At 44.7% G+C, this 57,671-nt stretch carries 38 protein-coding genes and 3 tRNA genes; 16 read left to right on the top strand and 25 right to left on the bottom strand.

Annotation, left to right across the window (positions count from 1 at the left end; all coding sequences use genetic code 11):
• Positions 1-319 precede the first annotated feature (319 nt).
• On the top strand, positions 320-1,294 hold the full coding sequence (locus AC1DXC_RS13925) for a hypothetical protein (RefSeq protein WP_477459753.1): 975 nt from the start codon (positions 320-322) through the stop codon (positions 1,292-1,294).
• 304 nt (positions 1,295-1,598) lie between these two features.
• On the opposite strand, the gene AC1DXC_RS13920 is transcribed toward AC1DXC_RS13925, so the two are convergent.
• The 3 genes from AC1DXC_RS13920 to AC1DXC_RS13910 are packed head-to-tail and all read right to left on the bottom strand — an operon-like array spanning position 1,599 to position 5,848.
• Positions 1,599-2,231, bottom strand: a complete 633-nt coding sequence (locus AC1DXC_RS13920; RefSeq protein ID WP_477459752.1) for a trimeric intracellular cation channel family protein — start codon at positions 2,229-2,231, stop codon at positions 1,599-1,601.
• Between the two features lie 60 nt (positions 2,232-2,291).
• Entirely contained in the window at positions 2,292-4,640 is a 2,349-nt protein-coding gene (locus AC1DXC_RS13915; RefSeq protein WP_477459751.1) for a beta-L-arabinofuranosidase domain-containing protein, read from the bottom strand.
• Positions 4,641-4,681: 41 nt separating this feature from the next.
• Positions 4,682-5,848, bottom strand: coding sequence for an aldose epimerase family protein (locus AC1DXC_RS13910; RefSeq protein ID WP_477459750.1), 1,167 nt, complete (start codon positions 5,846-5,848; stop codon positions 4,682-4,684).
• Between the two features lie 411 nt (positions 5,849-6,259).
• Here AC1DXC_RS13910 and AC1DXC_RS13905 point away from each other — a divergent pair, with 411 nt between their 5' ends.
• Positions 6,260-6,712 (top strand): GNAT family N-acetyltransferase, encoded by a 453-nt coding sequence (locus AC1DXC_RS13905; RefSeq protein ID WP_477459749.1) that lies wholly within the window; start codon positions 6,260-6,262, stop codon positions 6,710-6,712.
• A 175-nt stretch (positions 6,713-6,887) separates the two neighbouring features.
• Here the strand turns inward: AC1DXC_RS13905 and AC1DXC_RS13900 are convergent, their stop codons facing one another.
• Complete coding sequence (locus AC1DXC_RS13900) at positions 6,888-8,441, bottom strand: rhamnogalacturonidase (RefSeq protein WP_477459748.1); 1,554 nt, start codon at positions 8,439-8,441, stop codon at positions 6,888-6,890.
• Between the two features lie 772 nt (positions 8,442-9,213).
• On the opposite strand from AC1DXC_RS13900, the gene AC1DXC_RS13895 reads away from it, so the two are divergent.
• Positions 9,214-10,623: an alpha-L-fucosidase gene (locus AC1DXC_RS13895; RefSeq protein ID WP_477459747.1), complete on the top strand. Its 1,410-nt coding sequence runs from the start codon at positions 9,214-9,216 to the stop codon at positions 10,621-10,623.
• Between the two features lie 46 nt (positions 10,624-10,669).
• On the opposite strand, the gene AC1DXC_RS13890 is transcribed toward AC1DXC_RS13895, so the two are convergent.
• The 5 genes from AC1DXC_RS13890 to AC1DXC_RS13870 form a co-directional block, all read right to left on the bottom strand.
• Complete coding sequence (locus tag AC1DXC_RS13890) at positions 10,670-11,428, bottom strand: nucleotidyl transferase AbiEii/AbiGii toxin family protein (protein WP_477459746.1); 759 nt, start codon at positions 11,426-11,428, stop codon at positions 10,670-10,672.
• A gap of 1 nt (position 11,429) precedes the next feature.
• Positions 11,430-12,437, bottom strand: a complete 1,008-nt coding sequence (locus AC1DXC_RS13885) for a type IV toxin-antitoxin system AbiEi family antitoxin (RefSeq protein WP_477459745.1) — start codon at positions 12,435-12,437, stop codon at positions 11,430-11,432.
• A 326-nt stretch (positions 12,438-12,763) separates the two neighbouring features.
• Positions 12,764-12,836: transfer RNA gene (locus tag AC1DXC_RS13880), tRNA-Lys, on the bottom strand.
• Positions 12,837-12,969: 133 nt separating this feature from the next.
• Positions 12,970-13,995 carry a WD40/YVTN/BNR-like repeat-containing protein gene (locus AC1DXC_RS13875; protein WP_477459744.1) on the bottom strand — a complete coding sequence of 342 codons (1,026 nt, stop codon included), beginning with the start codon at positions 13,993-13,995 and terminating at the stop codon, positions 12,970-12,972.
• On the bottom strand, positions 13,992-14,429 hold the full coding sequence (locus AC1DXC_RS13870; RefSeq protein WP_477459743.1) for a DUF2147 domain-containing protein: 438 nt from the start codon (positions 14,427-14,429) through the stop codon (positions 13,992-13,994). The genes AC1DXC_RS13875 and AC1DXC_RS13870 overlap by 4 nt, the downstream gene beginning before the upstream one ends.
• Positions 14,430-14,598: 169 nt before the next feature.
• On the opposite strand from AC1DXC_RS13870, the gene AC1DXC_RS13865 reads away from it, so the two are divergent.
• Together AC1DXC_RS13865 and AC1DXC_RS13860 are read left to right on the top strand one after the other, a co-directional pair.
• Positions 14,599-14,682, top strand: a tRNA-Leu gene (locus tag AC1DXC_RS13865).
• Positions 14,683-14,828: 146 nt separating this feature from the next.
• A tRNA-Leu gene (locus AC1DXC_RS13860) sits at positions 14,829-14,912 on the top strand.
• 138 nt (positions 14,913-15,050) lie between these two features.
• Here AC1DXC_RS13860 and AC1DXC_RS13855 read toward each other — a convergent pair.
• Positions 15,051-15,857 carry a recombinase zinc ribbon domain-containing protein gene (locus AC1DXC_RS13855; RefSeq protein WP_477459742.1) on the bottom strand — a complete coding sequence of 269 codons (807 nt, stop codon included), beginning with the start codon at positions 15,855-15,857 and terminating at the stop codon, positions 15,051-15,053.
• A 169-nt stretch (positions 15,858-16,026) separates the two neighbouring features.
• On the bottom strand, positions 16,027-17,037 hold the full coding sequence (locus AC1DXC_RS13850) for a LacI family DNA-binding transcriptional regulator (protein WP_477459741.1): 1,011 nt from the start codon (positions 17,035-17,037) through the stop codon (positions 16,027-16,029).
• Between the two features lie 327 nt (positions 17,038-17,364).
• On the opposite strand from AC1DXC_RS13850, the gene AC1DXC_RS13845 reads away from it, so the two are divergent.
• From AC1DXC_RS13845 to AC1DXC_RS13815, 7 genes are all read left to right on the top strand, one after another.
• On the top strand, positions 17,365-20,394 hold the full coding sequence (locus AC1DXC_RS13845; protein WP_477459740.1) for a SusC/RagA family TonB-linked outer membrane protein: 3,030 nt from the start codon (positions 17,365-17,367) through the stop codon (positions 20,392-20,394).
• Between the two features lie 18 nt (positions 20,395-20,412).
• The gene (locus tag AC1DXC_RS13840) at positions 20,413-22,089 is read left to right on the top strand and encodes a RagB/SusD family nutrient uptake outer membrane protein (protein WP_477459739.1); all 1,677 of its coding nucleotides are present in this window, start codon (positions 20,413-20,415) and stop codon (positions 22,087-22,089) included.
• Between the two features lie 116 nt (positions 22,090-22,205).
• A complete protein-coding gene (locus AC1DXC_RS13835; protein WP_477459738.1) occupies positions 22,206-24,431 on the top strand; it encodes an alpha-N-acetylglucosaminidase in 2,226 nt (741 codons plus the stop codon).
• A gap of 13 nt (positions 24,432-24,444) precedes the next feature.
• Positions 24,445-25,602 (top strand): acyltransferase family protein, encoded by a 1,158-nt coding sequence (locus AC1DXC_RS13830; RefSeq protein WP_477459737.1) that lies wholly within the window; start codon positions 24,445-24,447, stop codon positions 25,600-25,602.
• Between the two features lie 21 nt (positions 25,603-25,623).
• Entirely contained in the window at positions 25,624-27,168 is a 1,545-nt protein-coding gene (locus AC1DXC_RS13825) for a glycoside hydrolase family 28 protein (protein WP_477459736.1), read from the top strand.
• Positions 27,169-27,382: 214 nt separating this feature from the next.
• Positions 27,383-28,255 (top strand): inositol oxygenase family protein, encoded by an 873-nt coding sequence (locus tag AC1DXC_RS13820; RefSeq protein WP_477459735.1) that lies wholly within the window; start codon positions 27,383-27,385, stop codon positions 28,253-28,255.
• A gap of 87 nt (positions 28,256-28,342) precedes the next feature.
• Positions 28,343-30,589, top strand: a complete 2,247-nt coding sequence (locus AC1DXC_RS13815) for a GH92 family glycosyl hydrolase (protein WP_477459734.1) — start codon at positions 28,343-28,345, stop codon at positions 30,587-30,589.
• 233 nt (positions 30,590-30,822) lie between these two features.
• Here AC1DXC_RS13815 and AC1DXC_RS13810 read toward each other — a convergent pair whose 3' ends face one another.
• The 8 genes from AC1DXC_RS13810 to AC1DXC_RS13775 all read right to left on the bottom strand — a co-directional run bounded on the left by AC1DXC_RS13810 (position 30,823) and on the right by AC1DXC_RS13775 (position 45,006).
• Positions 30,823-31,815: a glycoside hydrolase family 76 protein gene (locus tag AC1DXC_RS13810; RefSeq protein ID WP_477459733.1), complete on the bottom strand. Its 993-nt coding sequence runs from the start codon at positions 31,813-31,815 to the stop codon at positions 30,823-30,825.
• Positions 31,816-32,032: 217 nt separating this feature from the next.
• The gene (locus tag AC1DXC_RS13805) at positions 32,033-34,396 is read right to left on the bottom strand and encodes a GH92 family glycosyl hydrolase (RefSeq protein WP_477459732.1); all 2,364 of its coding nucleotides are present in this window, start codon (positions 34,394-34,396) and stop codon (positions 32,033-32,035) included.
• Positions 34,397-34,443: 47 nt separating this feature from the next.
• Positions 34,444-35,652 carry a glycoside hydrolase family 76 protein gene (locus AC1DXC_RS13800; RefSeq protein ID WP_477459731.1) on the bottom strand — a complete coding sequence of 403 codons (1,209 nt, stop codon included), beginning with the start codon at positions 35,650-35,652 and terminating at the stop codon, positions 34,444-34,446.
• 77 nt (positions 35,653-35,729) lie between these two features.
• Positions 35,730-36,848, bottom strand: a complete 1,119-nt coding sequence (locus AC1DXC_RS13795) for a SusE domain-containing protein (RefSeq protein ID WP_477459730.1) — start codon at positions 36,846-36,848, stop codon at positions 35,730-35,732.
• Between the two features lie 33 nt (positions 36,849-36,881).
• Positions 36,882-38,498 carry a RagB/SusD family nutrient uptake outer membrane protein gene (locus AC1DXC_RS13790; RefSeq protein WP_477459729.1) on the bottom strand — a complete coding sequence of 539 codons (1,617 nt, stop codon included), beginning with the start codon at positions 38,496-38,498 and terminating at the stop codon, positions 36,882-36,884.
• A 23-nt stretch (positions 38,499-38,521) separates the two neighbouring features.
• Positions 38,522-41,665, bottom strand: a complete 3,144-nt coding sequence (locus AC1DXC_RS13785) for a SusC/RagA family TonB-linked outer membrane protein (protein ID WP_477459728.1) — start codon at positions 41,663-41,665, stop codon at positions 38,522-38,524.
• A 93-nt stretch (positions 41,666-41,758) separates the two neighbouring features.
• Positions 41,759-43,189 carry a sugar porter family MFS transporter gene (locus tag AC1DXC_RS13780; RefSeq protein ID WP_477459727.1) on the bottom strand — a complete coding sequence of 477 codons (1,431 nt, stop codon included), beginning with the start codon at positions 43,187-43,189 and terminating at the stop codon, positions 41,759-41,761.
• A 5-nt stretch (positions 43,190-43,194) separates the two neighbouring features.
• Positions 43,195-45,006 (bottom strand): class I mannose-6-phosphate isomerase, encoded by a 1,812-nt coding sequence (locus AC1DXC_RS13775; protein WP_477459726.1) that lies wholly within the window; start codon positions 45,004-45,006, stop codon positions 43,195-43,197.
• A 269-nt stretch (positions 45,007-45,275) separates the two neighbouring features.
• Between AC1DXC_RS13775 and AC1DXC_RS13770 the strand changes: the two genes are divergently transcribed.
• Entirely contained in the window at positions 45,276-46,004 is a 729-nt protein-coding gene (locus AC1DXC_RS13770) for a GntR family transcriptional regulator (RefSeq protein ID WP_477459725.1), read from the top strand.
• Positions 46,005-46,041: 37 nt separating this feature from the next.
• Here the strand turns inward: AC1DXC_RS13770 and AC1DXC_RS13765 are convergent, their stop codons facing one another.
• Entirely contained in the window at positions 46,042-46,182 is a 141-nt protein-coding gene (locus tag AC1DXC_RS13765; RefSeq protein ID WP_477460017.1) for a cysteine peptidase family C39 domain-containing protein, read from the bottom strand.
• A 52-nt stretch (positions 46,183-46,234) separates the two neighbouring features.
• Complete coding sequence (locus AC1DXC_RS13760) at positions 46,235-47,353, bottom strand: redoxin domain-containing protein (protein ID WP_477459724.1); 1,119 nt, start codon at positions 47,351-47,353, stop codon at positions 46,235-46,237.
• Between the two features lie 470 nt (positions 47,354-47,823).
• Here AC1DXC_RS13760 and AC1DXC_RS13755 point away from each other — a divergent pair, with 470 nt between their 5' ends.
• Together AC1DXC_RS13755 and AC1DXC_RS13750 are read left to right on the top strand one after the other, a co-directional pair.
• The gene (locus AC1DXC_RS13755; RefSeq protein WP_477459723.1) at positions 47,824-48,900 is read left to right on the top strand and encodes a sensor histidine kinase; all 1,077 of its coding nucleotides are present in this window, start codon (positions 47,824-47,826) and stop codon (positions 48,898-48,900) included.
• Positions 48,897-49,622, top strand: a complete 726-nt coding sequence (locus AC1DXC_RS13750; protein ID WP_477459722.1) for a LytR/AlgR family response regulator transcription factor — start codon at positions 48,897-48,899, stop codon at positions 49,620-49,622. Before AC1DXC_RS13755 ends, AC1DXC_RS13750 begins: the two co-directional genes overlap by 4 nt.
• A gap of 184 nt (positions 49,623-49,806) precedes the next feature.
• On the opposite strand, the gene AC1DXC_RS13745 is transcribed toward AC1DXC_RS13750, so the two are convergent.
• The 4 genes from AC1DXC_RS13745 to AC1DXC_RS13730 form a co-directional block, all read right to left on the bottom strand.
• Positions 49,807-53,058 carry a glycosyl hydrolase gene (locus AC1DXC_RS13745; RefSeq protein ID WP_477459721.1) on the bottom strand — a complete coding sequence of 1,084 codons (3,252 nt, stop codon included), beginning with the start codon at positions 53,056-53,058 and terminating at the stop codon, positions 49,807-49,809.
• Positions 53,059-53,183: 125 nt separating this feature from the next.
• Positions 53,184-53,786: a DUF1684 domain-containing protein gene (locus AC1DXC_RS13740; protein ID WP_477459720.1), complete on the bottom strand. Its 603-nt coding sequence runs from the start codon at positions 53,784-53,786 to the stop codon at positions 53,184-53,186.
• A 94-nt stretch (positions 53,787-53,880) separates the two neighbouring features.
• Positions 53,881-55,089, bottom strand: a complete 1,209-nt coding sequence (locus tag AC1DXC_RS13735) for a PQQ-dependent sugar dehydrogenase (protein WP_477459719.1) — start codon at positions 55,087-55,089, stop codon at positions 53,881-53,883.
• 192 nt (positions 55,090-55,281) lie between these two features.
• A complete protein-coding gene (locus tag AC1DXC_RS13730; protein WP_477459718.1) occupies positions 55,282-56,295 on the bottom strand; it encodes a DUF2167 domain-containing protein in 1,014 nt (337 codons plus the stop codon).
• 484 nt (positions 56,296-56,779) lie between these two features.
• Between AC1DXC_RS13730 and AC1DXC_RS13725 the strand changes: the two genes are divergently transcribed.
• Positions 56,780-57,373, top strand: a complete 594-nt coding sequence (locus AC1DXC_RS13725; RefSeq protein ID WP_477459717.1) for a GIN domain-containing protein — start codon at positions 56,780-56,782, stop codon at positions 57,371-57,373.
• Positions 57,374-57,671: the final 298 nt, after the last annotated feature.

Raw genomic sequence — 57,671 nt, 5'->3', positions numbered from 1 at the left:
AAGCCGATAGATCCCTTCGCTGCTCTAATCCAACTTTCTATACTGAATTCAAATGGGTGTATAGCGAGCAATAACAATATCTCGTAATCCTTCTGTAGTCTTCAAGCCATAGCTTTTGTCGGCAAATCTGAAACCATCAAATTCGGAATTACAATTATAACAATCCATATATAGTACAACCAAGATGGCACTAGCTATTTAAAAACAATCCTTACATGGCATCGCTGTAAGTATTACAAGCCTCTATTTTTGAACATTTTGATTACCAGCTTTGTACATAAGCCGATATTGTGTTATGTTTAGGAAACTTATCATAATTATGAACCGCGAGAAATTTATTAAATGGTTTAAATCAAGCATACCATGGATGCTTTTGATTGTCGGCTTATTGCTTTTTACATTTACCGAGTTTTACACCTTTTTTTCAAAGAAGGAGACAATGTCCATCACTTTTAATAAAAATTGGTTAACATGGCTCTCTGGTATTAGTAAAGCTATTCTGATTAGCGGTATTTCATCAGTTTTGCTAAACTCATTCGAATACATGGGAATATTTCGAGGAGTAATGGTGGATATTGTAATGGGAGAAGCTTATTTAGATAATAGAAAAGATCTTGACAAACATTGGGAGAAGATTACCCTGCTCTTGTTTAAGAATAGGTTTCCTGCTATAAATAATCAAATTACTAAAGATGTAAAAGAGACGTATTTACCAATCGACGTTCCAAAATATTATGATGGAGCTACCGAAGATATCTCTATTTCCATAGTCAACAAAGCCTTGCAAATTGTTGAAGTTGTGAACACAACAACTTTCACTATTAATACTTGGGATGCGAAACAGATGTTAGGTTACTCATTAATAAATGATATCGCATGTGAGGGACAAAACAGTAGCCACGAAAGTTTCGAAATAGTTAATTTCACGATTGATGGAGAGGATATTATTCCAACAGGAGATAGAAATGTCAGAAGGATGATTGATGGAAAATGGTGCCTTTTGAACAGCTTAAAAGTAAAAAATATTACCGGCAAATTATTATATAAAGTGAATTTTACCATTAAAAAAACGTATTCCCTTAAATACGATAATATTCTTTACAATTTATTGCAACACATACATCACGGTATTGACATTTATTTCCATTTGGATGGTGTTAGCTTAGATATAATAAAAATAGGCACATTGCAAAAATTTGAAACAATTAAACGAAATAACAAGTATATTCATCTAAAATATAACGGCTTAATTTATCCTCAACAAGGTTACATTGCCATTATAAAAAAGATATAAATATTTTTTTAAATTTGATTGATAAAATAACAACATGGTTAATATACTAAATATAAAAACGATACCAGGTGACGGCACCAGAGGAAATGTTTCTTTTAATATTATTGCAATGGATGGAACGAGATAAATTAAAAGGCGGCTTGAGTATATAAGTTCCAGTAAAGTTCGATCTTTAAGTAAAAGTTGAACTCATTCTCTTGCAATAGAAATATTACCCAGTGCTGGCGCGAGTACGCTAGCGGTGGGGTTAGCTACAACTACCAACAAAGCCGATAAAAAGCTGATAATACAGCCCCCCTGGCTTTTACAAGGGCGGCAGATACCATTTCCTAAGATAGGAGATAATCCGCAGCGTACTAATCGTCGCCACGGCAATCCCTTGGGCGGGTTCTTCGCCTAGCCATCCTCTCAGCGCAAAATACACTATGCCGCCGGCAATGCAGGTTGTTGCATAAAGCTCCTTTACATGAAAAAGTGCGGGAATATGATTCAGCATGATATCCCGCACCACGCCGCCGAAACAGCCCGTTATGGTGCCAAGGGCAATGCACACGCCCGGGCTAAAGCCCAACGTAAGGCCCTTATGAATGCCGATAACCGTAAACAGGCCCAGGCCCAAGGCATCCAGCACCATTAAGGTACGCTGGAAATTGCCCATCCATTTCCTGAACAGCAGCGCAACGGCCACCGTGGCCAAAATAATGAGCAGTGTGTGGGTGTCTTTGAGCCAGGCTACCGGCGTGGCGCCGATGAGAACATCTCTTACCGTACCGCCGCCAAGGGCCGTTACGAAGGCTATCACCAGCACGCCGAATATATCCAGCTTTTTTGCCAATGCAGCGTACACGCCCGACATGGCGAACGCCACCGTTCCCAGTACTTCAATGATGTAAGAAAAATTTGCCAGCGAAACCATAAGAGCCGCAAAGGTAAACATTTGCGCGATTTGGTTTCGCCCGCTAATGACCCGCTCCGAAACAGCTACGTAGGTTTGCCCCTACTCTTTCAACAACCTAACTTCGTAAACCGGGCCTGCAACCGCGCCGTTTTCGGCTACGACCTTTACCCTGAAGGATTGGTTATCGGTATATTTTATATCAGCGGGCAAGGCATATTCTTCTGTAAAGAACTCATCCGGCTTGCCGTTCTTCAGGTCGACCTTTGCCACTTCGCGGTCGTTGATAAAAATAGCGAACCGGTGGTTCCATTCGTTGCCGTAATAGGTGATGCTCAGTTTTTTGGCTTCGTGATTTTTATCGGTAAGCAAATAGCTGAACCATCCGCCCGCAGCACGCCAGTGGCGGTTAAAAGTTACACCGCTAAAAGTACGTTCACTCTCCATGAAATGATCAGATTCGGGCTGCTGCTCGCCGGGGCTAACCACGTCGATCGTTTTGGCCATCAGGTTTGCTACTTTAATATCCTCAGCGGCCATTTTTTGCTGCAAAGCGGCGAAACCATTTGCAGATTCTTTGCGCCAGTACACTACATAGCGGGCGTTGTGTATTTTATAAAAGGGCACCAGTTTTAAATTTTTGTACCTGGCGGGATAAATCAAATCCTGAGCGGCAAACGTTAAGGGCGCGCTATTATCGCTATGTATCATTGAAGCATCGTTGTTGGCATCGCTCACAAAAGCCGGCATATCCGTTATTTTGTATAGCTCGCCCCGCGCCGAATGCCCCATGCGGCTATCATCTGCATTAAGTCCCTGTTGATTTGTTGAATCGATAACGGCTGCCAACACAATGGGCCCGCGCAACACGGCCTCGTAATTAGAACCGTCCGGAAGCCTTTCCGTGGTTGTTTGCATAGGCAATGTTACCGCTACCACATCGCCCTTGCGCCATTTCCTGTTTAGCGCTACGTACGATGAAGCCGTTGGCTTAACCAATTGCTTAACGCCATTCACGGTGATGCTTAAACCACCCGGTTTTACCCAGGCCGGGTACCTGATATTCAGCGTGAAATTGCCTTTTACAAGGTTATCTATTTTTAGTCGGGTGGTGTTGTTTTCGGGGAAAGCGGTTGCCTGCGTTAAGGTCAGGCCTTTCTCTTTCCATTTCAACTGAGAAGGGATAAAGAGGTTCACGAACAGCGCATTGGCCGAGTGGCTGTATATCATCTTCTCATATTTGGCGTGGTTCTCCATACCCGAGCCTACGCAGCACCACATGCTGGTTTCGGGCTGAGAATAAACACGGTAATGCCCCGGTCGCATGGGCGTAAAATATACAAAGCCCCCCTGCCCCGGCCGTTGCGTGGTGAGGATATGGTTGTACAGGGCCCGTTCGTAGTAATCCATATAAAGGCCCTTAGGGTCTGATAAATACAACTGCTCGGTAAGTTTAAGCATGTTGTAGGTATTGCAGGTTTCGGGGCCCTCCACGCTGGATATCATGGTAGAGAAATCTGCCGAGGGGTTAAAATGCTCGCGCACGCTGTTGCCGCCTGTGGCAACCGAGCGGTGGTTCACCACCGTTTGCCAAAAGAATTTCGCGGCGTTGTTATAGCTGGTATCTTTGCCTAAGTCGGCAATGCGTTTAAAACCGATAATTTTTGGTATTTGCGTGTTGGCGTGCAGGTTATCCAGCTTATCCTTACCATCTTCAAGCGGTTGCAAAATTGCCTGCTGCGAAAAGGCGTACGCCGCATCAAGGTATTTCTTATCGCCGGTAATGCTATAAACATCGGCAAGCACTTCGTTAACGCCGCCATGTTCGTTCTGAAGCAATCGCTGCATTTGCTCCGGCGTTAAAACTGATGAGATGCCCGTAAACCAATCGGCAAATTTAATAAGCATTGCCTTGGCGGTTTGGTTGCCGTTGTACAAATAAGCATCGCGCAGGCCCGCAAACATCTTGTGGATATTGTAGAAAGGCACCCATTTTTTGTTAAAGGTGTCGAAATTCCCTTTGCGCACATCTATCCACAGCTGGTGGCTGCCGGGCACGCCGCCAAGGTAACCATCGCCGTTTTTATCCTGGCAAAGCTTCAATTCGGCAATGGTATAATTTAAACGCTCTAATATCCGCTTATCGTTGGTATTGGCGTATAGCATGGCCAATGCAGAGAGATAATGCCCGGCGATATGCCCATCCAACCCGGAGCTTTCCCAGTTGCCATAACTTTCCGACTTTTTGGGCAGGCCCGCCTCACGCCTGAAGGGCGCCAGGAGTTTGTCGGGGTTCAATTTCAGAACGTAGTTAAGGTCGGTCAGCTCCTGTTCTTTGAAAATGCCCGGCAAAAGTTTCACATCCTGCAAAGGGAACTCCTGCAGTGTAGTGCCGGTTTGCGCCTTCAGCAGGGCGGGGATAAGCAAGAAGAATAAGCAAAACCGTTTCATATCTCTCATCTATTGTAGCACGTCTATACGCCGCTATAAGCCTATTTTACCAGGAATTTGTAAGTAGTTTTTGTTTGATACGTTTGGCCCGGTTTTAACAGCGTGCTTGGGAAAGTGGGCTGATTAGGCGAATCGGGGAAATGCTGGGTTTCCAGGCAAAATGCTGAACGGTGAGGATATGCTGCACCGCCTTTGCCATCATGCGTTTCGCCGGTTAAGAAGTTACCGCTGTAAAACTGCAGGCCGGGTTCGGTTGTGTAAACCTCCATGGCAATGCCGGTTTTTGTGCTGGATACCGTTGCAACGGGCGTGGTTGCATTGCCTTTATTGAGCACGAAGTTGTGGTCGTAACCTTTGCCGTTGGCCAATTGCTCGTCGGTTACGTTAATATCCTTGCCGATAGTTTTTGCAGTAAGGAAATCGAAGGGCGTGCCTTTAACGGGTTTCAGCTCCCCTGTTGGGATAAGGGTTTTATTCACCGGCGTAAACGCATCGGCATTTATCTGCAGTACGTTATCCAGTATGGTGCTGTCGCCCGCGCCGTTTAAGTTAAAATAGGCGTGGTTGGTCAGGTTCAGTATCGTTTCTTTATCTGTTTTTGCGGTGTAAGCAATTTCGAGGGCGTTATCATCGGTAAGGGTGTACGCTACGGTTACAGATACTGTGCCCGGGTAACCGCCTTCACCATCGGCCGAGGTGTACTCCAGAGTAAGCGTTTGACCGTTTTGAGAAGCCGTGAATACCTGCCCGAAGAAGCCTTTACTACCGCCATGCAGCGTGTTCACGCCATCATTCAAATCGGCCTGGTAAGCTTTGCCAGCAACCGTGAACTTGCCATTAGCAATACGGTTGCCATACCTGCCGATGATGGCGCCAAAGTATGGCTCACCTTTTTTTTGATAGTCTTTTAAGTTCTGATAGCCTAATACCACATCGGTAAGTTTGCCGCTTTTATCGGGCACCAATAAACTAACAACGCGGCCACCGTAATTAGTGATGCTTACGCTTGCGCCATTTTTGTTGATCAATTTGTACAGTTTTACGCTTTTGCTGTTGATGGTGGTATCGAAACTTGCGGTGTCGATATTGAGCGTTGCCGTAGTTGTATCTTTGGCCGATTTATCGGCAGATTGCGGACCGGTACAGCTAACGGCTATGCATGTTGCAAGCCCGGCTAAAATGAGTGCGGAATTCCTTAAATTCATCATATAGGTTATTGTAGCATGCGCAGCGTTATTGGAGCGTACGCAATTGTTTATAATTGGCAAGGCGCATAGGGCGCCTTAACTTTGGTTAATTAGTCCCAAATATGAAAAATTTATTTTAATTGTAATATAAACACTTAATATAATTTTTGTTACCATTATGTTGCGTGGCTTAACCCTGTCAGAGAATTCAATTAAGGGCAATAAAACACCTCAGGCAAGCCGGTATGAATAAGTGTACAGATACCACTTATTCGCTCATCGAATTTCCGTCCATGGGACATGTTTTTCCAATTTAATTTTACAGAAAATTTGGGGAGAAGTCGTAAAATTGGAATGCGCTGATAAAATATCTCCATCTGCCGCCTTCAAAATCAATTTATCAAATTAATTTCGCCAAAATAAGCCACCCTCATGCACCTCACCCATAAACTCCTCCCCTTCCGGCAACTCACCGTAGATGAGCTATACCAACTACTTCGCCTTCGCAGCGAGGTATTTGTGGTAGAACAAAATTGCGTGTTTTTAGACCAGGACGATAAGGACCAGCAATGCCATCACCTGTTGTTGTATGCCGATGATAAATTGGCGGCGTATAGCCGGTTGGTGCCTGCCGGTTTATCGTATCCCGAACCGGCCATCGGGCGGGTAATAACTTCGCCGGCTTTTAGGGGCAGCGGGCTGGGCCGCAAGGTGATGGAGCTTGCCATACAAGGCTGTAAAGACCTTTTTGGCCCGCAGGATATCCGCATTGGCGCGCAAACCTACGCGCTGCCGTTTTACCGTTCGCTGGGTTTTGTTACCGATGGCGAAACCTACGATGAAGACGGGATAGAACACATTGAGATGGTAAGGAAGCCTGATTAAAATCTCTTCGTTGGTGACAACGCCACCAAAGGCACGGGAATTACTATATATATTCGATCAACTTTTATCGCCTATATACGTAACCGGGGGCAAAACATTTCCTTATAGATTACTTGTGCTTACCAACAAATAGGCCACGTAACGTTGGTAACATGGCCTATTCATAACTTTATTATTACTTTAACTCTGTAGTTGCAGATTTCGTAATTGTAGTGTTCTTTAATTCGGTAACCGTGTTCAAACTGATGTTCTCAACATTTTTAAACGTTATCCGGGGTTCTCCTGTCGGCTTTGCTATACCAAGATTGCTAGCTTGCACTCCAATTACATCATCAAAGAAAAATACAGGGCGGTGGTCGGCTGTTAAAGACACTACTTTAATGTTGTGCATGTTAATGTTTTTTACATGTCTCACATAAAAACCATAAGAAGGCGTTATGCCATGTCGTTCAGGTTCAGGATAGTCTTTGATAACTTCTGGCATATCTCTCTTAGACTGCGCCAGCGTTCCGCCGCCTGTAGTGTATATACGGATATCATGCAGACTAACATCATCAATGTAAGCTGATGGAATTCCACTAATAATTGAAGCTTGCCTTGGGTCGACGTTGTAGGCTACTATGTTTCCAATATTAACTCGTTTCAACTGACCAGGGAGGGTGCCTTCAGGAGCTCGCATTCTGCCTCCGATCCGCAAATAGATGGGAGAGTTAACAATATCCCTCATGGTAATATTATTTACTGTTATATCCTCAATTGAGGCCCCATCAGTTGTTTCTATTGCTAAACCGCGGCAGTAGTCAAATACGCAGTTTGAAATAGTAATATTCTTAAAACCGCCATTAGATTCTGTTCCAAACTTGATCCGGCCAAAAGGTCCACGATCAAAATTATCTGATTGCGGCGTCCTTTTATAAGTACCGTCTAACACGGAGCCCATGTTGTAGCCGCTTACAATGCAATTAGTGATAGTAACATTTTCCGTTGTGCGAAGTTGATTTAGCGCAAAGCCGCTTTTTAAACAAATGCCATCATCATTTGGTGAGTTAACCCTGCAGTTGGAAACCGTAACATAGTGGCAGCAATCTATGTCAATTCCATCGCGGTTGGTGTCGATTTTAAGGTTATCAAGGGTAAAGTTGTCAACGCCAGTTGCCAGTATGCCAAACCAACCGCCTTCATAAATTGTAAAATCGCGCAGTAAAACATTTTTGCAGCGTTTTAATGCGATAGACTTATTTCCCCTTTTATCGCCCTTTTCGTTGTATCGAACAAGGCCTTTGCCATGAATTCTGCCGGTACCGGTTATCGACACATTTTCCAGATCCTCACCCCATATTAAACTATTATGCCAATGGCTATGCCCAAAATCCTGATATTTATCGTTTTCAGGTAGTTCGGGTTCGTCGTAAATACCTCCTTCGGCAATAGTTGCTGCAATAATTGTAGCACCCTGGTCTATTAATAAATTAATATTGCTTTTAAGGCGAATTGAACCGCACAGATAATTGCCTGCCGGTACTAATACCGTCCCACCTCCGTTGGCAGCAGCTTCTTCAATGGCTTTATTAATGCCAGGTGCGTCCATCGATTTTCCATCGCCTTTGGCGCCGTAATTTTTAACATTGTAGACATTATCTGCTGCGTAAACGCAAAATGAACAGTTGATCAACGCAATGAGAATAAATATACGTTTTACAACTTTAGGAAATTTGGTCTTTATAATCATAGTGTAGTGTTAATTAATGGTGTCATCTAAGCAACCTTGATATTGATAATCTAACAGGGCCAGCTTTAAGGTTGATATCCGGGATTTTGCTTGAAAACATCCTTATTTGTGCGTTTAAAATTTCATTTACCGGAATTGGGCGCACGTTATGCATGGTAGCAATATACAAAGCGTCCGGATAATACTTTTTAACGCGTTCCACAATGTGGCAATAGCAAAAAAATGCGATTAGGAGCTTTAAACCAGTATAAAAACCCGAATGTATTGTTTTTTCCATAACCTTGCATCAAGGTTTTAAAATTGGTTTGCACAACCATTGTTATTGCCGCATAAGGACGAGTGTGTCTGCATTTTCCCGCTTTATATTAATTAGTTTAGCTGTACCATATTCCAGTTGCCGAGGTTATACTCAGGTTAAGATCTTCATATGATAGCTGAAATATCTTGTCCATTGTTATCCATTTTTCACCTTCTTTAGCCCAGGCAATGGCTCTTGAAATTTCCACACCAGGTTTTCCCATTCCTGTGCTTTAGGATCTGCCGCGTCTGCAGGCGCTTTTTTCTCAGCCGAGAAAGTGTTATATTTACAATTAAAAACAGATTCCTGTGAAACCCAATATTTTCTCCCCCTTCTTTTCTTCTATTTCCCGTAATCATCAGTGAGACATTTATAATTCTATTAGTATTCAATTTACCTGCGGAAGCTGTATAAGCGGAATAAAAGGAAAATATAAAACGATCAGGTTAAATATAATTCAGTATTAAATAAAAAATGAAAAGAAAACATTTAAGGTTTAAAGTTTTAATTGGCATTACAATTTGTTTAATTGCATTTTGCTCTATTGGCAATGCCCAAACACCTATTGCTACTACAGATGCCCAAATGCAACAATGGCGCGATGCAAAGTTTGGGCTTTTTTTGCACTGGGGTTTATACTCCCAGGCAGCAGGCGATTGGAAAGACAAGCCTTATAAAGGCAATGAGCATTTTATGATCTATGAAAAACTTTCGCTGAAAGAATATGGCAGTTTGGCTAAAGACTTTAACCCAACCTCATTTAATGCCGGTAAATGGGTAAAAGCAGCTAAGCAGGCCGGAATGAAATACATAATTATTACATCCAAACATCACGATGGCTTTGCCATGTTTAACTCCCATACAAACGATTATAATATTGTAAAACAAACCCCTTTTAAACGAGATCCTCTTAAAGAGCTTGCTGATTCTTGTAAAGCATACGGGATGAAGTTAGGTTTTTATTATTCTTTGGGAAGAGATTGGGAGGATCCGGATGTAGCTACCGATTGGCCAACAAAGGGAGGCAGAAGTAATGTGGTTGATTATCCAAATGAAGATGCAAAAGATTTTTCGAAATACTTTGAAAGAAAAGTAAAACCTCAGGTAAAGCAATTACTTTCTGAGTATGGCCCTGTTAGTGTTATTTGGTTTGATACACCCGAACGGATAAGCAAGCCTCAAAGTGAAGAGTTGTATGCAATGGTCAAATCGTTACAGCCAAATTGTATAGTAAACAACCGTGTGGGTAACGGGTGGGGTGATTTTAAAGTATCCGAGCAGCAGATCACAGATAAAACAGATAATCAACCATGGGAGTCTTGCATTACCATGAGTAAGGGTTGGGGTTATAATAAGCATGATACGGAATGGAAAAGCCCCGAGCTTATTGTGAGGCAACTGGTTGAGGTTGTTTGTAAGGGTGGGAACCTTTTATTGAATATTGGCCCCAAGGGTGATGGAACTTTTCCTCCACAGGCAATTGAAAGATTAAAGGCTGTTGGGAAGTGGATGAATATAAACAGTGAAGCAATTTACGGCACAAAGCCATGGATGGTTGCCGGAGAACAGGTATCTGAGGTTACACTTAGTTCAAGCGCAATAAAAATAGATGTTGATAATGATGCCACTTCTAAAGCAATACTGCCCGACATTTATTTTGCGGCAAAAGGGAAAGTGATCTACGTTTTTGCACGTAGCTGGAAGCAACCGGTTATAAATATCAAAAGTATTAGTGCTGATAAGTTTACTGTGGCCAAAGTAACCTTGCTTGGGGCAAAAACTGCGGTTAAATGGAACCAAAATAAAAACGGATTAAACTGTAGTGTGCCACCTGTGTTGCCCGATGAAGTACCTGTTTACGTATTTAAAGTGCAATTGAAGTAATTATACTAGCGGCAAAATTTCATATAAATTGAGCTTGAGTAGTAATTCAATTATCATTCAGTCCATCAAGGATGGCGTTCCATAAAGTAGTCGGGCGGCCTGTTAGTATTCGGGCTATCCGTTCATGTAATTCAGGTGATTCCTGCAGGATATGCCCGATCTTTCGGCCGATGACCCGGGCGCAGACTAATGGAATATATTCACGGTCCTTTGTGTCATAATAGTCCATGACCTCGAAATGGTCGCTATAAATATCCGCGTCTGAGATATCAAAGTAATTGGCGATAATGTGCTCGATATCCGTAATGTCCTTGGTGCGGCCTGGCCTGTCGTTATTGGCGATCAGTTTGAGAAGAATTATGCCTTCCAAAGTGCAGACCCGTATATTCAGTTCTTCGCTGAGCTGTACAGCTTCGGCATAGGGAAACACCTCGCTGAAGCCTGGCATATTCAGGATAAACATGGGGTCGGTCAATTTGATCTCACGCTGTTCGTTTTCGATATCGCCAAAGGGTAGTAGGTCAATTTCAATAGCATTCTGATAATATAGTTTAATAGCTTCGGTTTCTTGGGCAGTAAAGTCACCGGAAGCGATCAATGCTTTTTTTATGGCCGTGTACTGCGCTTGGTCGCTCACCATTACAGCAATGTCAACGTCTTCCGTCGCCCGTGCGCGTATATTTTCTTCTTTTAGTGAAAATTGGATATCACGGGCAACGGCACCTACCAGATAAAAGTCGATGTCCAATTCACCAAATACCTTTTCTATGCCAGCCAGCATGTTTAATAATGGTTGGGGCAGCATGTTAATCTAAGTATTGTTTTTTTAATCTTTCAGCGGTTTCGCGGTTCCTGCTGTCGAGGCTGGTGGCCAGGTCGGCATAAGCCAGCAAAGGCGGGACAGTAACTTGCGTTTCTTCCTGGATGTCTTTCCAGAACTGATGCAGAATTTCCACCGGCCCCTCCGGATCGGGTAACAATTTTAGTTCCTTCATAACTTCCTGTCGGAAGTTTATTGCGTATATGGTGAACTTTTCCGGCCTCAGGTAGCCGGTCAGCAGTGCTCCGGCATTTTCCCCGCCCCAGTGAAATGTTTTGGGTTGCAGTTCTTTCCAGTGATCGGTAAGGCTTTTATCCACAAATCGATAAGTGCCCGCGGTGATCTTCGGGCGGAGGATATTGCGATAAGCTTCGGCCCAACGGCCAAACAATTCTTCCCGGCGCTCAATGAATACGGTTTTATTTAGCCCTTCTTTTAAATAGCCTTCACGACCCATTTCGTCCATCAGCGCACCGACATTGCCCAGCGCAATATCTGCCCGGTCAGCGATTGTACGGTAAGGCTGTCTTAGAAGTTTGGGGTCGTTGAGCAGGGCAAACACGAATTTAATACCGGCTGTTTTCCAGAGTTTGCCCTGCGGTGCGGTGCGGGTTTCGGTGACTTGCTGGTCGTTGATATAAATATAGATGCCCTCGGTCTGGATATAACAATTTCCGGCCAATTCCAGGTAATTAATCTGACGGTGTCGCAGCTCATCTTTCATGGGTTTGGTGATATACCCGCAGATCAGCAGGGTATCCCGTCTTCTGTAAAAGTTTGGGGTCTGTACCACAGGTATGGTGTTGCCACGCACTTCGCTTTTGATCTCTACATAAAATTCCACGGTGATTCCGCCGAAGGTCAGGGCAATGGTGCTGTCACGCTCAGCATAATTATCTTTAGCCCTTACGCTCAGATCGCGCATTGTGGCGCCAGTTAGTTCTTGTAGCTTGTCCGTGGCTCGATAAAGTAAATTTCTTTCTTTTATGTTCATTTTTCAATGGCGTTCAATAAACATGAACAATCAAAAATAATGAACATTATGTTTAAATGCAAATATTTGTTCAGAAATAACCAATGTTCATGTTACATGAACATTGGTTATTTTAAATACAGCGATCTTAAAATAACCGTATAGAACCAGCACTCTTTCGGGTTAGATCAAAAAGCATTTTTATCATTTGAAATCAAAACACAGCACCATAAGTTGAAATGATCTGTTATCTTTTTTAGGTATGGCTAAAAAAACCATTTTAAACAGAAAAGGCGCATTTTCATGCGCCTTTTAGCTATAAACGTCGACCTGTTGGGTGGTCTTTGTGATCCCGCTGGGATTCGAACCCAGGACCCCAACATTAAAAGTGTTATGCTCTACCAGCTGAGCTACGGAATCATCCTTTTCAACTTGTTTCGCTGCTGCCAGCGCTTCCGTTTAAAGTGGTGCAAATATACGCCGATTTTATATTGCCTGCAAGTGTATTTTAAAATTATTTTCAAGTAAAAAATAAGGCTTTCATTATCAGTTATTAAGGGGTGTAAATTCCTATTTTACCTCTGTCGCCCGCAAATAACACCAGGGTTCCTTTCTTTGCCTTACGGCAAACGTTGTAACTTTTGTCGTCAATTTTAATCCATGTCTTGCCGCCATCGGTTGTTATGCAACTCCCCGGAGTACCGGTAGACAGGAAAATATCGCCTTTAATATACTCAACCGACGATTGGAAGCCCAGGGGGCCGGCCACCGGGAACGTGTAGTCAAAGTGTGCTTTGCCGTTGGGCATAATGTAGGCAACCGAATCTGCACGGGTATCCTTAGCGTAATTGCCACCCACAATTATCACCTGGCTTTTACCATTTGCCACAGAAAATGCGCCACGACTTTGGTCTCCGTTGGTTAGTGGCAACGGCCTGGACAACCAAAGTGGGAAGTCGTCCCTTATCGGTGTTTGCACTATGCGGCTTTTGGCACCGCCGGTAACAATGGTAAGCAAGCCATCATCCGCTCGCAAGCAGGTACCACTTGCTGCAAATGCCGCCTCGCCGGGTACAGCGGGCGGTGCATTATACATTGCGGCCCAGGTTTGGCCGCCGTTTTTAGTTTCCAGCATCAAAAATTGGCCCTTTATCGGGTCGCCCAATACGAAACCGTGTTTTTTATCGGCAAAGGCCATGGCATCTAAAAAATACAGGCTGTCGGCGTTGCGATATTTCTCCTGCCAGGTAGCGCCGCCGTCGGTAGTCTTGAGGATAAGCGCAGGCGTGCCCGAACTCATGATAATAGCCTCCTTGGCGTTAAATGCCTCGATATCCCTGAAATCGCTTTTCTCGTAACCTTTTAACTGCTGCCATGCCCATGTTTTGCCTCCATCGCCACTGATGCCTATATGGCCGCCGCTGCCGCTTACCCAGGCTACGCTATCACTTACCACAGATAATCCTCGAATGCTGGTGCGACGTTCTTGCTGCACTAATTTGATGTTTTGTGCTTTTACAGTTGTGCCGATGAACAGCAATGCCGGTAATGCGGCACAGATAATGGTTTTCAGTTTCATTTTACACGTGCCCAGTTTTCGCTTCTTCCAAATAAGGATATGCCAATATAGCCACGAATTTTGAGAATATCGCCATTCAGCGTCATTTTACAGCTGTAGGTTTTGCCCGATTTGGGGTCGTAGATGGTGCCGTCTTCATACACGTCGTCGCCATCGAAAGTAAAATCCTTCAACAGCTCAATACCCAGCTTAGGGCGAGCTTGGAGGGCCTTATCGGGGTTCAGCGCATCGAGTTTTGGGTTGCCGTTGGTATCGTTGGGTTCTTTCATCCAAGCCAGCTTGCCGTAGTACTTATCGCCTTTTTTATAAATAAGCACCTGCCCCTCGCCGCTGGGGTTTATCCATTTGCCTAAGATGGCATCGGCCTTTTGGGCGGATGCCGTAAACGCGCATGCAAGCATAAGCAGCAACGCTACACAAGTTTTCCTGTTCATCGAATTTTATAATTGGTTATGCCGAAGGTAGCTTTTACAGGCGTAAATGCAAAACGCAGCTTATTTTGCATTTATTTTTATTTGGATGCGCTAAAGCATTATATTTGCAGCCCGCAATAGCTGTATGGCCGCAAGCCAGCAAATATTAAAGGGAAAATCGTTCTATAATGCCCGGATGGCGAAATTGGTAAACGTTGCGGTCTCAGAAGCCGTTGAGAATTGTCTCTTGAGAGTTCGAGTCTCTCTTCGGGCACATCCATTTTTAGATATGAGTATTGAGATGTGAGATATGAGATTTTCCTCAGCTCTCACATCTTTTTAGGTTTAAGGAAAAGGTTGATTTTAGTATTATGCGTTGTCTCACATCTCATATCTAACATCTCAAATCTTTTTTACAATGCCCAGGTGGCGAAATTGGTAGACGCACCATCTTGAGGGGGTGGCATTCGTAAGGATGTACGAGTTCGAATCTCGTTCTGGGCACACTTAAAACCATCTTGAAGGGGGTGACATTCGTAAGGATGTACGAGCCTGCCTGGCGGCAGACAGGTTCGAATCTCGTTATGGGCACTTCAAAAATAGCTGTATCGGCTAAACACCAAGTTTATTTTCAGGATTTCCCTAAGTAGAAGTTAGCTTCTGCGCAGCATTAGTTGGGGTCCTGGGTTCGAATCCCAGCGGGTTCACCCCTTGGGACAAACGAGAAAACATATCGTTTATCCTTTTTTTTGCCTTCTTAACTCGCTGTTTACCGAGGTAGATAAACTGAAATACTGCGCCGATTTTCCCGGTTCGAACTTTCAAATCTTCAAATGTGAATTTTTCGGGGTATATCGAACCAATTAATTTCATTTTTGCATAACTATCTGATTTATTGTATATTGCGCTAATTGAAGCAAGCTTCAGCAATGCCGAATCGAGCGTTTTCTCAACCTTGCTTAAGCTCAAGCTATCAGTTCCCAAATCGCTGACCTTGCTTTCCAGCACCGCAATCTCCCGCTCAGCTTCCATTTTTACTGCTTTGAAATCAGCAGCATCAATGTCATCATTCAAAAGCAGTTCCTTCGCCTTTGTTACCTTGTTGTTTAACGCTATTATACGAGCTATAAACTCCTTTTTGCTGCTGAATGTAGTTTGATGCTCGCTTTTATAAATGTCCGGGACAACCGCTTTAAACAAGACGGCTGCATCTTCGTTCAGTGCATAATCGTTCAGGTGGTTTTCAAAGATGGTATTCGCCTCCTCTGCCCGCGTTCTGTATCCACAAGCCGAATTGCAATGGTAGTAATGGTAATGGGCATTCCCTCCTTTCGAGGCGCTACCTGTCGATACCTTTCCGCACCTTGGGCAGCATATGAAGCCCTTTAAAGCTAACATGTCCTGCGTTACCACCTTTGTTGTTAATTTCCTTTTGCGCCCTTCCAGCACATCCTGGACCTCGTAAAATACATTGGGTTTGATTAATGGCTCATGCAAACCGTCAACCAGAACACGTTCAGCGCCCGCCGGTCGTTCTCGATTTCCGGCGCGGTCAAATATATGGCCAGCATCATTTTGTGTCCATATTCCTACAAAATAAAAAATATTGGGCTCTCTTTTAAAAGATGGCCATTGTGGATTCCCTTTTTATCAGGTTAGATTTCAATACAATAGTTTCATTCGGCTCGTACCATCGTTTATTAAATATTTTAAATAAAATGCCTGCAGCTTCCACGCCTATTTCAAAGGCGGGCTGGGTTATTGTAGTGAGCGATGGATTAAGCAGTTCAGCGTGAGCAAGGTTTGAGAAACTGATGAGCTTTAAATCACTGGGTATATTCAATTTCAGTTCCCTGCAGGCATAGTAACAGGGCATGGCAAGATCCTCAATAGAGGATAATATACCATCCGGTTTTTGTTCAGCGATAAGATTTTTGATAAGCGCGTAGTTTTCATCACTGTTTGAACCACTTTCCATAATTAATTTCTTATCGTCCGGAAAATGATTGTATTTTAAGGCATCAAGGTATCCCTGTAGCCGCTTTTTACCGGTTGATAAAGTGTTAAGGGCTTGTAAATACCCTATTTTTTTGCACCCGTTTTCAACAAGGTGTTGTACGGAATTATAAGCACTTTCATAATCGTCGGTGGTGATTTTTACTCCCTCAATATCATCATATACCCTATCAAAAAAAACCACAGGTAGTTGATCGCTCACCTTTCTCAGGTGTTCTTTATCAACAGTTTCGCAGGCAAGAGATATTAAAATGCCATCAACGCGCCCGCTTAAAAGGCGCATTAGAAATGAAGTTTCAATTTCGCTGCTCTCGTGTGTTTGGTAAATCAATACATGATAGCCCCGCTCACGTGCCACGTCTTCAATACCGTTAATGGCAAGTGAAAAAAAGTTATTGGCAATTTCAGGTACTATAACTGCAATTGTTTTACTTTTTTGCCCGCGCAGGTTGCTGGCGAATGGATTAGGTTCATAGTTAAGTTTTTTGGCCATTTCAAGTACCCTGGCCTTGGTTTCACTGCTTATCTCGTGACTATCGCGGAGAGCTCTTGAAACAGTTGCCGCTGATAAATTTAGTTCGCAGGCAAGCTTTTTTATATTGATTTCTCCCATCTCTTAAAATACTTTATTAGTGTGTAATATACGATTATTGCGTAAACGTTTACGTAAATAAATACTTCGGGTTTGATAAAACCAAGTTTTAATTTTTCCACTTTTAGAGCACTGAATCATTTAAATTCCGTAAGAAAGCGAGTTTCAAATGATATTTTTTAACCAATAAAACCCATTTATAACCTTTTTGCCAGAAATTAATTAATCCTAAAACAGTTATTAATTGTTGATAAAACAGTTAATAATATTGCTTTATCAGAAATTAATTAACCTGCAAAGCCACCAATTAAACAAACCAATATGATGACAATTCGACTCAAACTATTTATGACAAGATATCTGTTCGGTATCTTGCTCATGTTATTCTTCTTCTTCTTCTGCTTTAGCAATGCCTCGGCACAAACCGGCGATGTTAAAGGAACCGTAAATGACAGCAAAGGAAGCCCGTTGCCGGGCGTAACAGTGCAAGTGAAGGGGACTAACAAAGCCACCTCCACTTCGGCTGAGGGAAAATTCTCCATTAGTGCTCAAAAGGGGAGCGTATTGGAGTTTCGCTTGATTGGCTATGAGTCGGTAGAAGTAACTGTAAACGATGAAAACACAGTTAATGTAACGCTTACTACAAATCAAAAAATCCTTAATGAAGTAGTTGTAGTAGGTTATGGGACAAGCAGTAAGAAAAATCTGTCAAGCGCGATAACTACAGTGAAGCCGGAAGACTTGAACAAAGGCGCCATTGCCGATATTGGGCAATTGCTACAAGGTAAAGTACCCGGATTAAACATAACTGCCAACGGAGACCCTAACAAACCGGCAGCTGTTATTTTAAGGGGGGCATCAACAGTAAACGGCCCGGGCGCTCCATTTTATGTTATAGATGGAATACCGGGAGCCGATATTACTTCAATAGCGCCAGCTGATATTGCGTCGATTGATGTATTGAAGGATGCTGCTGCTACCGCAATTTATGGTAACAGGGCCGCGAGCGGTGTTATTATGGTTACTACCAGGCGGGGTAAAAAAGGGCAGGACCAGGTAACCTATAGCGGTTACGTGGCCCAGGAAAAAGTGGCAAACACCCTTGATTTAATGAATGCTGATCAATTGCAGGCCTATGCAACTGCAAACAAAATAACATTTTTGCCGAACGATAATGTTAACCCCGGAAAAATTAATACCGATTGGATGAAGGCCATTGAGCGATCTTCTGCCTTTACGCAAAATCATAACCTGTCATTTAGCGGTGGATCAGAGCATACCACTTACAGCGCCAGCATTAACTACCTGAAAAAGACGGGTATATTAACGGCCAGCTCACTGGAGCGTATAAATGGCCGCGTCAATATTGACCATTACACCTGGAATGATAAGATCAAATTCAGCCTTAATGTATCAAATTCTGTAAGTACTTCAAATAACCAGCCGCTGCAAAATATTGTGTTACTGCAAGCGGCGAAACACTTGCCAATTTCGCCCGTATTGAATGCCGACGGCACTTATTTTGAAAACCTCACTACTACCGGATATTATAACCCGGTGGCAATGGTTAATAATGCGCAGGATCAAACCAAGTACAATGTGTTATTAGCCGGTTTTAATACGTCAGTAAAGTTACCTTTTAACTTAACTTACAATGTAAACCTTTCTTACCAAAAAACATCCACATTACATGGTGAGTTCTATAGTAGTTATTTCAATAAATATCCTTCATCTAGTTTTTATAATAACCCGGATCCCGGCCTGGGCGTTGGACACACTTTAATCGGCTCTCTTTTTGGCACCAATGGTTCGGCTTTACGAACCGATTATTCAACCTCCGCCAAAACACTGGAAACTTTTTTAAGCTGGGATAAACAGATCGGCGATCACACCTTCAATGCTGTATTAGGTTATTCCTACCAGGATAATATTTACGGAGATGGCTTCCAGGCATCAAGCACTAATTTCCCTACCGATAATATTGGTTTTCAGAACTTAACCCTGGGTAACCCGTATGCTATATCGGCCTATCGCATTAATCTTGGTAATGACCTTACTTTTGGCGAAAATTTGCTGATTTCGGACTTCTTAAGAGTGAATTACAACTATAAGGACAAATACTTATTCCAGGGCTCCATACGTCGTGATGGCAGCTCGGTATTTGGAGATAATCATCACTGGGGTAGTTTTCCTTCGGCGGGTGTTGCCTGGAGAATCAGCCAGGAGGATTTCATGAAGGATCAAACGCTTTTCTCCGACCTTAAATTACGCGCCAGTTATGGTGTTACCGGTAATTCGGCTGGTATTGGAGCATATACCGCTAAACTGGTTTATGGCATTTCCGGCACCTATTACAACAATGGCGTACAAGCCGCTGCTTACGGGCCGATACAAGGTTCAAACCCCAATTTACAGTGGGAAAAAACTGCGACTACCAATTTAGGGCTTGATTTTGGTGTACTGAAAGGTAGGATTACAGGTACAATTGAAGTGTACAATAAAAACACCACCGGTATGTTATTTAACTACTCGGTATCGCCATCGCTGGTGCCAGGCGGTAAAATATGGGCTAACGGCGGCAGCATCAATAACAAAGGTATTGAGTTTTCGCTAAATGCCAGACCCATAGTTAATGACAATTTCTCGTGGGCATCATCTCTTAATGTTGCGTATAATAAAAATAAGATAACCAGTTTATCGGGCCCTTATGGTAATAGCGATGAAACCCTTTACTCTGATCCGGAAGGGCCGGGCCAATCAGGTGCCACTTTGCAAATTTTAAAAGTTGGACAGCCACTTGGCCAATTCTACGCATTTAAATATGCTGGAAAAGACGCTAATGGCAAATCACTTTTCTATAAGGCAGATGGCACAACTACCGATGCACCAACAATAAAAACCGACTATTATTACCTGGGAAGCGCCCAACCATCGGTGTTAGCTGGTTGGAGCAATACATTCAAGTACAAAAACTTTGATTTAGGATTTTTCTTCAGGGGCACTTTTGGCAACAAGATATTTAATGCTACCCGAGCCGACTTGTCATACGTTGCCGGAGCTGCAAATAATAACATATTAAATAGTGCAGCAGATGATAAAGTAACTGACGCAAAAAACTCTTACTATTCAAGCCGGTATGTGGAGAATGGATCATACGTGCGATTAGACAATACTACACTGGGTTATACCCTGCCTAATCCTTTTAAAAATGTTCGTAGTATGAGATTATATTTTACCGCTAACAATGTATTTACCATTACAGGCTATAAGGGTATTGATCCTGAAATTAACCAGGGAGGCATATCACCGGGTATTGATTACAATAATTTTTACCCAAAAACGCGCACGCTGTTAGTAGGTTTTAATGTTTCATTTTAGGAATAATATACAAAATATATGAAAAAGATAATTTTAGGGATTTTAGGCTTGCTGTCGGCAGCTGCAATGATCTCGTCATGTCAAAAAATTAACGTACCCGTTACGTCAGAAATTACGCCCGCCGTTTATCCGCTTACGCCTGCCCAGTTTATTTCGGCAGAAGGGCCGGCATATATCGCTATTCGCAACGATTTTTCAGGGTCATATTGGTTTACCCAAACTTGTTCAACCGATGAGGCCGTTTTGGCGACATTTGGTTCAAACTGGCTTGATGGTAATAAATATATGGAACTGCATCGCCATACGTGGACGAAAGATAATGCCTGGGTGAATTCACTGTGGAGCTATTTAACCGGGATTATTGGTACGTCTAATCAAATCATATCGATTTTTAACAAATCAGCTCCTGTAGGCGATGCAAAAAACACCAGTATAGCCGAATTAAGAACAGTGCGCTCTCTGGCCTATTTTATGATGATGGATTCATATGGTAACGTACCGCTCGATACCTTATACGGCGCTACCACTTTGAAGACCAACTCACCAAGGGCAGAGGTTTTTAATTATGTGGAAAGCGAATTAAAAGCATCTATTCCTTACCTTAAATCGCAGACTACGGCAACTTATGGGTTGGTTACCAAAGATCTCGCGTACTCCATTTTAGCTAAAATGTATTTAAACGCAGAGGTTTACACCGGCACACCCCGTTACAATGATTGTATAGCAGCCTGCGACCAGATCATCAGTTCGGGTTACTATGCTTTGGAACCCATGAGCTCCTATTTGCAACAGTTTTATCCAATTAACGGACCATCAAAAAAGGAATTCGTTTTTGCTATCCCGTATGATGCAACTACCACAAGCGGTAACATGTACTATGCTCGTTATGACCTTAACCGCAACCTGGGAATACGCTATTTATATTCTGGTTCTAACCCCGGCGGATATACAGACCCGGTAATGAATTTAAATACCGGCAATGGGCTATTAAACAGCCAGCCAAGCGGACCACGTATGACAACTGCCGAATTCTATGCCCATTTTGACGACCCTAACGATGTGCGCAACAAACAGTGGTTAACCGGTGCGCAATACTGGCAGGATGGCACACCTATTATGGTAAAAACCACCAAACTTGGATACAACCAGTTTTATACCGGAGCAGACGGTTCTGCTACTTATACATATCCTTTGGTCCTCGCTCCACTTTCGGCCAGTTCGGTTCGGGCGGGTACTAATTCATCATTTGATCTGGGTAACGATGAAATTGGATGGAATACTGGAATACGTAATATTAAATTTTTACCAGATTATACCAACACCATCAGCAGGAACCAAAATAACGACGTTCCTTTGTTTCGCTATTCAGACATCGTCCTGATGAAGGCTGAAGCTATTTTGCGTGGTGGCTCACCAACGCTGGGTGCTACGGCTTTATCATTAATAAACCAGGTTAAAGCGGTTCGTACCACTTCTGCAGCTTTGTCCAGCGTTTCACTTACTGACATTTACAATGAGCGTTGTAAGGAGTTTGCATGGGAAACCTGGCATAGAAATGATATGATCCGGTTTGGACAGTACGAAAACGCTTACGGCCTGGGTAAAACAAATACAGATACATATCGCCGGATATTCCCTATACCAACTAGTGCAATGATGACTAATACAAAACTGGTTCAAAACCCGGGATATTAATAAAAAAGGAGTTTAATTTAAAGACAGAATGTGGGCTTAGGCCCATATTCTGTCTGTTTTTTTATGGCATTTACTAACTTAGTATCTGGCTATACTGATTGGCCTATCTACTGTTTATGAAGAAAAACAATTTGCGCTATTGCTTAAAATTCATCGTCTTTTTTTTACTTGCCGTTGCTGTAAGTAATAATACAGCATCTGCACAGGTTAATGTTCCCGCATCTTATGCTCTTATAAAAAGGGTAATTCCGCAACGCGCTTCCGTGTTTGTGGTTGAACAATTGCCCGTTACGGATAAAGACGCTTTTGAAATAGAAAGCCATAATGGTAAGATCATACTAAGAGGAACCAACGGTGTTTCAGTTGCATCGGCCTTATATGATTATCTTACCAACTATGCGCATTGCCAGCTAACCTGGAATGGGGTTAATTTGAAGTTGCCTGTAAAACTACCCGTTATTAAAACCCGTGTACATAAAAATACACCCTACCAATATCGCTATTACCTTAATTATTGCACCTTTAATTACAGCATGAGCTGGTGGGATTGGGAAAGATGGCAAAAGGAGATTGACTGGATGGCCTTGCATGGCATCAATATGCCGCTGGCATTAACCGGTCAGGAATATACCTGGTATGAAGTTTACAAAGGCATGGGCTTTTCTGATGCTGATCTGAATGAGTTCTTCTGCGGTCCCGCTTATTTCTCGTGGTTTTGGATGGGCAACCTTGATGGCTGGGGCGGCCCTTTGCCACTAAGCTGGATGCAAAGCCACCGCGATTTGCAGCAAAAAATAGTGCAGCGCGAACGCGACCTGGGCATGAAACCCATTTTACAATCCTTCACCGGGCATGTGCCGCCGTCATTCCAAAAGCATTTTCCGGCATCAAAACTTAAACAAACAAATTGGAAAAACGGCTTTGCCGATACCTACATACTGGATACTGAAGACCCGCTTTTTGCCGAAATAGGTCGTAAGTTTATTGAAACACAAACCAAGCTTTACGGAACGGATCATTTATATTCTGCGGATACCTTTAATGAGAACGAACCGCCAACCAATGATACTACTTATCTTTCAGCCTTAAGCTCGCGGGTGTACCAGGGCATGAGTAATGCCGACCCAAAAGCAACCTGGGTAATGCAGGGCTGGCTTTTTTACAGCGACAGGAAATTTTGGAATGCTCCCCAGATCAAAGCCCTGCTGGATGCAGTGCCCAATGAACACATGATCATTCTTGACCTTGCCGCCGAAATTCAACCGGTTTGGAAACGTACCGACGCTTTTTACGGCAAACCCTGGATATGGAATATGCTGCACAATTTTGGGGGCAACATCGTGCTTTTTGGCCGCATGAATGAGGTGGCCAATGGCCCGGCTGCAGCGCTGAACGACCCAAAATCAAAGCAATTGGAGGGGATAGGCCTTACTATGGAAGCCATTGAACAAAACCCGGTGCTTTACGAGCTCATGACCGCTAACACCTGGCAGGATAAACCCATCAACCTTGATGAATGGATAAATCAATACCAGTTAAATCGTTACGGTCATATTAATAAATATACCGAACAGGCCTGGAAGGTATTGCGCAATACCGTTTACAGCGGTGGGAAAGTTATAAGGGATGGATCGGAATCTATTATTACCGGCCGGCCAACGCTTGATTCAAATACGGTATGGACACATACTACCTTTAACTACAAACCCAAAGATTTTTTACCTGCATGGGATGCGATGATGAAGGCAATCCCAACCTGTAGTAATAGTGATGGTTTCCGTTATGACCTGGTAGATATTACCCGGCAGGCACTGGCCAACTACGCGTTGCCACTGCAAAAAAAATGGGTAGATGCTTATCGTCAAAAAGACATAGCCGGGTTTAAAAGGTACAGCGGGGAATATCTGCAGCTTATTAGTGATATGGATGCATTGTTAGCAACCCGTAAGGATTTTTTATTGGGGCCATGGTTGGCTGACGCCCGTAAGCAAGGTAATACAATAGCCGAAAAGGACCTATATGAACGCAATGCCCGCGACCTGATCACCCTTTGGGGCGATGCCAAAAGTCCGTTGCATGAGTACTCATGCAGGCAATGGAGTGGTTTGTTCAATGATTTCTATAAAGTCCGTTGGGAAAAGTTTTTCGCTTTGCTGAATGATGCGCTACAACAGGGCAAGGAGGCTGATATAACGGGCTTTGATAAATCAATCAGTCAATGGGAATGGCAGTGGGTAAACAGCCATAAAAATTACCCATTGCAGGCAAGCGGCAGCAGCGTAAGCCAGGCCAATGCTATTTACAATAAATATCGTAAACGGATAGCTGCGGCTTATAAATAATGAATAATTAAAAATGACATCCTTATCGACTATAAAACCAACCAAACGACTGGTCTCTCTTGATGCACTTCGTGGGTTTGATATGTTTTGGATCATGAGCGGCGAACATATCATTCATACTTTGGCGAAGGTTACCCGGTGGCCCTTGCTTTTGTGGTTTTCGGGCCAGCTGCACCATACGGAATGGAACGGTATCACTTTTTATGATATGATTTTTCCATTATTCCTGTTCATCGCTGGTGTATCAATGCCTTATTCTACAGGTAATAAAATTGCCAAGGCGGGTGTTCAATCGGCCAGTCAACTGCCGGCAAAAGCCAAGCGGGATATATATCTTTCCATGTTGCGGCGCACATTGATACTTATACTGCTGGGGATGGTGGTAAACGGTGCGCTTAAATTTAATGGGTATGAGAACACGCGTTTTGCCAGCGTATTGGGCCGTATAGCGTTGGCCTGGTTTTTTGCCGGCCTCATCTATCTCAATTTTAACTTACGCGGGCAAATGCTTTGGCTTGTAGGGATCTTGATAGGCTATTGGGCGGCAATGTTATTTATCCCTGTGCCGGGGTATGGCGCAGGTGTGCTAACCATGCAGGGCTCGCTGGAATCGTATGTTGACAGGCTGCTTTTGCCCGGTAGACTGCATGATAAAATCCATGACCCCGAGGGCGTACTTTCAACAATCCCCGCAATAGGCACAGCATTGCTTGGTGTGTTTACGGGGAGTTTTTTAAAGTTAGAATCGCACCGCTGGTCTATGCTCAAAAAAGGGCTGTTGCTTTTTGGGGCAGGTATGTTATTAATTGGATTGGGCTGGCTATGGAACCCGGAGTTTCCTATCAATAAACGCTTATGGTCAAGCTCGTTCGTGTTATATGTGGGTGGTTGGAGCATGATCTTTTTATCGGTATTTTACCTGGTTATTGATGTAGCAGGGCTTAAAAAATGGGCTATCCCTTTTGTATGGATAGGAACCAATTCTATATTGATTTACTTGTGTTCCGAGGGCCTGGTTGATTTCGGCCATACTGCAGCCTATTTGTTAGGAGGACTTGTTCACCTAACCCCGGTGGCATGGCAAGCCGTGTGGACGGCGGTAAGCATTACCCTGGTACAACTCCTGTTTTTATACCTCCTGTATCGCAATAAGTTATTTTTAAAAGTTTAGCCAATTATATCAACTATTTAAATGAAAAACATTTTCAAAATACTCTTCGTCCTTTTGTTACCTGGTTTTATCAGTACAGCCGCATCGGCACAAATAAAAACCTATAATATTAAACGTTATGGGGCTATAGCCGATGGTAAAACTAACAATACAGCAGCAATTCAAAAGGCTATTGACGAAGCATCGGCCAATGGCGGCGGCCTGGTTTTAGTTCCTGCCGGGAAGTTTGTTACCGGGGTTATCACCCTCAAATCAAACGTTGAATTGCATCTTGGCAAAAATGCAGTTTTGTTGGGAAGCGCAATCCGGGCTGATTATGGCGAAGGTAAGGCATCCCCACTTATCGTATCAAACAATCAGCGCCATATTGCTATAACCGGGCAGGGAACTATTGATGGGCAGGGAGAGGATTTACTAAAGGATATTTACCGCCGGTTAAATGCCCGTACCTTAATTGATACGGAATGGCGCACGCCCAATCCCTGGCACCAGATGCGGCCAACAGAAGATAATCGGCCTAAACTTATTGAGTTTAAAAACTGCGGCGATATAAAAATTAAAAACATAACCATTAAAAACGGCTTATGCTGGATCCAGAATTATAAAAACTGCTCAAACCTGGTGATTGACAGTATAAAGGTGGAAAGTGTTACCTACTGGAACAACGATGGGATAGATATTGTGGATTGTAAAAATGTAAAGCTCACTAATAGTTTTTTTAATGTTGCCGATGACGGGATATGCCTAAAATCCGAAGACCGGAATGGCGCCTGCGAAAATATTTACATTGCTAATTGCAGGGTGCGTTCAAGCGCAAGCGCAGTGAAATTCGGCACCGCTTCGCATGGCGCATTCAAAAAGATAACCATCAGAAATATCAGCGTTTATGACACTTACCGATCGGCAATAGCGATTGAAACTGTTGACGGCGGAACACTTGAAGATATTGACATCCGTAATATTAAGGCCACCAATACGGGTAATGCTCTTGTGATCAGGCTGGGGCATCGTAACCAAAAAGCACCTGCGGGAATCTTGCGTAGGGTATATATTGGCAATGTAAAAGTTGATGTGCCGGCTGGTAAGCCCGATGCCGGTTACCCCATGGAAGGGCCTGTAGTTATGGTGCCACATAACGTTTTTCCATCATCTGTTACTGGAATACCAGGTAGCAGGGTAGAGGGCGTAACGCTTGAAAACATTACCATCAATTATGCCGGAGGCGCAAAAAAGAAGATAGCCTATTTTGGGATAGATACTCTTGAAAAAGTACCCGAAAGAATACCTAACTACCCCGAGTTCTCCATGTTTGGCGAATTGCCGGCATGGGGCTTTTATATTAGGCATGCTGATGGCATTAAAATTAAGAATATGGTGTTAACCTGTAAAGGAGTCGATTATCGCCCTGCTTTTATTGCCGATGATGTAAATGGGCTCGACCTAAATGCGTTAAGTATCCCGCAGGTAAAAATGAAACCGGTGATATTGCTCAATAAGGTAAGCCGCCTGATCTTAAAACACATCAGCATCCCCGGCAGCGCAGGGCAAAATATAAAGGTGCAATAACGCCATAGGTTTCTTATTAGCACGTAAACGATTACGTAAATAAAAGGCGGTGGTAAATCATATATGGGCGTAAATTTTATCAACTTTAAATTATTCGACTAAACCTATTATAAATAAACCACCGTTCAGGCTGCACCACAGTTTCTTTATTTATCCTGGCGGCTGGTAAAACAGTAACACAAATAAAAAGAATACTTATTAAACCATAAAAGTTATGACAAAACCACCTAAAGATGAAATGTCGCCTTTACACAGCCTTGAAGATTGGGACGAGGATGTACTTAAAAGATACCCTGAGGCCGGAAAGCCAGCTAAGGAAAAGGATGAATTCAGGAACTATGACGGCCCGGAGATAGACGGCGTGCGTGAGTTTTACCGGCTTAATCATAAATATCAAACCTATGAAAATGTTTTAGCCAAAAAGGCTAACTTTTTGAAGTTTGACAAGAAGGAAATGCCGTGGTGGTCAGCAATGGAGTACCTTAATACACTAATAGATGACTCTGACCCTGATTTACAACTTGATCAGCTGCAGCACCTGCTGCAAACTGCCGAAGCCATACGCGCCGACGGGCACCCGGACTGGTTTGTGCTTACCGGTTTTATACATGACCTGGGTAAGGTACTTTGCCTGTTTGGCGAGCCGCAATGGAACGTTGTGGGCGATTCATACCCCGTGGGATGTAAGTTTTCGGACAAAATAGTTTATCCTGAATTTTTTTCGGACAATCCTGATATAAATGATGAGCGCTACAATACTAAATATGGTGTTTACTCGAAGCACTGCGGAATGGACAACGTGCATTTATCATGGGGGCACGATGAATACCTGTATCATTTAACAAAGGATTATTTGCCTGAACCAGGCTTGTACATGATTCGTTATCACTCATTTTATTCACAGCATCGTGAGCATGCTTATGATCATTTACTTAATGCACATGACCATGAAATGTTTAAATGGGTTGATAAATTTAATCCTTATGACCTGTATTCAAAAAGCCCGGTGCCGCCCGTGGTTTCTGAATTAAAACCTTATTATGAAGATCTGATCGCTAAATACCTACCGGCAACTGTTAAATTATAGATTTTATTCAATGCCGTTTAGTAAGTTAAACGGCATTGAATATTATTACCATATTAGAATTGAGATTAATCTTCACTACGATAAGTAATGATGTTAAATGCAAGAGTATTTTTTTTATTAATACTATTATCTACGACATGCGCGGGGGCATTTGCACAGGAGTTAAACCTTGTTAAATATGTTAATCCCTTATCCGGAACGGCAAGCAGTACTACGCCATCAGCCCTAAAATTAGGCTCGGTGCAGGAAAATTTTGCCAATACAATACCATCAGTATGTACCCCTTTTGCCATGACGCAATGGACGCCGCAGACACAGGCATCAGAATCAAAATGCACACCGCCGTATTATTATAAAGACAATTTTTTTAGCGGATTTAGAGGCTCGCACTGGATAAGTGGCTCGTGTATGCAGGATTATGGCAGCTTAACCATAATGCCTGTAACAGGCAGTTTGAAAACCGTAAATTATTCTGCCAAATTCGATCATAAGGATGAGCAATCGTCCCCCTATGTTTATCGGCTTAACCTTTTATCATACAAAATACGTGCTGCTGTTACCGCTACACCGCGATGCGGCATGATGGAATTTACCGCCGATGCAACGGATAGTCTCTACCTTTTGATTACGCCCAATAGCGATTATGGAGAAGGCTATATTAAAATTGATGCAAAAAAAGGGGAGATATATGGCTATAATCCTGTACACCGTATTTACCAGGGCTGGGGGAAATCAGCAGGGTTTAACGGTTATTTTGTAATTAAAATAAATAAAATACTGGTAACCAAGGGCACGTTTGCCGGCGATAAGGTTTTTATAAAAGACAGTATCGCTGCGCAAAAAAGCATAGGCGCGTTTTTAGGTTTTAAGATGCAAAAAGGCGAAAAGCTGTCTATAAAGGTTGGTACATCTTTCAGCAGTCTGCAAGGTGCGCGTAAAAACCTTGCTGTCGAGTTGCCGGGATGGGATTTTGTTAATACCGTGGCAAAGTGCAGACAAATATGGCAGCAGACTTTAAAGCAGATAACAGTAACTACTACAAACAAAACTGATAAACATATTTTTTACACCTCATTTTATCATGCCATGCAGCATCCCCGTTTGTATAGCGATGTTGATGGTGTTTACCCCCGTTTTGCAGGTAATTATCAGTTAGAAAAAATGGGTAATGGTAATTATTACGACGACTTTTCATTATGGGATATCTACCGGGCGCAAGTGCCGCTTTTAGAAATACTCCGCCCCCGGTTGGTAAATGATCTTGTTCAGTCGCTGATGCTAAAAGGAGAGCAGGGCGGCTGGCTGCCGATTTTCCCCTGCTGGAATAACTACACATCAGAAATGATCGGCGATCATACTACATCCGTTATTACATCGGCTTATTTAAAGGGCATTGCCACTGCTCATGTTTTCGAGGCATATCGGTTAATGAGGAGAAATGCATTTGATCTGCCTGAAAAAGAACAGGACTATAAAAATGGCCAAGGCCGGCGAGGGCTATTATCATATCTGAAATATGGGTATATACCATTGGAAGACAGCGTTAACGATGCTTTTCATAAGAAAGAGCAGGTAAGCCGTACCATGGAGTATGCTTATGATGATTATGCCTTGGCGCAGTTGTCGAAAAAATTAGGGTTTGATGCAGATTACAGATCATTGATGAAAAGGGCAGATAATTACAAAAATGTATTTGATCCGGCTGCGGGTTTTGTAAGGGGGCGAATGCAAAATGGTAATTGGACTAAAATTTTTGATCCGGATGTGAGGCAAACTTATATCACCGAAGGAACACCAAGGCAATATACTTTTTATGTTCCGCAAGATGTGCCCGGGCTTGCCCGGTTAATGGGCGGCCCGGTTAAGCTTGAAAGCGAGTTGGATACTCTTTTTGCTAAAAATGAATACTGGCATGGCAATGAACCCGGACATCAGATCCCATTCATGTATAACTATACCCCGTCACCATGGAAAACACAGGTTGTAGTACGCAAAATATTAGCCGAAGAATACAACGACGGGCCCGGAGGCTTGGGTGGAAACGATGATGCCGGCCAAATGTCCGCCTGGTATATGTTCGCGTCTATGGGTTTCTATCCTTTAAATCCTGTTTCGGGTGAATTTATACTTTGTTCTCCATTGTTTAATAAAGTTGCCATAAAATTAAAAAGTGGAAGAAAATTTCGGATATATTGTTACGGTTTGACACAACAAAACAAATATATCCAAACCGTAAAATTGAACGGGCGAACGATTACGGATAATTTAATCCGCTATACTGACATTATGAAGGGTGGCAAATTAGAAATCTACTTAAAAAACACACCATTATAATGGAATATCATCATATGGTCTTTAGATTATTTGTTAAAAAATGCAGCATATTATATTTATCAATATTGGCTTGTCTGCAGTTTTTGCTGGTTACAGCTTATAACCCGAAGGTCGTAGGTTAGAGTCCTGCTCCCGCTGAACTTAAAACCACCGGACCATATCACCATATGCTTTGAAACAATAAAGCCGCCGGGCTCTCACCTCCGGCAGCTAACCAATTTATCAACTAAACACTATTTCTTTTCTTTTTGCAAAATGCTTAGGCGGGCATATAGTTCTGCAATGCAGGCTTCATCCAACAACCATTTTGGCTTTTGCAGCTCATCATCTTTAGGTAGCCAACTATGGGTGGTGTAACCATGCTTATCGCGGGAATTTTGCCATGCGTAGTTCAGGTCGTGCTCAACAGCAGCTATGTATTTGTAATTACCGTCTACATGGTATAGTGCCTCGTACCCCCTGAATAGAACCGTCATGAACCATGGCAGATCGATATGTAAACTGAGGTTCTTATCATGCGGGACATTGCTGAAATGCCTGAAACTGTCCTTCGCCAGTTGCTTCGCCTGTTCAAGGTACTTTTTGTCGCCGGTTTCCTTGTACAGAATTACCGCAGCCTCCAGCAAGGACCCTGTATTATAGCTCCAAAAAGTACGGTTAAGCTTGCCATCCATTTTTATGTCGTTGCCTATCACTCCTGTAGAATCGCGCAGGGTGTTGTACATCCAGGTATAAAACTTTTTGCCCTGCTCCAGGTAATACGGTTCTTTACATCCCTGGTAAATTTTAAGGGCGGTTAAGGTCGCCATGCCATTGGTACAGGCAGGTTTTTGATCGTTGTGCCCTTCCAGCCAGGTGACACCACCACCCATATCGTTGTTCCAGCCGCTCAGGATAAATGTAAATACCCCTTTAGCGCGCTGCAGGTATAGCGGGTTCTTGGTATTGAAGTACGATTCCATATAATCGATACCCACCAGCCCGTTATCATCGTAGTACCTGTCGGCTTTCTCCAGTTTTACCGGGTAAGCCTGGTATCCGGCCGGCTGCCGCACACTATCGTGATATTGCTCCACTCCTGTTATCAGGCTATCCTGGTAAGCTTTATACTTGCTTTTTAGCGATGGAACCCGCATTAATACATTAGTGGCCGTAAAAACACCCGAAAACGGCCATAAAAAGCTTACCGGTTTTTCGGTTACACCCGCGCCTTGAAAATAGTTCAATGTATCTTTTTTGTTGGATGGAAAGTTCTCTGAAAACAACCCCTTATAAGCCGGAACCCGGTAATCCTTCCAGATCCTGGCGAACATGTTTTCTGCCCGCGACCTGTATACTGCAGATAATTTATCCTGAGCTGAAGCGTCGCTAATGTTTATCAGCGATAGAACACACAGTAAAGCTAATGGGCTTAAAATCCTCTTCATATCGTTTAAATAATTTCTATTGCTCCGATGGCGGCGGCACTTTTACACCCCAATTGGTATTTGGCTGGCTACCCATCACAAATACAAGTTTTCCACCCTGCATCAACTCGTCGCGGTATAACCAGCAGTTGTTTAATGGCTTACCATTAAACTCGGCCGACTGTATATACACGTTCTCTTTCGAATTATTTTTTGTTTCGATCGACAGCGTTTTGCCGTTGCCCAGGGTGATGTTGGCTTTATCGAACAGCGGGCTGCCCAGTTCAATTATAGGGCGGGCATCTGTTAAGCCTTTAACATCAAACAAGCCCAGGGCATTCATTACATACCAGGATCCCAGTTGCCCCTGGTCTTCGTCCTGCCCGTAACCGTAGCCATGGATGGGTTCGGTACCGTAAAACTCCTGCCCTATCAGCCTGGTCCACTTTTGAGTTAACCAGGGTTTGCCAGAGAAATTGAACAGCCAACTGATGTGGAGATTGGGCTGGTTACCATGATTATAAATAGAGTTGATTCCCGCAAACGCATCTATGGTTTTTCCACCACCAAAGGCTAACTTTTCTGATACAGTAAAGATGCTGTCTAACCGTTTGTTGAAGTTATCCTTACCAATGGCATCCACCAGGCCGGCGGGGTTTTGAGGCACGTAAAAAGTGTACTGTACCGCATTACCTTCCTGGAAACCCCTCCATGGCTGATATGGGTCAAACTTATCTACAAAAGTTCCGCCGAGTCTTTTGGGCTGCATGAATTTGTTTTTAGGGTTCAGCAGTTGGCGCCAGCCGTTGGAGTATTTGATGAGCTGCTGATAATCTGCAGTTTTACCCATCGATTTTGCCATTTGGGCGGTTGCGAACGCACTGAAACTATATTCGAGCGTGTGTGAGCCCGAGAAGTTGGAGCCCGTAGAATCGGTTACGAAATCGCGCCCGGTTTGCTCCAGGTGAGGCACGTATCCATGGGCCAAAAATGCTTTGGTATCCAGCTTACCGGCACCCAGGATGCGGTTTTTATAGTTAAGATCATTGGCCTTAACCGCATCATAAGCCAGGTTAACATCATAGTTGCGGATGCCCGAATTATATGCCCCTGCTATGGCAAGCCCCACAAAATTTGTCCCCACGCCAGATATGTACTCGCTGTTGGCAATACCATCGCCAAACCAGCCGCGGTCTTTATATAACTGTAATTGAGTATTTACAAAACTGCCGTACCATTTAGGGTAGCTTAGTGCCCACAGTTGCGTAATGTTCCAGTAACCGCCCCATATGGCGTCGGTATTAATAAACTCAGCTTTTAATTCACCGTTTTGTTCAGGTAACCGGCCTGTGGCACCGCCATGTTTTGGATAATCGCCGTTAACATCGCTGGCTATGCCTCTGCCCAACAAAGCATGAAATAAACCCGTGTAAAATTTAGTTTTATCGGATAGATTTGTTCCTTCAACAATAATTTTACTTAACTCCTGCTGCCAGGTTTGTTGAGCGTTTGCTTTTGCCTTATCGAAGGACAGCCCGGTTGCTTCGGCCACAAAATTAGCTTTGGCGTTTGCTATCGATGTGTACGAAAGGCCTGTTTTCATCTCAATGGTTTCGCCATCAGTAGTTTTATAATTCAGGGCCAAACCGGCACCTACGCCTTTTGCTTCAGCGGTGTTTGGGTTGATATTATCCTTATTGAAAGCGGTAACGTTTGATGGCTTTTTGCTGAGCTCGCCATAAAAGTACATCGCCACTTTACCTTCCGGGTCGTATATCTTCACATACTTTGGATAGGTGAATACAAAGCCCTCAAAATGGGTATCATCAATCATTTTGATGCCGGCATCAGTAACATCACTGCTCTCGCCCTGCTTGTTCCCAATATCCAATATAATGTGCGATTGCACGTTCTTTGGGAACGTGTAACGCTGAAAGCCCACCCGCTTGGTGGCGGTTAGCTCGGCAGTGATACCGTAATTATCCAGCAATACTTTGTAGTAACCGGGTTGGGCCACCTCGTTTTTCCTGTCGAATTTGGAGCGGTATCCCGTAGCAGGTCCATCCAGATCGCCGGGTTTCACTTTCAATTCACCGTTGGTTGGCATGTAGCTTACGCCACCCACCTGCCACTCGTGGAAGTGCACAAAACCCTCTATCGAGTTTTGCCGGGTATCATATCCCACAGCCTCCCAGCCGCTTGGGTTACCATAATGCCCGTTGGTTGAAGGGGCGAGCTTAGCCATCCCATAAGGTACAGCAGCAGGTGTGTAAAAAAACCAGCGACTGTGCGCTGTACCAATATTGGGGTCTACATATTTAAGCACACTTTCGCGCTGCACAGCACAGGATGCCAGCGAAACAGCCAACAACGCAAAACCCGATCTGATAGATAATTTCATAGTGAAAACTGTATGTAGTATGCTGCCAACCGGGCAGCGTTTGTTTCTTATTTATATTTGGAAAGCATTACCTGCAGGCGCTGCATCCAGGCCTGGTCTACACCTTCATAATTGCTGTACTTGCCTGCCCCATCTAAACCTGCAAACTGAAAGTAACCGTTGTTTGCGGGGTTACGAAGTACGGTATTTATCGCATCCAAATTACCTTTGGCATAATTTAACCAGGTAGCGTTGTTATCTGTTTGGTATAACTTGATCATGGCTTGTGTGGCCCAGCCGCACCAGCAAGGGGTTATCCTCCTGTCGGCAGTGTTAAAAATGTACACGTTGTGCGGGGCGTCCCATAAAACGCGGTTCATAGCATTGCCTACCGCCTGCGCGCGGGATACATAACCATTGTCGTTGGTTGCCTGTGCGAAAAGTAAGAACGCCTCGACCATGATGGCGTTATCGTAAGTAAAAATGGTATTGTTGCGGATGCCTGTTTCTTCAAACTGCCATACGTATAAGCCACTTGCGCTATCGTACATTTTGCTGTTTAGCCAGGCGTTTACCGATGTTGCCCAGTCTTTATAAGTTGCATCCCCGGTAATAATGTAAAGCTTGGAGAACAGCTGCAAAGCCACGCCGTTGGTTTGGGTGGGTTTAACCTTCCGTTCGGTATTCCACCAAAAACCGCCGCCGTAGGTATTATCAAACAGGCCGCTTTTGATGAGCCAGTTGGCGCATTGTTTTGCCTTCTCAAGATAAGCCGCTTTATCGGCACCGGTGGTTACTTCGTAAGCATCCAGGTAAACCATACCGGTAAGCCCATTATCATCTGCATACTTGGTGCCCGATGAGCCGCTGCCATCCAGGTGCGCAAACGCGAAATATCCACCGTTAGGGTCGGTTTTATCCCACATGTTCTCCATCCATTTAAAGGTGAGGTTCATATCGGCAAGGTAAGTGGCATCGCCCGCGGCAACCATAGCTGCGTCGGCATAGATCTGGCTGACGTTATACCATTCAAAAGCGCTGTTAGGGTCGGTAGTGGTGTTTACTTTATAACTCCTGTACGATGTCATGAGGTTGCTTACAATAAAGCTATGCGTTTCCTTAGCCTTGGTAAGGTAGGTTGATACCGTTGGATCGCCTCCACCCGGAGGATTAACCGGCGGATTTACCGGAGGGGTAACCGGACTAACCGGCGTTTTGCCGCAGGATGCTGCCAATAATAGCACAACCGCCATGCATCCATATAAGAAGTTTTTCATAGTATAGGCTTTTAAAGATCACCTGCAATACTTTAAACACTGCAGGTGATCAGTTAACAAGGAACGTTTCCTCTTTTTTATAAAGTAGTTACTGTATGGGTGTAGGCACCATCGGTTTTAAAGTTCACATCCACTTTTACGTTGTGGTGATCTGCCGATGGATCGAACTTATAGGTATTGGCCCATTGGTCGTTTGTAACCGGCAACAGGAAAAAGTAAGAAGCCGCCTGGCCCGCCGGGGGACCGTTATCGCCCCTGGAGCTGCCCATGTACTGGATGCCCGCAGAGGTATGCACCACAAACTTATAGCGCTCATCGCGCCCCCACGAAAACTGGTAAAACTCTATGGGCAAACTTGCAATTTCCCAGGTGCTGTTGCCAACGTAGTTTAGTTGGCCGATCTCCGTGCCATATGCCGACATCCACAAACCAACCGACTGAATTTCTACACTGGAAGTAGTGGCCACATTAAAATCAAATGTGAGTTTGTATTTTTTATCGGCGCTAACGGTTACCGGCGTACTGCCTTCTTTTATTAAACCGCCATCTATATAGTATTTTTTACCTGCATCGCTCGGCTTATCCGTTAAAAAATAGTTCCCGGCTTTTAGCGAGGTGTAAATTTCAAACACGCCTTCCTCGTTCTTTTTAAGCTTAACGGCTTTGGTGATATCAGTACCACCTTCTGTGGCCGAACCGGTGATGTACATATCTACCGGGATCTCGGCAAAACCGGCAGGCCTGCTCAATTGTATCGTTCTCGACTCCGAAGAGGCAACAACGTTTGTACCTTTTGATGCCAGCACGGTCCATTTTAACTTACCGGTTGATGAGGCGGCAATACCCGCCATGTTGGCAATCTTATTCAGGTCCTTATGGGTAAGGGTAATTTTTGTTTCTACACCGCCACCGTTCGATACGGTTTTATAAACCGGCTTGCTAAAATCGCCGCCTTCTTTATCAAAGGCTATTTGGTACAGTACATAGTCACCATCTGCAGCTTTAGCGGCACTCCATTGGAAATCAACCGATGCCGGCGTTGCGGGGGCAAGTGCTACCGCTATGTTGTTTGCCGGCAGGCTGAGGCTACCTACAGCGGTTAAATTCAGGTTTAGTGGTCTCACTTCCTTTTTACAGGACGTAATTACGAGCATGGCCAGTAACAGCACACCGCCCGATTGGATAAATTTTCTCATTGCTTATAGTTTTTTTAAATTGGTTTTAACGAATCAATAGCCCGGGTTTTGGGTAAGGTTTGGATCCAGCCCGATCTCTGATGCCGGGATAGGCCACAAATAATTCTTCGCCGGGTCGAACTGGCGTTTTTGCGCACGGATGTAACCGTTATCAACACCCGCATCGCCAAATTTGGCCCCATGTGCAAAGCCATTCAATACGGTTTCTGCAATTTTCCAGCGGCGGATATCATCGGTACGGAGGCCTTCCATCGCTAATTCTGTTCTACGCTCTCTGCGGATAATGTTGGTCATATCAGCAGTGCCCGGGAAATCCAAAGCACCTGCATCTGTAAAGCCTGCACGGCGGCGAAGCAAACCAATAGTATTGTTCCATACCGTTGCATCCATCTGGCCGAGGCTTTGTTTAGCTTCGGCATAATCCAGCAACACTTCGGCATACCTGATCAGGTGCAGGTTTGAGCCAGATGTAAAAGAGGTTTGCGCAATAGGGTCAAAATATTTACGCCAATAATAACCGGTTGGCGATGATGCCTGCGAAGCAGGATTGTACTCGTCCAAACGCCCGGCGTCAGGGTCGGTACCCGGTTTAATATAAATGGTCTTGCTTGTACCGTTACCGTTTACCCAATTGTATTTATCATAAACTACCGTAGCTGTAAGGCGCGGATCGCGGTTTACGTAAGGGTTGCTCTCCACATAGCCCGAGCCTGCATCGTTGATGCCTTTACCATTTAGTGTGATATAACTATCTACCAGTTCCTGTGTTGGCGACATACCGCTCACGCGACCCCCTACAGAGCGTGGCGCGAAATCGAAAAACTCGCCCCATGTACGGATGCTTGGCACATATTGCAGGGAAAGCAAGCTTTCGTTGTTGGTTTTGTTAACCGTTGGGTTGCTGAACAGATCGCTGTATTTGCTTACCAGGCTGTATGCGCCCGCCTGTCCGCTCATCAACTTCTCACAAACCGATACTACATCGGCCATGCGGTTACCTTCATATAACAGCACCCTTGCCTCTAAGGCTAATGCAGCGCCTTTGGTAATGCGGCCATTCTCGTTTGCCGGGATCTGGTCTTTGGTTGGCAAGGCAGCAGCTGCGGCCTCCAGTTCGTCAATCACGAATTTGATCACGGTAGCCTTTGGCGATCGGGCAATAACTTTTGCTTCGTCGGCAGTAATATCCTTGTCAATCAGCGGTACATCGCCATACCATTTAGCCAGGTTAAAGTGCTCAAAAGCGCGTATAAAGCGGGTTTCGGCTTTTAAACGGGCAATTACATCGGCAGAAAGCGTTTTATTCTGATCTATATTGGCCAGGAATATGTTGCACGACTTAATGGTGCTGTAATAATAAGCCCAATCGCCCAGGAACTTACCCTGCGATGCTGTATAATTACCACTGGCTATCAGCGAGTAATCGCCCGATGAGCTGTAGGCGTTATCTGATGTGGCCTCGTTGTAAAAGTAAATGCCACTGTTATAAATTAAGCTGTAGTTGTTGTTGAGCGCATTATATACGTTGGCATCAACGGTCCAGAAGGTAAGGTCCGAAAACCTGTCGGTTGGGGCCAGATCAAGTTTCTTGCACCCGGTTGCCGCGGTGGCCACCATAAATGCGATACAAAGTTTATTTAGAAATTTCATGTTCGTCTTTTTTAATATTGTCCTTAAAAAGTGATGTCTATCCCTGCACCATAAAATACCGGCAGCGGGTATGACCGTGCGCTGTTTGAACTGGAGCCAACACTCACGTTATTGCCAAACTCGGTTGTTTCAGGGTCAATAAATTTCAATTTGGTTAAGGTGTAAAGGTTTTGGCCGATAAGGGAGATCCTCAACCGCTCCATCCCTGCTTTTTTGCTGATGCTCTTGGGGAAGGTGTAACCAATGTTCACGTTTTTCAACCTTGCGTAAGCAGCATCGTACTTATATAGGTCAGACCCGGTGCGCCAGTTATAAGTATTGGATGCCGAGCCGATAGCGGCCAATCTTGGATACCTTGCATCGGTATTTTCCGGCGTCCAGTAATCGGTCATGTGGTCGTACAAGGTCTGGCCGTAGTTGTAGTGGAATGGCTCAACAAGTTCGCCGCGTAAGAATGCATCACGCTTGCCAACACCTTGTATAAAGAAGGAGAAATCGATGCCTTTGAAAGCCAGCCTATAAGTAAAGCCAAAGGTGAAACGAGGGAACGGATTACCTAAAACCGTCTTATCTTTTTCATTGATAACGCCATCGCTGTTAAGGTCCTTAAACTTCAGATCGCCGGGGCCAACCGCTGAGCCCGCAATTTTTGGCGATGCATCAATATCAGCCTGGTTTTGGAAAAAGCCGTTGGTTTCGTAACCGTAATATTGGGTAATAGGCTGCCCAACTTTCCTGATCAGCTGGAATACGTCCTGGTTAATGATCTGCTCTGTTGTGCCGCCGGTTAATGTTAGCAGCTTGTTTTTGCTGTCGGCAATATTAAAGCTGATACTGTGCGATACCGCACTGGTGTTAAAGTTATAGCTGATAGTTGCTTCCCAGCCTTTGTTACGCACCTTAGCCACATTATAATCGGGCAGGCCGGCACCAAATACTTTTGGCACATCGTAACGCGGTTGCAAAATATCACTGGTTGTCTTGTTAAAGTAATCGAACGATGCGGTAAGCGCGTTATTAAAGAAACCAAGATCCACACCTATGTTAAGCGTTGCTGCTTTCTCCCAGGTAAGGTCTTTATTGCTCAGGTTAAAACCTGCACCGCCTACAATGGAGTTGTTATAACCATAAGCGCTCGGATAGTTAAAATAAGTGGTTTGATACTGGTACGAACCCACATTTTGGTTCCCCAGCACACCGTAGGTGGCACGCAGTTTTAAATTGCTGATGGTGTTTTTCAGCGGCTGCATAAATGATTCTTCGGTTACCAGCCAGCCCAGGTTTACAGATGGGAAGAAGCTTGCGCGGTTGCCTTTTGCAAATTTTGATGATGCATCATCACGTACCGTAGCTTCAAAAAGATACTTGCCTTTGTAAGAATAATTAACCCTGCCAAAAAGCGAATTAAGGCTTGTTTGATCGTTAGCGATGCTGTTGAAGGAGTTGTTAGCATCTATCAGGGTGCCGGTAGTAGCGGTTCCTAAGTAAGGGTCGGTAAGTGTTTTTTGTAACTGGAAACCCCTGTTGCTAAAGTTCTCGTTTGATGCGCCGAACAGCACTTTAAACGTATGGTCTTTTATCCTTTTGTTGTACTCTAACAACAACTGGGTATTCAGCAACAGCGATTTGCCGTTATTATCCAATACCGAAAGATCATCGCCATAAACGCCTGCCGGTACATAGTTAACCCTAGTACGGCGGAAGAAATTGCCGTTGTTGGCAATAGTACCACCAAATACACCGGTCAGCTTCAGGTCTTTTGTAATGTTCACCTGGCCGTTAAAATTTCCGAAGATCTCGTCGTTATCTGCCTGGTTAAAACCGCCCTTTTCCAGCACGCCATACTCATTATATTGAGAAGCTACTGCATTGGTTAAGTAGTTACCATTAGCGTCTTTCCAGCTGTAGTTTAGCGGAACGCGGTTGGCATCGGCAAAAATGTTATTGTCGCCAACGCTGTTGGTTTTGTTGCGGGTTTTGGTGTAGTTCAGGATCATATTTACACGCAGGATGCCGATCAACGAAGTTTGATTTAAACGAACGTTATACTTGGTGTACCCAAAATCGGCACCCGAACCACCGTTGCCTATCAGGTTACTTTTCTGATCCTGGTAACCTGCAGAAAGATAATAAGAGTTGGTTTCGCCACCACCGCTGATGCTCACATTGTGCGATTGTTGCGGTGCGTTATGCAGTAGGTGTTCCACGTCCCAGGTACCGTCGCCGGCAACTTTTAAAGCCTGGATATCATCGGGTGTGTAAATCGGCGGTAAACCGGAGTTTATTAACGATTGGTTTTTGTAGTAAGCATTATCCCAGGCGTGTACCTTTTTTACCAGCACTTTAGGATCCTGCAAGCCGTAGCTGGCGTTGTAGGTAAAAGCCGGTTTTTGATTGAGCTTCCCGCTTTTTGTAGTAACCAATAATACACCGTTCGCTGCACGCGAACCGTATATGGCAGCCGAACCGGCATCCTTTAAAACAGATACGCTGGCAATGTCGTTAGGATTCAGCGTGTTGATATTACCACCGATGATACCATCAATCACTACCAATGGGTCGTTATTACCCAGCGTACCTACACCACGGATGTTGATGGTTACATTACTGCCCGGGTTAAGAGAACTCTGCTGAATAATTAAGTTAGGTGCCTCGCCCTGTAAGGCCTGCAGCGTGTTCAGTACAGGCTTATTTTCGATGCTTTTTGAGCTTACCTGGCTAACCGCGCCGGTAAGAGTAACCTTCGATTGTGTACCGTAACCAACCACAACTACCTCGCTTAAGCTTTTGTTGGCCGGTAACAAGCTTACGTTGATCTGCGTTTTACCCGCAATGGCAACTTCCTGAGAAGTATAGCCGATAAACGAGAACGTAAGGTTGCGACCCGCGTAAGCATCGGGCACGGTAAGTTTATAATTACCGTTCACATCGGTAACGGTGCCAACCGTGGTGCCGGCAATACTGATGTTAACACCCGGCAGCGGTTGTTTTTGCTCATCAAGCACACGCCCGGTAACAATAATATCGGCTACGCCGATGGTGTTGGCAGCTGCAACGGCGGATGCCTGTGCAAAGCTGCAATTGAGTGCTGTGATACAAAGTAGCATCAGCAGAAAGGGGGTGTTGTATAGCCTCCTTAATTTTTTTAGTTTTTGTAATAATTTCATTCTCATAGCAATTGGTTTATTTTGGATTATTTTTAGGGTTACTTTAATGCGGTTCTTCATGCCGCATGGTTAATAGTTTCGTCTGTCTTTTTCTTACTTAATAGGTTTAGGGGATTTATGGTAAGTGCTTTTCCAATAAGCCTCGATATCCTCTAACGAGCGCCCTTTTGTTTCGGGGATCAGTTTCCAGGTGAGCCAAAAGGCAGGCGAGCAGCAAAGGGCAAACAGCCAAAACGTCCACGCCGAGCCTAAGCCCTCCAGCATTACGGGCGTTAATTGCCCAACTAAAAAGTTGCCTACCCATAACGACAGGGTAGCCAGCGCCATGGCTTTGCCACGAATAGCATTGGGGAATATCTCGCCCACTACAACCCAGCAAACCGGGCCGAACGAAAAAGCGAAACAGGATATAAAGGCGAGGATGAAGATGAGGATCCAGGGACCGGAAGTAAGGTCAAGGGCAAACAAAACGCCGATAACCACCAGCGATAATACCGCACCGCCTATACCCACGAATAGCAGCGGGCGCCTGCCCCATTTATCTACCGTAAAAATGGCCACAAAGGTAAATACCACGTTTACCAGCCCAATGGTTACCTGCCCGCCAAGCGCATTATTAAGAGTGAACCCGGCCTGCTCTAAAATGCGCGGACCATAATAAATCACGGCATTAATACCGCATACCTGCGATAAAAACGGCAGCAGAAGGCCGATCCACAAAGCCTTGCGGTAAACCGGGGTGAATAGTTCTTTTATAGATGTGTTGCTGTCATCTCCTTGTGCTTTAAAAGCCTTCACCTCGTTAACTGCAGCATGCGCTCCGTCTATCTTAACTAAGATGTCTGTGGCTTTTTGCTCTTCGCCTTTTAACAGTAGCCACCTTGGCGACTCGGGCACTAAGAACAAACACAATAAAAATATACCGGCTGGCAAGGCACCCAAGCCCAGCATGCCGCGCCACACCTCTGCCGAGAATATTTTTTGCATCGCATCCCCGGCATGCGTTTCTGATGCATGATTGGCCAGGTAAGCATTGCTGAAATAAGCCAGTACAATACCGATGGTTAAAGCCAGTTGGTATAAGGATACCATCATCCCCCGCAGCCTTGATGGTGCGAACTCGGAGATATAAAGCGGCGACACCATCGAAGCCACGCCTATCCCCAACCCACCTATCAATCTAAAAACAATGAGGGTGGTGAATGATCCTGATAACATACAGCCCACTGCCGAAGCAAGGAATAATATGGCCGATAGGACGAGCACTATCTTCCGGCCGTACTTATCGCTCAGTTTTCCGGAAAAGCTTACGCCTATGATACAGCCCAGCAAGGCACAGCTTACAAACCAGCCCTCACTTACCGGACGCAGGTTAAAATCGGTTTTTACGAGGCTGATAGTGCCGGAAATCACCGCAGTATCAAAACCAAACAAAAAACCGCCCAATGCTGCAACTAAACATACTAAGTAAAGGTATACACTGCTCTTTTTGGCCGTATTAGAATTATTTATAGCGACACTCATGATGCTTATTTTAAAAATGCTTTAATAACTTTTGCGCGGCCGTTACCCAGGTTGGTTAATTTGTAAGAGCCCGCGGCGGCAGGTATAACTACTGTTTCGGCGTAGGCATATTCTTTAATGGCGCCATCAGCGGTTTCGATATTGATGGCAGTACCTTCTACCAGCATCAGCACATGGCAGCAATTGTTGGTGGCGATGGTGATGTGATTATCAAACTCTACACGGTGCACATCATAAAAATGATCGGCATGTGTTGGCACATGTACTATTTGCCAGTCTTCGGCCTGCTCAATCACTTTTTGCTTAGAGATCAATTCATCCTGCACCTGGCTGCCTTTACGCTCAAAATTGAGGTTGTTAAAAGCATGATCGATGTTGATAGGACGCGGATTACCTTCTAAGTCGAGCCGCACCCAGTCGTACATTTTAAAGGTGAAGATGTAAGGGGTAGCGCTAATCTCCAGCACCAGGTTGCCTGCACCGGCACTGTGAACGGTTCCGTTAGGGATCAGGAACAGGTCGTGTTTTTTGGCAGGATGCGATTGTACATACTGTTCAATATCTACCTCGTTACCGGTTGCCTGGCTTTTTTCCAGCACCGCCCTGAATTCGGCAGGGTTTATACTTTCCTGAAAACCGAGGTACACGTTTGCGTTGTTATCGCAGTCTAAAATATAATAGGTCTCATCCTGGGTGATATTCTCCCCAAAGTTTTCGCGGATGTATTGAAGCGTTGGGTGGCACTGGATAGAAAGGTTGCCGCCGTTAAAAGTGTCCAGGAAATCAAAACGGATAGGGAACTCGTCACCAAATATATCGGCATGTTTCCCTAATACCTGTTTGTTGTTGTGAAACATCAAGGTATCGAAGGAAACCTCGAGTAAGTTACCATCGCTTTCAAAAACGATCCCGTTTTCGGGCACGATCAATTCAAACGACCAGGCATAATTAACTACATCGGTGTTGATGTTCTTGATGTGGTCTTTTATCCATTGCCCGCCCCATGCACCAGGTTCGAACCAGGGCCGTACGCGAATGGTTGACCGGCTTATTTTATCTAAACCATCTTCCAGATCTTTTTTAAACATCCAGTTGATGGTGTTTGGCCATTGCCCGTCTGCAACTATGCTTATATTATCAAGAATGGCTTTTTTGTGGTTGTTGAGCAGTACCCAATCCACAAAGTAAAAGCGTTTATACATCTGGAAAGGCTCGACAATTTCTGAAGCACCAAGGTTAGTAACAGAGCCGGCCCGCATCCTGAACTGCAGTTCATTCTTCGGCAGGTCTATATAAATTATCGCTGCATCCCAGTTGGCCAAAGCGGCACCCGGGCCTATTATAATATTTATCGTAGCCGATTCATCCGGCAGTTGGGCGGTAAGTTCATCTTCCTTAAAAAGACCGGTAAGCTCTAAAGTGCATTTTGTACCCCAAACAGATTCGTATTCGCCCAAAAATGGCTCGACCAATTGTTGTACTTCCTGCGGGTCTTTTAAAAAGTCCTCTGTTTTTACCCAGTTGGTTAAAAGCCCCTCTTTCTCCAGCAATTGATCTAACTCATCTTTGATCTTATCAAAAAAAACACCAGTGTAACCATCAATAACAACTATTTTTTGCTCCACTATCCAGCTTACCAGCGAGGCGTATCCGCTGAATATCTTCCCATCGCCAATGCTGCAAAACGGATAAACATCGTATTCGCCTTTCCCTGTAAATGACCCACCCAGTTTCGCGGGCATCAAGTACTGCGAAGTTTTACGCAGGGCAGCATTTTCCAATTCTATGTGCTCGTCAATCTTAATTTCGCTATTCATTTATTTGTAGTAATGTATGTACATATTAATTTAGATATAAAATACCACCTCACTGGTACTTGCTTTGAAAATTGGCTTTAATTACTGGTTTATAAAGTAATAATGTACAAACATAAAAAAATATTTAATTATCCAAATTAATTTTTGAATTATATTTTTGTGCTCACAAAGTGTGTATATCACACCAATAAGCATTTTTTATAGTACAATATGTATGTACATATTGTACTATTTGATAAAATTCCTTATCATTGTATACTGTAACCGTTATGCGCTACTCAATAGATCATAAAAGCCCTATCCCCTTGCATGCCCAGGCAGAAACTCTTTTAAGGCAGCTCATTGCCGAGGAAGAATATCAAAACGGCAAAATAATGCCCAACGAGGTTGAGCTGGCAAAAATGCTGGCCATATCCCGCACCACGCTGAGGCAGGCTATTAATAAACTGGTTTTTGAAGGCCTGCTTGTACGTAAAAAACGCATGGGCACTAAAGTTGCGCAAGCCGGGGTAAGCTCCAAATCAAACAATTGGCTTAGCTTTTCGCAGGAGATGAAACTGAGAGGCATTACCATCCGTAACTTTGAATTACATGTTACCTGGGAAATGCCTAATGCCGAAGTAGTGCGGTTTTTTGAAATTAAACCCGATAAGCAGGTTTTAAAAATGGAACGTGTACGGGGTAAAACAGACGAACCCTTTGTATACTTCGCATCATACTTTCACCCCCGGGTGGGCCTAACCGGCGATGAAGACTTCAAAAGGCCGTTATATGAGCTTTTAGAACACGAGTATTCTGTAATTGCTACCCTGTCGAAAGAAGAAATAAGCGCTATGGCGGCTGATAAATTCATTGCCGAAAAGCTGCGTGTGCCTGTTGGCAGCCCAATATTATTCAGAAAACGTTTTGTTTTTGACCAGGGAGAGCGCCCAATAGAGTTTAACATTGGCTATTATAAGGCCGACAGCTTTGTCTATACGGTTGAAAGCACCCGATAAGCTGCCTTAGGAGAATAAGAAGCGAAGTCTCTTTTACTTAATTCCAATACAATTTAAGGCAACTCCATACAACCAATTCGTTACTCAGGGTCTGCAATCTCAGGTTCCCGTCGTAATATTTAGCCACCATGCGCAAACAGGTAGGCCCGCAATCTATTTCCTCTGGCTGTTGGTTGATAAAAGATCAATTTAGCCCTAACCGGAATTTTTTAAGTAAGAGCCATACTACGCTAACGGCCTTCATATAATTGCACAATCTTTTGTTCCAGTTCTCGTCCGGTAAGGTTCTTCGCCACTATCATCCCTTTTTCATCAACTATGTAGGATAAGGGTATGTCGTTGATGGCATATGCTTTAAGTGCGGGGTCCTGCCCTTTAATGGATATCAGTTGAGTCCAGGACATGCCGTCGTCCGCTACGGCTTTTTTCCAGGCCTCTTTTTTTTCGTCAACGGATACAGATATGATTTGAAGGCCCTTGGTTCGAAAAGCACGATATAACTTTTTTAATGTAGGCGTTTGATTCCTGCACGGAACACACCAGCTGGCCCAAAAGTCAACGATCAGATAATTTTTGTGCAAAGCTGTCGAGACCACTTTGCCATGTATGTCTGATAGTGCAAAGTTCTTGAAAGCGTTCCCCGGCACAAAGGTATTTCTCGCTACGATGGTGTTTTTAAGTTCGGCGTATTTATCCATCGCTTTGTAACGCAACGGCATTTTATCCAGGTTGCTAAGAACGGTCTCGTCACTGTAGATACGTTTGTCATATTGAGTATATGCTTCAAGTGCCGCATAAGAGTCTGGATACGTTTTAATCAGGCTGTCCACATTCCTAAAGATCTTTTTCTGTAAAGTGTCAAGTTTACCTTTCATCAATTTTACCGAATCTGCCTTACCGGCACTGTTCATTGCCATCAGCCTGGTAAATAGTTCCTCTTCCCGGTCTTTTAGGGGGCGTAATACACTTCGAAATTTGTTCCGGATGTCAAGTTCGCGGGACCCGGTGATCACTGCAGCGTTCAGTGCGGCGGCGTCCCCGGTCAAATTGATGGGGCTTCCATCAAGAAACACAACAATAAAACGGTCATTGCCTTTTAGAAAAACACTGTAGAGGCCTGCCGGGAGCGCTTTGGTATTAAAAAAAAAATCGCCTCCTTCTAATTTCACCGAATCAGCCATCGTCTTTTTAGTGTTCGGGATATAAGTATCCGATGAAAGCATGAGCATTTGCTGCCCGCCATGATTGATCTTGCCGCTTATGGCCGTCGGCCTATTGTTCTGCGCTGACGCCCGCAAAGAGAATAACTGTACAATGGCAAATAGTAATATCGTTGATTTGATTTTCATAGCTGTTTATTGTTTTACGAGACCTTATATAACTCTTCTCCCGGCAACTGAAATTTTTCACGTCCGTTAGCGGTTACCGTAAGCATGCGGTATAGGGGCCAAGTTAAAGGAGGTGTACTTCAATTGAAATTTTGTTACACCAACTGCCATTTTGTAGCGATGAAATGATACCGCATTTTCAAAACACGAAGAACAGGAGGCGCCCGCCGGCCGCCCCCTGTTGAGGTCACTTATTGCAAATAGTGATGTGTGTTACCGTCACTGTCGTGGTTGTGATCGGGTCTGTTTCCCCAAATTAAGGGGGGCGTGCCGGTCTTTTGAAAGAAGCGATACGCCTTACATTCAGTTTCAGCGCTGTTTTAACTTTCATAGGTGATAGTTTTCGTTCAAGTTATCGGCACTAATGGAAGCGTGGAATTAACCACACGAAACTCGCTATACTCACGGCAAAAACGCTATTTTAGCTTACCATGGTCTATCAGAAGATTTCGTTCAAATTAAGCAACCCACAACTGCATGTGGTATCTTGGGCGCTGCTTATAGGTTATGAGGTTCTCGTCGCATATAGTTTTGGAGGAAAACTTTCATCGTTCTTTGACTACGCAGGCCATTACATGCTTAACATCGGCCTGTTCTATGCCAATACTTACCTGGTCTTGCAGCGCGCGCGCAGTAGAAGCAAAAGTTCAGTGGTGCTGGTGATAGTATTGGTCTTGCTGGAGTTTATTGTCTACATGTTATTAAAAAAAGTACTTTACGCGTGTTTGCTATATTATGGTATCTATGTTGAAGCGAACATGCCCGGATACGAAACGTTTTTTATACAAAGCTTATGGCGTTTTATTTATTTCATTGGTATAAGCACCGGCTATTGGTTTGCCTTATCTGGCATCCAACAGGCGCGCGTGATAGCCGGGCTGGAGAAACAGCGCCTGGAAGACCTCATTCAAAAAGAGACTGTTGAAAGACAACTCCTGATCGCCGAGAACAGTTATTTGAAAGCCCAGATAGATCCGCACTTTCTGTTCAATGTTTTGGGTTTCATTCATAACCAGGTCTACAAAGTATCTGCGACAGCAGGCGAGACGGTTACTTTGCTGGCCGATATGATGCGCTATTCTTTTAGTAATTCACAATTAGACCAGGAAGTGACGGCCTTATCGGAGGTCGAGCATATTAGGAATTACGTGACGATCAACCAGTATAGGTTCGGCCATCGCCTGAAGCTGGAACTCCGGATCTCCGGAAATGCTGCCAATGCGAAGATACCCCCGCTACTATTGATGACCATCATTGAGAATGTCTTTAAATATGGCGAACTGGTCAATCCGGAAGAGGCCGCGGTTATTGACTTGTTTGTGGGGGAAAGGCAACTAAAGTTGTTCATCCGCAATCAAAAGAACGAGCGGCAGAATATCATCAGTTCGGGCACAGGGATGTCAAATGTGGTAAAGCGGCTCGAGCTTCACTATAAGGATAATTATGTTCTGGATATCAGAGATACCGAAAAACATTACCAACTTCAATTAACAATAATATTCAAATGATCAATTGTATCATCGTCGACGACGAATCTTATGCAACGGACACATTATCCGATTATATCAATAAATCGGGAATGCTAAATCTATTGCATACGTTCAACAGTGCTACAGCCGCCTTGCAAGTAATACTTAACGGCCCCGCTCCAGACCTGGTGTTCCTGGATATCGATATGCCTGAACTCACCGGCCTTGAACTTGCCCGGTTAATACCAGCGAATGTAGGTGTTGTTTATGTTACCGCACACTCCGGTTATGCGCTCGACGCCTTCGATACAAATGTTTATGATTTCCTGTTAAAACCTGTTTCATTTGCCAAATTCATGAGGACTGTTCAAAAGGTCAACTTGATGCTTGAACAAAAAAGCCCGGAACTAACCGTTTCCCAAGACCATTTTTTCATCAATCCCGGTGTAAAGAACAAGCTCATCAAAATAAATTACCCGGATATTATATATATAGAAGGATTGAAAAATTATGTTGTCATACACACCATCGCCTCAGGTAAACACGTTACCTACCTGACCATGAAAGAGATTGCTGAAGCTTTGCCAGACGACCGTTTTCTGCGGACTCATAAATCCTATGTGATCAATCTCGATCTGTTACAAAGTGTAGAGGGCAATATGGTGGTCATGCCTGATCGCCGTTCCCTTCCACTTGGAGCAGCATACAAGGATACCCTTATGCGATTCATACAAAAAAGAACTGTTGTGTCTCGCCGTTGAGTAAATCAAAGAGCGGGAGTGCTGCCGTCCGGCGGCACTTGAACAAAGTCCTGAAGACTCTTTGATTTTTAACTGCCGTTGTTGAAAATGATTACGCAAATAGCTGCTCTACATCCTACAGAATTACATGGTGAAGGCGTCCGGAATATCCAGTTTAATGGCTTTTTAAGGATTTATGCTTTTCTTAATACTTAATCAAATCAATCTTAACCGGCCCTAATAACCCTGATTGCTGCAAACCATCATGTGCGCCCGGGCCGAACAGTACTGATGTTGGTCGCGTACCCGCGGGCATCTGCGCATCGCCAATCAGCCTGTTTACCCAGTTGTTTACTACTTTTATTTCGAGTTTATTCGCGCCGGGTTTTATGGCGCGGGTTATATCTACCCGGTACGGCGGGGTCCAAGCGCCGCCTAATTCTATGCCGTTTACAAAAACTTTGGCGATGGATCTGGCCAGACCCAGGTCGATAATGTAGTTGGCTCCCGGCTGTATCATCCCGGCATCGAAGGTTGTGCGATAGTAGGCCGTACCCGAGTAATATTTGATGCTATCGTTGGCGTTCATAGCCCAATCTGTTAAAGTGTCGAACATTACGGGCTTTGCGGGGCCGCGCATGTTTTTGTCGAAGCTTACCATCCAGGGCTGGGTGATGCTTATCGTTTTCAGCGGTTTGGGGTAATTCTGCCTGGAGGTATCACCTTGCGCACCTGTTTTCCTGAAGATGATGAACGCACTCTCCAGCGGGGCCAATTGCAGCGGTACAAGCGTAGTTGCCCCGGTTTGATGATAGGCCGGCAGGCTGCGCATGGTGCCTGATGTGGCATCCCACAGTTCGGGCTTCTTTCCTGTGATGCGGAACTCCGCCCCTATTTTTACGGGTACATCTTTCTGATTAGATACGAAGTACAAATCGCCCTCTTTCAATTGCCGGTGGATAAATAGTACATCCTCGCTCCCGCTGGCTCTAAAATCGGGGATTACTTTAATCATATTTAAGGCCTGCTGCATATCCATGCCGCTTATTACCATGCCTTTGCCGTAATGGTTAATCCTGCTAGTAATGCCATCCACTTTACCCCAAAGCTCGCCTGCCATGGTTTGCACCAGCTTATCTGCTGCCGGGTAACCTTTTAAGCTGGGCGACCTCGAAGGCTTCGGCCCCAACACTACTGCGCCCTGCTGCACCAGTTCTTTTATTTTGGCCAAAAGCTCGGGGCGCATGGTTTCCAGCTTGGGCAACACCAAAATGCCGTAGCTGATGCCGTTAGGCAAAGTGAGCCTGCCATTTTTCACAGTAAGCTTTTGCTTTATCACTTCGCCGTTGATGTAATCGAAGGAGTAGCCCTTGGGCAATGCCGGATCGGTTACGCCCGTCATCTTGGGGGCATCCTCGCCAATAAAATACGCTACATCTGCTACGTACTGGCCTTGCTGCAGCATCATGTTGCAGCGTTTCAGGTACTGCAGCAGCACGTCCATATCAAAAAACCAGGTGTTCAGCCTGTTGAACTCCACCCCAAACCAGGCCGTTAAACCCGGCAAGGCATCTGCGGGCTGCGATATATATACGTGCAGCAAAGTGTTGTTTATTCCCTCGGTAAAAAAGCGGTCACCGCGTTTTTTGAATAAAGCCGGGTAACGCCCAAAGGGGGCACCCGCCGCGGTGAAAGATTCGGCAGATACTTTAATCTTGCCATAAATATGCGCCGATGAGGATGCTGCGCGGTTTTCTATATCGCCAAGGTCGCCTTCGCTCCAAAACTCACCCCCTATCTCGTCAGATTGCCCTCCGTACTGCAAAAACTCGCCGGGGTAACCCCAATGCCCATAATTCTCCAGCCAGGTGGTCAGGCCGTTCTTATGGCTTATTCGGCGCAGGCCGCCCACGTATTTGTAAGAGACATCATCGGCAATCAGCCGTCTCAGGTCCCAAAGAAAACGATCTGCCATATCTGTATTGCCAACCACTTTGCCCTGCAACACGGGGAGATAGGGCGTTGGGTCGTAATTGTAGGCTTGTTTAAACTCGGCAATTAGGTTATCCGTCCAGTTCTGGCTGCCGGTTTCGTAGCTATCCTCCACCACCGCTTTCCAGGTTTTTCGGTCCTCTGCCGGTATGCGTTTCAATATCTCGCCCATAAAGGCGTTGAAGTGGGCAGTAACGTGCTGCGTGCTCATCTTGTCTACCTCCAATCCCCGGCCTTCGGGCGGCGACGGCGAGTTGGTAACCGTGGTGGGCGCCATACCAGTGCGTTCTATTATCCAATTGCCCGCGGGTACCTGCCAGCTAAGCGTACCATCTGCGGCCATGGCGGCAGATATATCCTGTACCTTATTAGGGTCGATGGCGTATGCGTTTGGGTCGTTCGGCTGCAAGGGCCATTGGTAGGCCGTCCAGAACGGGTGCGGCGTGGGCCACATTTTGGCCAGTGTTTTCTCGAGGTAACTATCTACCACCGGCACTGCCGATAATTTCAATCCCGTTAGCCCCGAATTGCCCGACACCCTTGTAAACACTATCCTGAAATTGGTGGCTGTAGTTGCCGGTACCGAAATGGTTGCCGGGCCGTATGGCACAAAACCGGTGTTAAGTTCGGGGTTGGTACGGTCTATCTCAAAATGCTTTAGGGTTACATAGTTGCTGTTGGTTTTGACTTGCACATCGCCTATCAGATACACCGGCTGCCGGCTGGTATTTATGATTACACTGCGGAGGGTATAAGCCGTCTCCACATTCACATCTATCGAAAATTTGGCACCTTCTTTAAGCCTGATGCCCGTATGTTCGTTAGCATCAAATAAATTATTCAGGGAATCTATAGCGGGATTGGATGCCGTTTGTGGTTTTAAGGCCGTTATATCTGTCGCATAATCGGCGGCTACAGGGTAGGCAATTACCTTCACGTCCTGGAAATCATCCTTGGGTTTTACCAACTTTTGCTTCAGCAATACCGGTCCTTTTACCAACAACTGCGATGAAGTTAAATAGCGCATGGCCTGCTGCGGCTTAACCCATGGCCCGCCGGATTGGCTCCAGCCCGGGCTGTTGAATATGCCTATCTGGATATTAAGCCGGGTGGCTGTTTTGAGGGCCGTGTGCAGGATATCCCACCACTCGTTTGAAAACATCTTCACTTTGCCATCAGGTACATTGTCGAGCCAGATGTTGCCGATGAAAGCCCGGTTGATGCCAACTTTTTTCATGGCCTCCAAATCTTTTACCACACCTTCTTTGGAGATATTGCCCGATATCCAATACCAATATACGCTCATCTGCACCGAATCGGGGATGGTTGCAAAACCAGTCTGCAGCGCTTTGAAGCTATTTGAAAAGTATGGCGACGGCTTGCGGGCCTTGATTGTTTGGGCCTGGGTTACCGTGGCGGCAATAGCCAAAAACGCTATAAAAAAGCAGGTTTTTTTGAAGGACATGGGTAGCATAATGAATAGCCGGGAGGCATTCCCCTGCTATTTAAATGCTGAAATTACAAAAACCTGAGTGATTGCAAAACTTTTTGCTAAAACGATTAAGCTTTTCTTTAAAAATACACTTCAACTCAATGCCCAACCTCTTTGGCATACTTCTTTTCGCCTGCGGCAATGGCTACCTGCGACTGATTTTCATCGGGTGGTTTGGGGCATGAGTAGCCACCGGCAAAGGCGCAGTAAGGGTTGTAGGCCTTATTGAAATCGATGACAACGATGCCGTTTTTAAAGTCGCCCTCGCGCAGGTCGATATACCTGCCGCCGCCATAGGTTTCGTGGCCGTTGGTGCCATCGGTAAAGGGCAGAAAAAGGTAATCGGCGTAGGCAGGAATTTTAGCCAGAGCGGGGCTGCGGTAAACCGAAAGCGTAACCGGCTTGCCGTGCACCGTCATATTCAATACTGCGTATTTTACGTATTCGCTGCCTGCGCCGGCAAAAGCGGGTATCACAAACGTAGCCGGGTTGGCCACCAGTTGCGCCTTAGCCACTACTTTATAAGTGCTATCTGCATCATAAAAACGCAGGTATTGCAGGTCCTCCTTTTTCAAGGGCGAGCTTTTATCCTCTAAAAAATCGGCCATATACTTTTGGCGGTAAGCCGTAATCTCGGCTTTATGGTTTTGCCCGAAAGCAATGCTGGTAGAAAGCAGCAGTAATATTAATAAGTATCTCATATTTAAGTCTTAAGTAAAGAGTCTTGAGTCGGAAGTCTTCCTGTGGAGCTTAGGTCTTTTTCCATTTTAAACTCCGGACCCAAGACTCAGAAAATCACTTCCCTATCCTGTACAGCTTTCCGCTGTCAGTTACACCGTACAGGTTGCCGTCTTTACCGGTAACCAGGGCGCGCCAGCGTTCGCCTTTATCTTTAAACAAGCGTTCTTCGCCCACCACTTTATCGTTTACTATTACCAGTCTGGCTATATGCGAGCCGCCCAGGCCGCCTACGAACAGGTTGTTCTTCCACTCGGGTATGGCGCTGCCGGTATAAAAGGTGATACCAGCCGGCGATATGCTTGGGTCCCAATAGTAAACCGGCTGTGTCATACCCTCTTTTTGCTGTATGCCGTCGCCAACTTTGCTGCCGCTATACTCAATGCCATAGGTAATTACCGGCCAGCCGTAGTTTTTGCCTGCGCGGATAATGTTGATTTCGTCGCCGCCGCGGGGACCGAACTCAGCCTCCCAAAGTTCGCCGGTTACAGGGTTCCAGTCCATACCCTCGGGGTTGCGGAAACCGTAGGCAAAAATCTCGGGCAATGCGCCTGCCTTGCCCGCGAACGGCCCGCTTGCCACTGGTTTGCCCTCTTTGGTAATGTGTATCACCTTGCCTATGGCTGCACCAAGGTCCTGTGCTTTCATGCGGATATCTGCGCCCGAACGCTCTCCTGTGCTCACGAACAGGTTGCCCTGTTTATCGAACAAAATGCGCGAGCCGTATTGCAGCGTACCGCTGTAAGCCGGGCGGGCACGGTATATTACTTGTATGTTCTCTATTTTGGTTTCGTCGGCCGATAATTTGCCTTTGGCAATGGCTAGCGCGTAGCCATCGGTGCCGGCCTCGGCGTAATCCCAGTAAAGCATGCGGTTGCTGGCGAAGGCAGGGTCGAGGTTTACATCCAGCAAACCACCCTGGCCCTGAAAAACTACCGCCGGTAAGCCGGTAATGGTTTTATCGGCCTGTCCGTTAGCTTTCAGTATGCGCATGGTGCCGCCTTTCTCGGTAATGAGGAAACGCCCATCAGGCAGTACGCGGAGGCCAAACGGACTTTTCAGATCCGTAGATATTACGGTTGCAGATACCGCGGCCCTGGTTTTAACGCCGGCTATGCGCGTTTGCCCTTTAAAAGCTGGCAGGTAGCTGCTGTTGGGCGATTTGGTTTCTACCGGTTCGCCATCGTTTTGCTGGGCGCAGGCCGTAACCACGGTTGATATCAGCCCGAGGCTAAAAATAATCTTCTTGCAGGATGTTGGTAGCATAGTAAGGTGTTTAATATGGATAGATGCATTTAACACCCTAAAATTAGGATTTAGTTTTGAGAAACAGCCCGCCCTGTTCAAGTTCGGCATCGCGTAAGCAAATCGTTACGATGTACCCGGTTAAACAAGCTGCAACCTTGCGAAAAAAAGGGCCTGCTTTTGAGCAGGCCCCGGGGTATATGGCCAGGCCTTTTATGATTGATGCGGTTTGTCCGTCCCTTCCGGGCCGGTTCCTGTAGTCGGCGGCTCTTCCTCACTTTTAGCTTCTTCCTCTTTGGTTCCCTCGGCCAGTTCATTAAAGGCAGCTATCGGCTCCTTTTCGTCCTCGGCAGGCGTAATAGGTTCTTTGCTGCTTCTGCCGGTAAAGAATTTTTTGATGGCGCTGCCCGCTGCAACAAAGCCAATGGCTATCAGCTTCCAAAATTTAAGTGCGAGGGCAAAAAAACCAACTTTGGCCAGTATCTTGCCCGCTACCAGGCCACCTATGGTCCACGCGGCCACATTGTCTATGCTCGAGTCGAAATTGGTGTATTTGTTGCCATCGGTAAACTCAACCATGGTAAGCACCTGCGGCACGCCGGTTTTTACGGCTGCCAGCTCGTTCATGGTGGCAATAGCATTAAGCACCAGCACGCCTTTGCGGCCCAACACGCGTACGTTGTAGTTGAGGGTGTTCACGCTGTCGGTACCGAATTTCACCTCCTTGGCCCAATGCAGTATATGCTTATCGCCATCGTAGTAAGGTTTGGCGGCCCAGCCTATGATGGTAATGGGCGGGAAGCCGGCTTTCTCGCGCTCGGGGTTTTCTTCTTTGGTTTCGGTTTGTAGCTTGGTGAGCATCTCGTCGTAGTCCACATCTTTGGCATCATCGTCTTTTACGTAGCCGATAGCATCGTACTGGATGTTGAACACGTAGCCGCCGCTGAGGATGCCGTTTTCTTCGGGCATGATGAAGCCGAGGGTCATGTTAGATGTTTTGGGGTTGCCCCATATCTCGGTAAGTACCTTAAGGGCCTGTACCGAATCGAGGTACTTAAAGCCTTTGGGGATGGTTACCGTAGCAATGCCATCGCCAACTTTGATAGTGCCGTGCTGGTAAGTAAATTGTTTTTCGAAAGCAGCCATCTTAATAGCCGTGCTATCCTGCGCCAGTGCAGCGTGCGCATAGAGGCCTAAGAAAACGATGAGGGCGTAAAGTTTTTTCATGCAATAAGGGTTAGTTCTGTTAAGCCTTAAAGATATATCATCGGCATCAAACCCTAAAATTATCGTAACATTTTTTTCGGTTGAAAAAGTCCATAAAAACATTTACCGACAAACAGCACGTAAATGCCTATACTCTCCGCAAAAAAATTCAATGTCAGGCCCATTTTACGCAGCCAAATTTTGAACACGCAGCCAAATTCCACTTTGCTCACGTGCCAAAAAATGTAAACCCTGCAATTAAAGGGCGCATAAACACCTCCAAACAAGTATAAAAATCATTAAAAGGACTCGTTTTTGCGACATTTTTAAATAGTGTATTTATTACACTAAGATGACCCCGCCTGTCAAAATAAACCTCACCTTTGCAGCGAATTAAAAGGCATAGATATACAAGCCCAAGTAAAGGGCAAAAGAGCCCAATAATTCAATCGTATCCAAAAAGAGAGTGATACGATTCGACGCAAAACCATAAAATAACATGACGATGAAAATGAAAAACCTATTCTTAACCGCAATTGCAATTATTGCCTTAAGCACTACCGCACCAGTTTACGCAAACACCATAAAAGACGATGCCTTTACCATATTAGAAGATGTTGGCACCATCAGCAGCATTGAAGTACACGGCAACGTGCAGTTATTTGTGAGCGATGCCCCTGCCGACGTGATAAAAGTTTACAACAAGTACTACGCTGAGAACGCGCTTATCCAAAACAAAGGCGGCGCATTGCGCATCTCTTCTTATAACGACGAGAAACTGGTCATATGGGTAAAAGCTACCGACCTGCGTTCTGTGTCCCTATTCGATAATGCGCAGATCGTATCGTTCGGCACGCTGTCGAAAATCGATTTCAGCATCGATTTGCATAACAATGCCCAGGCAATGCTTACTGTGAACGCATTTAAGCTTACCGTAGCGGTTAAAAACAACGCTAAAGCCGATATCAAAGGCAGCACCGAAGAGCTTTACCTTAACCGCGATGCGGCCCAGAACATTGCCACCAATGACCTTGCAGTATTGAACCTTCACCAAAACAAAGTTATTGCTGCAGCAGGCAAGCAAGTAAGCGCGATATAATCTTTCCAGATTATAAGCTTCGATAAAAGATAAAAAAGCCGCCACGGAAATGGAGGGCACTGAAAAAGCACCTTCTTTCATAAAGGCAATAATTAGAAGCGATCAAGTAAGGCATGATTTTACTTGGTCGCTTTTTTTATTTCTGCATTCGCGATGGTTAGCTGTTTATCAGCGGGTGTTCAAAAAGGGCTGAATGGAAGAATTTGAGTCTTTTTTTCTCTGAGTTTACAGAGTTAGGCGATTAGTTTGATGATTCTTTTAAGATTAACTGTGAAGATCGCCAACGCTCCCTGCATCT

It is taken from the genome of Mucilaginibacter sp. P2_D11, from assembly GCF_056404435.1.
The sequence above is the reverse complement of the archived record's forward strand: the minus strand, read 5'-3'. Positions and strand labels throughout refer to the sequence as shown.

Bases quoted from the DNA above. Each gene is read 5' to 3' on its own strand.
- AC1DXC_RS13925 (WP_477459753.1), top strand. From the start codon at position 320: ATGAACCGCGAGAAATTTATTAAATGGTTTAAATCAAGCATACCATGG.
- AC1DXC_RS13920 (WP_477459752.1), bottom strand. From the start codon at position 2,231: ATGTTTACCTTTGCGGCTCTTATGGTTTCGCTGGCAAATTTTTCTTAC.
- AC1DXC_RS13915 (WP_477459751.1), bottom strand. From the start codon at position 4,640: ATGAAACGGTTTTGCTTATTCTTCTTGCTTATCCCCGCCCTGCTGAAG.
- AC1DXC_RS13910 (WP_477459750.1), bottom strand. From the start codon at position 5,848: ATGATGAATTTAAGGAATTCCGCACTCATTTTAGCCGGGCTTGCAACA.
- AC1DXC_RS13905 (WP_477459749.1), top strand. From the start codon at position 6,260: ATGCACCTCACCCATAAACTCCTCCCCTTCCGGCAACTCACCGTAGAT.
- AC1DXC_RS13900 (WP_477459748.1), bottom strand. From the start codon at position 8,441: ATGATTATAAAGACCAAATTTCCTAAAGTTGTAAAACGTATATTTATT.
- AC1DXC_RS13895 (WP_477459747.1), top strand. From the start codon at position 9,214: ATGAAAAGAAAACATTTAAGGTTTAAAGTTTTAATTGGCATTACAATT.
- AC1DXC_RS13890 (WP_477459746.1), bottom strand. From the start codon at position 11,428: ATGCTGCCCCAACCATTATTAAACATGCTGGCTGGCATAGAAAAGGTA.
- AC1DXC_RS13885 (WP_477459745.1), bottom strand. From the start codon at position 12,437: ATGAACATAAAAGAAAGAAATTTACTTTATCGAGCCACGGACAAGCTA.
- AC1DXC_RS13875 (WP_477459744.1), bottom strand. From the start codon at position 13,995: ATGAAACTGAAAACCATTATCTGTGCCGCATTACCGGCATTGCTGTTC.
- AC1DXC_RS13870 (WP_477459743.1), bottom strand. From the start codon at position 14,429: ATGAACAGGAAAACTTGTGTAGCGTTGCTGCTTATGCTTGCATGCGCG.
- AC1DXC_RS13850 (WP_477459741.1), bottom strand. From the start codon at position 17,037: ATGGGAGAAATCAATATAAAAAAGCTTGCCTGCGAACTAAATTTATCA.
- AC1DXC_RS13845 (WP_477459740.1), top strand. From the start codon at position 17,365: ATGACAAGATATCTGTTCGGTATCTTGCTCATGTTATTCTTCTTCTTC.
- AC1DXC_RS13840 (WP_477459739.1), top strand. From the start codon at position 20,413: ATGAAAAAGATAATTTTAGGGATTTTAGGCTTGCTGTCGGCAGCTGCA.
- AC1DXC_RS13835 (WP_477459738.1), top strand. From the start codon at position 22,206: ATGAAGAAAAACAATTTGCGCTATTGCTTAAAATTCATCGTCTTTTTT.
- AC1DXC_RS13830 (WP_477459737.1), top strand. From the start codon at position 24,445: ATGACATCCTTATCGACTATAAAACCAACCAAACGACTGGTCTCTCTT.
- AC1DXC_RS13825 (WP_477459736.1), top strand. From the start codon at position 25,624: ATGAAAAACATTTTCAAAATACTCTTCGTCCTTTTGTTACCTGGTTTT.
- AC1DXC_RS13820 (WP_477459735.1), top strand. From the start codon at position 27,383: ATGACAAAACCACCTAAAGATGAAATGTCGCCTTTACACAGCCTTGAA.
- AC1DXC_RS13815 (WP_477459734.1), top strand. From the start codon at position 28,343: ATGATGTTAAATGCAAGAGTATTTTTTTTATTAATACTATTATCTACG.
- AC1DXC_RS13805 (WP_477459732.1), bottom strand. From the start codon at position 34,396: ATGAAATTATCTATCAGATCGGGTTTTGCGTTGTTGGCTGTTTCGCTG.
- AC1DXC_RS13800 (WP_477459731.1), bottom strand. From the start codon at position 35,652: ATGAAAAACTTCTTATATGGATGCATGGCGGTTGTGCTATTATTGGCA.
- AC1DXC_RS13795 (WP_477459730.1), bottom strand. From the start codon at position 36,848: ATGAGAAAATTTATCCAATCGGGCGGTGTGCTGTTACTGGCCATGCTC.
- AC1DXC_RS13790 (WP_477459729.1), bottom strand. From the start codon at position 38,498: ATGAAATTTCTAAATAAACTTTGTATCGCATTTATGGTGGCCACCGCG.
- AC1DXC_RS13785 (WP_477459728.1), bottom strand. From the start codon at position 41,665: ATGAAATTATTACAAAAACTAAAAAAATTAAGGAGGCTATACAACACC.
- AC1DXC_RS13780 (WP_477459727.1), bottom strand. From the start codon at position 43,189: ATGAGTGTCGCTATAAATAATTCTAATACGGCCAAAAAGAGCAGTGTA.
- AC1DXC_RS13775 (WP_477459726.1), bottom strand. From the start codon at position 45,006: ATGAATAGCGAAATTAAGATTGACGAGCACATAGAATTGGAAAATGCT.
- AC1DXC_RS13770 (WP_477459725.1), top strand. From the start codon at position 45,276: ATGCGCTACTCAATAGATCATAAAAGCCCTATCCCCTTGCATGCCCAG.
- AC1DXC_RS13760 (WP_477459724.1), bottom strand. From the start codon at position 47,353: ATGAAAATCAAATCAACGATATTACTATTTGCCATTGTACAGTTATTC.
- AC1DXC_RS13755 (WP_477459723.1), top strand. From the start codon at position 47,824: ATGGTCTATCAGAAGATTTCGTTCAAATTAAGCAACCCACAACTGCAT.
- AC1DXC_RS13750 (WP_477459722.1), top strand. From the start codon at position 48,897: ATGATCAATTGTATCATCGTCGACGACGAATCTTATGCAACGGACACA.
- AC1DXC_RS13745 (WP_477459721.1), bottom strand. From the start codon at position 53,058: ATGTCCTTCAAAAAAACCTGCTTTTTTATAGCGTTTTTGGCTATTGCC.
- AC1DXC_RS13740 (WP_477459720.1), bottom strand. From the start codon at position 53,786: ATGAGATACTTATTAATATTACTGCTGCTTTCTACCAGCATTGCTTTC.
- AC1DXC_RS13735 (WP_477459719.1), bottom strand. From the start codon at position 55,089: ATGCTACCAACATCCTGCAAGAAGATTATTTTTAGCCTCGGGCTGATA.
- AC1DXC_RS13730 (WP_477459718.1), bottom strand. From the start codon at position 56,295: ATGAAAAAACTTTACGCCCTCATCGTTTTCTTAGGCCTCTATGCGCAC.
- AC1DXC_RS13725 (WP_477459717.1), top strand. From the start codon at position 56,780: ATGAAAATGAAAAACCTATTCTTAACCGCAATTGCAATTATTGCCTTA.